The sequence below is a fragment of the Amycolatopsis sp. NBRC 101858 genome (assembly GCF_030269325.1).
In the GTDB taxonomy this organism is placed as follows: domain Bacteria; phylum Actinomycetota; class Actinomycetes; order Mycobacteriales; family Pseudonocardiaceae; genus Amycolatopsis; species Amycolatopsis ponsaeliensis.
Genome location: NZ_BSTD01000001.1, coordinates 2,431,072 through 2,488,742, shown reverse-complemented (window position 1 = coordinate 2,488,742; position 57,671 = coordinate 2,431,072). Strand labels below are relative to the sequence as shown.

The window sequence follows — 57,671 nt, the reverse complement described above, 5'->3', positions numbered from 1 at the left end:
GCAGTGACCGGCTGCCCCCTCCGGCCGGTCCGCCCTCCGCGTTGAGCGGCCGGAGCACGGACCAGGTGCAGGCGTCCACGTTAGGCCGTCGCGGCGGCCCGCGTCACCTCGGGCTGCCCTTCGGTTTGTCGACATGACGACACGTTCTCGCGGCTGTCCCCAACTTCGTCCTCCGCCTGTTTTTATCTTTTTCTCTCTTAGAAGAGATCTAAAGGCAGTAGCAGTAGTAAGCGTTGTGGATTGTGTGGATGGAGCCCCTTTGCGCAGGTCGGAGCGGTCGCGGGCGTGTGGAGAACCGTGGTGGCAGTCCTGTGGGTAGATCGGGGCGTCCGTGGATGGTTTCGGGCGACCCCCGATTCGTCCACAGCCGGCCCCAGTTGTCCCCACGGTTGTCCCCAGGTGTGTGGCGATCCGTCCCCAGGGTCTGGGGGTGCGCGGAGGGGTCCGAACCCCTCTTCCGAGTGACCGGCCCGTCCTGTGCACACAATGTGGGCAACCTGTGGAATCAGCGTGGACAAGGGTGTGGATTCCCTGTGGATCACCTGTGGGCGGGGTGTGGACGGATTCCGTATCGTCGCTGATGGGAGATCCGTTGGCACTGTGGGCAATCCGCCCACACCATGGGGAAACTTCCTTGTGTACAAACAATTTTCGCGACTTTGCGAAGCGCGCGTACGCGGCTTCGCTGCTTCGCGCGCTTCAGACAGTCCAAAGACGACAAAGGGGCGTCCACAGTGCGTGGACGCCCCGAAGTCGTTGCGGGATAAGGGATGTGCTACTGGCGGGCGCGCTGCTTGATGCGCGACGTCAGCTCCTGCACCTGGTCGTAGATCCGCCGGCGCTCGGCCATCTCCTTGCGGATCTTCTTGTCCGCGTGCATGACCGTCGTGTGGTCGCGGCCGCCGAACGTCTGCCCGATCTTCGGGAGCGACATGTCGGTCAGCTCGCGGCAGAGGTACATCGCGATCTGGCGGGCCGTGGCGAGCGCCTTCGTCTTGCCGGGGCCGCAGAGGTCGTCGAGCGTGACGTCGAAGAACTCGGAGATGACGCCCATGATGGTCGGCGCGGTGATCTCCGGCGCGTGGGAGTCGGGGATCAGGTCCCGCAGGACGATCTCCGCCAGCCCGGCGTCGACCGGCTGCTGGTTCAGCGACGCGAACGCGGTGACGCGGATGAGCGCGCCTTCGAGCTCCCGGATGTTCGCCTCGACGCGCGAGGCGATGAACTCCAGGACGTCGCCCGGCACCGCGAGCCTGTCCTGCGCCGCCTTCTTGCGGAGGATCGCGATGCGCGTCTCGAGCTCGGGCGGCTGGATGTCGGTGATCAGGCCCCACTCGAACCGCGTCCGCAGCCGGTCTTCCAGCGTCTCGAGGCGCTTGGGCGGGCGGTCGGAGCTGACGACGATCTGCTTGTTCGCGTTGTGGAGGGTGTTGAAGGTGTGGAAGAACTCTTCCTGCGTCCCTTCCTTGCCCTCCAGGAACTGGATGTCGTCGACGAGCAGGATGTCGATGTCGCGGTAGCGCCGCTGGAACGCGACCTTGCGGTCGTCTCGCAGCGAGTTGATGAAGTCGTTCGTGAACTCTTCGGTCGAGACGTACCGCACGCGCATGCCGGGGAAGAGGCGTTGCGCGTAGTGGCCGACCGCGTGCAGCAGGTGCGTCTTGCCGAGCCCGGACTCACCCCAGATGAAAAGGGGGTTGTACGCGCGGGCCGGTGCTTCGGCGACGGCGACCGCGGCCGCGTGCGCGAAGCGGTTGGACGCGCCGATGACGAACGTGTCGAAGGTGTACTTCTCGTTCAGCTTCGTCTTCGACGTCTGCGGCTGCGCCGGCGCGGTGTAGGGCTGGCCGGCGATCGGCTGGCCGGAGAACGTCGGCCAGATCTCGTGGACGGCGGCGAGCGCTTCGCCCTCTTCGTCGACCTCTTCGTCCGTGTCGTCACCGTCGTCGGGCTTCGTCGCGAGGGACTGGTGCTGCGGCATCGGCGGCGCGGGCTCGGGGCGCGGCGGCGGCAGCATCGGGCCGGGACCGGGCCGCGGCGCGGGCGCCGGCTCCGGGCTGACCCCGTTTTCCACCCGGCCGGGTGACGGCACGTAGTGGGGCGCGGCGACCGGGGCGACGGCTTCGGTGCTGTCGACCTTCACCGCGAGCGAGATGGCGCGGCCGAGCCGCCGGGAAAGCGCGTCGGTGATCGCGCCGCGGAGCCCGCGTTCGATCGCTTCCTTCGCGAAGTCGCTGGGAGCCGCCAGCAGCGCGGTGCCGTCGAGCAGGCCGATCGGGCGGGTCACCCGCATCCAGGCGCGCTGCTGGGGGGACAACGTCCCGTCCGACAGTTCGCGCACCACCTGCTCCCAGATGACGCCCAGATTGTGCTGGTGCTCCGACACTGGTCCGGCTCCCCTCCCCTCGTCGGCGTGGACGGCCGACGCCCCTGGTCACGCGCCCGGCGCGCCTGCGCGGACCTGCGTATGCATCGGCACAGCGAATATCCACATAGTTGTCCACAGCTGTGCACTAATGTACGGCGACCCGCGGCGACGCCACCTGCGGGCTCGTCGTACGCCGGTGGGCACTCCACCACCCGGATACTCGTGCACCTCGACCGGTGACCCGAGAGAGGCACGCTAACAAGCCCCGCCCGCTGCCACAAGGCATCCTGGGTCGCAAGCATTTCACGGTGTACGGCGTGTTGCCATTCGGTGCCGCGGCGTCGATGATCTCGGCTTCGCGGCCCCGTCGCGGACCGTGGCCGAGGGGGTGCTTACCGGGCGCCCGACGGGGGTGCGTACCCTCGTAAGGTCTCCCGTATGCGACGGGTGCTATTCGCGTGCCCACGTTGTCGTCGCTCGTCGTGACGAGGCCACACGTTGGTAGGAGACACCAGAGACTGCCGTGCGCCCGCACGACACGCCAGGCGACGGGGATCCGTTCCCGCGTCCGACGCGACACACAGGAGAAGCAGTGAGCAAGGGTAAGCGCACCTTCCAGCCGAACAACCGCCGCCGCGCGAAGACCCACGGGTTCCGCCTGCGCATGCGGACCCGCGCCGGCCGGGCCATCCTGGCGGGCCGCCGTCGCAAGGGCCGCGCCGCGCTGTCCGCCTGATCCGGCTCGTCGGGGCGCGCCGTGCTGCCGGCTGCCGCACGTCTGCGGCGGAGTGAGGACTTCCGCGTGGTTCTCCGTCGGGGGTCCCGGGCAGGCAGGCGTCGCCTCGTCGTCCACGCACTGACCACGGACCCGTCCGAGGCCGCCGACGTCACGTCGGCGGCCAGGGCGGGTTTTGTGGTGAGCAAGGCCGTCGGGAACTCGGTGGTCCGCCACCGCGTCACCCGGCGGCTGCGTCATCTCGTTTCGGCCCGGCTCGGAACCCTTCCCGCCGGCAGCGCGTTGGTCGTACGGGCATTGCCGCCGTCCGCGACCGCGTCCAGCGCGGAGCTCGGAGCCGATCTCGACGCCGCACTGCGCCGTCTTGGACTGTCGCCGTCGCGCCGTCCGGCCGGGGATGCCCCGCGCCCGACGCGTCCCGCGGACGCGCTCCCCGACCACGGATCAGCGGTGTGACCGGCATGCGAGCCACCCCCGAGCACGATCACGACCACGACGTGGAGACCGCGCCCCCGCGGCCCGGTCCCGTCGCCTGGGTCCTGCTGCTCCCCATCAAGCTCTACCGCAAGGCGATCTCGCCCTTCTTCCCGCCGGCTTGCCGGTTCTACCCGAGCTGCAGCGCGTACGCAGTCGAAGCCCTCACCCGGCACGGCGCCGGCGGCGGCTCCTACCTCGCGCTGCGCCGGCTGCTGCGCTGCGGCCCGTGGACCCCGCCCGGCCGCGACCCGGTCCCCGAGAAGTTCTCGTGGCGCTACCGCAGACCTGAAACACCGATCGAGGAGTAGCAGCAGTGCTCGATTTCATCTACTACCCCGTGTCCTTCATCCTCTGGTGTTGGCACAAGGTCTTCGGGTTCGTCTTCGGTGAAGCGACGGCGATCTCCTGGATCCTCGGCATCATCTTCCTGACGTTCACGGTCCGCGGCATCATGTTCAAGCCGTTCGTGAACCAGGTCCGGTCGATGAAGAAGATGCAGGACTTCGCGCCGGAGATGAAGAAGGTCCAGAAGAAGTACGCGAACGACCGGCAGCGCCAAGCGCAGGAGATGCAGAAGCTCCAGCGCGAGCACGGCGTGAACCCGCTCGGCAGCTGCCTGCCGATGCTGCTGCAGATCCCGGTGTTCATCGGCCTGAACTGGGTCCTGCGCGCGTTCACGATCCAGCCGAAGGACGGCAGCCCCAAGACCGAGAACTACTTCTTCAACCAGCACGACGTCCAGTCGTACGTCAACGCGAAGCTGTTCGGCGTCAACATCGGCGAGGCGATCCACAACGGCGTCACCGCGATCGGCGGCTCGGGCGCGTCGGGCTGGCACTGGAACGTGCTCCCGGTGGCGCTGCCCCTGATGATCGTCGCGTCCATCGCCACGCACCTCACCGCGCGGCACTCGGTGGCCCGGCAGAACGCCGCGTCGGCCACCCCGCAGACCGCGATCATGAACAAGCTGACGATGTACGTGTTCCCGCTCGGTGTGCTCGTCTTCGGTGCGCTGTTCCCGCTCGGCCTCCTCTTCTACTGGCTGGCGAACAACGGCTGGACCCTGATGCAGCAGCGCCTCGTCTACACGAAGATCGACAAGGAAGAGGCGGCCCGCAAGGCGGAGGCCGCCGAGAAGCGCGCGTCGCTCGGCCCGAAGCCGGGGCAGAAGCCGGCCGCGCCGAAGGTCGGCCAGAAGCCGGTCCAGCAGAAGAAGAACCAGCCCGCGCAGGGCGGCTCGCAGAAGAAGGTCACGAAGGCGGGCTCGGCCCACGGCTTCGCGCAGACCGCTTCCGGCGCCACCGCCGCGGACACGCCGAAGACGGCTGACTCGGCCCCGGCTGAAACGAACGGCCAGAACGGCTCGAAGGACAACGGCACTGGGGTGCCGGGCCTTCTCAAAGACTCGACCAGGAAGTCGGGCCGGAAGCGCCGCTGAGGCGCGACCGGTTCGGAGAGGAGACGAATGATGTCGGAGACGATCGACACGATCGACGCCGATCAGGACGACGTGACCCCGGAGCCGGCCGCTTCCGAGGACGCGGCGGGCGAGCAGAAGGCGGGGGGTGACGACGTCCTCGTGCAGGAGGGCGACATCGCGGGCGACTACCTCGAGCGGCTGCTCGACCTGCTCGACTACGACGGCGACATCGACTTGGACGTCGAGGCGGGCCGCGCGATCGTGAGCATCGACGGCGGCGAGGACCTCGAGAAGCTCGTCGGCCCCCGCGGCACGGTGCTCGAGGCGCTGCAGGAGCTGACCCGGCTGGCGGTCCAGCAGGAGACGGGATCGCGGAGCCGGCTGATGCTGGACATCGCGGGCTGGCGCGCGGACCGCCGCGAGGAGCTGCGCGAGCTCGGCCGCTCGACGGCGGAGTCGGTCCTCCAGAGCGGCGAGCGGGTGCGGCTCCAGCCGATGAGCCCGTTCGAGCGCAAGGTGGTCCACGACGCGGTGGCGACGGTCGCGGGCGTCACGAGCGAGAGCGAGGGTGAGGACCCGAAGCGCCGTGTGGTGATCTTCCCGGAGTCCTGAGTTCTCGGTTTGCGAAGCGGCCCCACTTGACTCGGTCAGGTGGGGCCGCTTCTTTGTGTGCATGCGTCCGAAGCCCGGCGAGGTACTCCACTTCTCGGAGGACCCGACGATCACCCGCTTCGCCCCACACGTGGCCGCGACGGCCCAGCAGCCGGAGGCGTACGTGTGGGCGGTCGACGCGGAGCGGGCACCGGACTACTGGTTCCCGCGGCAGTGTCCCCGGGCGATGGCGTGGCCGGTCCCGGGGACAACGGAGGCGGACCGGTCGTGGCTCGGTGGGTCCCGGGTCCACGCGATCGAGTACGGCTGGCTCGCGGCTCTGCAATCGGTGCGGCTGTATGTGTACCGATTCGCGGCGTCGTCGTTCCGGCCGTTCGGTGAGCACGCGCACGCGATGGTGGCGACTGTGCCAGTCTCGCCGTTGGGGCCGCCGGAGCCGATCGGCGATCTGCTGGCGCTCCACGAAGAGGCGGGGATCGAGCTGCGGGTGCTGGCGAACTTGTGGGGGTTCGTCGACACGGCGTCGGCGAGCTCACTCGGCTTCAGCGGGATCCGGCTCCGGAACGCTCGGCCGCGGGTTGGTTGAGGGCGAATGCAGCTGGGCGCGGCTGAGCGAATTACAGCGGTGAGGTTTCACGTGGAACGCACCGGAGGAGGGCGGCCGGAGCGGACGTGGCTGCGGCGGTGGACGAACTACACCGATGATGTTTCACGTGGAACGGCCACCCCGCAGACGTGACCTCCGAGCGCGCTGTAGCGGCGTTGAGTGTTGGGGTACTCCAGGGGCAGTGGGGCTTGATGAACTTCTGCCGGATGCCGCGGTCAGCGAAGTAGGCGATCGCGCGGGCGAGCGAACCGGCGCAGGTCGAGTCTCTCTCGTCCAGGTGGATCTCGGAGTAGGCACGGCGAGAGTGGCCGTCGCCCAGGCGGTCTCGCTCGTGGCGGATCCTGGTGGTCTTGCTGACTCGGATCACCTGCCCGGCGATCGGGTCGGGCGCGGCCGGTCACAGGATCGGGTGACGGGTCAGGCATGAGAGCTCCAGTTGGCGTGTGTCCTAGACACCTGGGCTCGTCGTTTCACGTGGAACCGTCGCCCGGCGCGTCTGGGCGAGTGGAGTTGTCCACATCTGCGGTCTGTCGGCTCGTTTTCGACTCGACATCAGGGACAATCGAACGAGCGCCGTTTCACGTGAAACGCGCGGACGAGGAGTAGACGGAGTGAGCTTGGAGCAAGCCTCGGCAGTGCGGGCCGCGGCGGAGCGGGTGTTCGGTGAGCGCGTGGACCAAGCCGCTGGGTACGTCGAACTCCTGGAGCGTCACGGGGTCGAGCGTGGGCTGATCGGGCCGCGGGAGGTCGAGCGGCTGTGGGAGCGGCACGTTCTCAACTCGGCCGTCATCGGTGAGCAGATGCCGGAAGGTGCCCGCGTCGTCGATGTGGGGTCGGGGGCCGGGCTTCCGGGAGTACCGCTCGCGATCGCGCGGCCGGACCTCGATATCGTCTTGCTCGAACCGATGGCCCGCCGGGTGGACTGGCTGGCCGAGGTGGCCGAGAAGCTGGAACTCCCGATCACCATCGTCCGTGGACGCGCGGAGGAGCGGCCTGTGCGTGAGCAGCACGGTGGCGCCGACATCGTCACCGCTCGCGCGGTCGCCCCGCTCGCCCGGCTCGCGGACTGGTGCCTGCCGCTCGTTCGCTCCGACGGCTTCCTGGTCGCCCTCAAGGGCGCCAGCGCGGCGGACGAGATCGAGCGGGACGGCGCCGCCATCCGCAAGGCCGGCGGGGCCGACCCACTGATTGTCGAATGCGGTGCCGCAGTACTAGAGGTCCCCAGCACGGTCGTGAAGATCCGCCGCCTCCCGACGGCAGCCAAGCCGAAGGCGCGGAGCAGGAAGCGTTAACGGGCCGCGGTGTTCCACGTGAAACGACGCGACTCGACCACCGACCAGACGTCTATATGGAGGAGGTGTCGAGACCGGTGAATCCCCCGCCGTCCGACTCCACGGAGACCACGCCCGATGTGGGCTGGACCCCGATCGCCGAAGAAGCCGCCCGCGCCGCGCGTCTGCTGCACCCGGAGGAAGGGACGCTCCCGCGTCCCGGCCGTCGCCGGGTGATGACCGTCGCCAACCAGAAGGGCGGCGTCGGCAAGACCACCAGCACGGTCAACCTCGCCGCCGCGCTCGCCGTCCACGGGCTCAAGACGCTCGTCGTCGACCTCGACCCGCAGGGCAACGCGAGCACCGCGCTCGACGTCGACCACCGGTCCGGGACGCCGTCCATCTACGAAGTGCTCATCGGTGAGGTGACGCTCGCGGACGCCGCGCAGCCGACCGAGCAGTCCCCCAACCTCTTCTGCGTCCCCGCGACGATCGACCTCGCCGGCGCCGAGATCGAGCTCGTCTCGATGGCGTCCCGCGAGTCCCGGCTCAAGGAGGCCATCTCCTCGGAGATCCTCGACGAGATCGGCGTCGACTACGTCTTCATCGACTGCCCGCCCTCGCTCGGCCTCCTGACGGTCAACGCGATGGTCGCCGCGCAGGAGGTGCTCATCCCGATCCAGTGCGAGTACTACGCGCTCGAAGGACTCGGGCAGCTGCTGAGCAACATCGAGCTCGTGCAGCAGCACCTCAACCGCGAACTCCGCGTCTCGACGATCCTCCTCACCATGTACGACGGCCGGACCAAGCTGGCCGACCAGGTGACGAACGAGGTGCGGAACCACTTCGGCGACACGGTCCTCAAGACGGTCATCCCCCGCAGCGTGAAGGTGTCCGAGGCGCCCGGGTACGGCCAGACCGTCCTCGCTTACGATCCCGGTTCACGCGGTGCGATGAGCTACGTCGACGCGGCGAAGGAGATCGCCGAGCGTGGCGCACAGTTGGAGAAGGGTAGTTCCACATGACCGAACGCAGAGGAGGATTGGGGCGCGGCCTCGCCGCCCTCATCCCGACCGGCCCCACCGGGGGCGGTCCCCTGCCCGCCCCCGCCGACGCCACGGCGGCGGAGAAGAAGGCGGCCGAGGACAAGGGCTGGTTCGCCGCGAACGGTCAGGCGAAGACGCACGGCGGCGAGGTCGCCGGCGCGGTCTACCGCGAGATCCCGGTCAGCTCGATCAAGCCGAACCCAAAGCAGCCGCGGCAGGTCTTCGACGAGGACGCGCTCTCCGAACTCGAGCACTCGATCCGCGAGTTCGGGCTCATGCAGCCCATCGTCGTGCGCGAGCTCGGAGCCGACGAGTACGAGCTCGTCATGGGCGAGCGGCGGCTGCGCGCGTCGCAGCAGGCGGAGCTCGAAGCGATCCCGGCGATCGTCCGGCAGACCGCCGACGAGTCGATGCTTCGCGACGCGCTCCTGGAGAACATCCACCGCGTCCAGCTGAACCCGCTCGAAGAGGCGGCGGCGTACCAGCAGCTGCTCGACGAGTTCGCCGTCACGCACGAGGAGCTGGCGAGCCGGATCGGCCGCAGCCGGCCGGTCATCACCAACACGATCCGGCTCCTCAAGCTCCCCCTGCCGGTGCAGCGCCGGGTGGCCGCGGGCGTCCTGTCCGCCGGCCACGCCCGCGCGCTGCTGTCGCTGGAGGACGCCGACAGCCAGGAAGAGCTCGCCGCGCGCATCATCGCGGAGGGCATGTCGGTGCGGGCGACCGAGGAAGCCGTCACGCTCAAGAAGAGCGAGAAGCCGGCCAAGCCGAAGCCCGCGGCGCGCAAGCCGATCCAGGCGCCGGGGTTGCAGGAGCTCGCGAACCGCCTCTCGGACCGGTTCGACACCCGGGTGAAGGTCGACCTCGGCCGCCGCAAGGGCCGGATCACCCTCGAGTTCGGCTCGGTCGACGACCTCGAACGCATCGTCGCGATCATCGACGCGAATGGGGCGAATCAGACACCGAAAACCGATTAGGGATCACCCCAGGGTGTTTCGTCACGGTGATGATTGCTCGACGCAGTCGCGACGACCACATCCAGTGATGATCGTCAGCGACACGAAAAAGGCCGCCACGGAGGTTCCGAGGCGGCCTTTCGCGTGTGCGGAGTCAGCGAGAAATCGCGCGTCCGATCAGTTCGGCGAACACCGTGCCGAGCGACTTGCCCGCCGCCTCGATCGCCATCGGCACCGTCGACGTCTCGGTGAGACCCGGCGACGGGTTCACTTCCAGGAAGTGCACCGTGCCGTCCGCCGCGATGATCGCGTCGGTGCGCGAGATGTCCCGGAGCCCGAGGACGCGGTGCGCGGCGACGGCGAGTTCGGCCGCCGCCTTGGCCGCGGCGTCGTCGAGCCGGGCCGGGGTGAAGAAGTCGGTCAGACCGGCGGTGTAGCGGGCCGTGTAGTCGTACACGCCGCTCTCCGGGACGATCTCGACCGCGGGGAGCGCCTCGGGGCCGTTCTCGCCCTCGATGACCGTCACGGCCACCTCGACGCCGTCCACGAACCGCTCGGCGAGCACCGTGTCGCCGTACGCGAAGCAGCCGACCATCGCCGCCGGCAGCTCGGCCGCCTCGCGGACCACCTGGGTGCCGAGCGCCGAGCCGCCCTGGTCGGGCTTGAGGATCAGCGGCAGGCCGAGCTGCTCGACCATCGCGTCGAGCACTGCCTGGGCGCCGAGCTCGCGGAACGTGCTGTGCGGCAGCACCACCCAGCCCGGCGTCACGAACCCGGCGTTCTCGACGAGCGCCTTGGCCGTCGGCTTGTCCCACGCGCGGCGGCAGCCCTGGGAGCCGGTGCCGACGAACGGGACGTCCAGCATCTCCAGGACCGTCTGCACCGAGCCGTTCTCGCCCTCACCGCCGTGCAGGGCGACGACCACCGCGTCCGGCCGCTGGGTGCGCAGGCGCTCCAGCAACCCCGCGTCGGTGTCCCACTCCTCGATGCCGAGGCCTTCGGACTTCAGCGCCGCGGAGAGCCGCCGCCCGGACCTCAGCGAGACGTCGCGTTCGTGCGAAAGCCCGCCGGCGAGCACGGCAACGGTACGGTCGACCACCGTGGAAACTCCTTAGCTGGAATGAATTTCAGACCGTGTCCGGTGAGGGATTCTGCGGCCCCTGGATCTGGCGCGTGGCCACGTTACCGAAGGTGCGCGCGAGGTCCATTTCGGACTCCAGCACGGCGGCCAGCCGCCGCACGCCCTCTCGGATGCGCTCCGGCGTCGGGTAGCAGTAGGACAGCCGCATCTGGCGGCTGCCGAACCCGTCGGCGTAGAAGCCGGTCCCGGACGCGTACGCCACCCGTGCGGTCACCGCGCGCGGCAGCATCGCCTTCGTGTCGACGCCTTCCGGCACCGTCACCCAGACGTAGAAACCGCCGTCCGGCTTGGTCCAGGAGCAGCCCGCGGGCAGGTACTGGTCGAGCGCGGACAGCATCGCGTCGCGCCGCTCGCGGTAGTTCTCGCGGAACTTCTTGATCTGGCCCTTCCAGTCGTGCGTGGCCAGGTAGCGCGACACGATCATCTGGTTGAACGTCGGCGGGCACAGCGTCGCCGACTCCGCGGCCAGGACGAGCTTTTCGCGCACGGCGTGCGGCGCGAGCACCCAGCCGACGCGCAGACCCGACGCGAACGTCTTCGAGAACGAGCCGAGGTACACGACGTTCTCGGGATCCGTCGAGCGCAGCGCCGGGTACGTCTGCCCGTCGAAACCGAGCATCCCGTACGGGTTGTCTTCGACGACCAGGACGCCGTGCTCGCGGCAGATCTCCAGGATCTCCGCGCGGCGCTCCACGGCCAGCGTCACGCCGGCCGGGTTGTGGAAGTTCGGGATCGTGTAGAGGAACTTGACGCGCCGGCCGGCCTTCTCCGTCTGGACCAGCGCCTCGCGCAGCAGCTCCGGCACCAGGCCGTTCTCGTCCATCGCCACGTGCACGACCTGCGCCTGGTAGGCGGCGAACGAGCCCAGCGCGCCGACGTACGACGGGCCTTCGGCGATCACGACGTCACCCGGGTCGCAGAACAGCCGCGTGACCATGTCCAGGCCCATCTGGGAGCCGACGGTCACGACGACGTCGTCCGGGTGCGCCTTGATGCCCTCGAGGGCCATGATTTCGCAGATCTGCTCGCGCAGCACGGGGACGCCGTGCGCCGAGCCGTACTGCAGGGCGACGAGCCCGTCTTCGGCGATGATCTCCGCCACCTGCGCGGACAGCGTGTCGAGCGGGAGCGCGGCCAGGTTCGGCATGCCGCCGGCCAGCGAGACCACCTCGGGCCGGCTGGCCACCGCGAAGAGCGCCCGGATCTCGGAGGCGGTCATCCCGGCGGTACGCGCGGCGTACCGCTCGAGGTGCGGGTCGAGGTTCTGACGGCCGCTCTGCGGCTTGCTGGGGCGGTTCTCGGTCATCGACGATTCACCCGGGGCTCGGTGGACGGGGTCACTCTCGCGGGAGCTGATGGATCCCATCGAGTGTAACCGGGCACCCATCCAGGCCCCCTGACCTTTCGGTGCTTCTCACATCGGCCTATCCTCGACCATGGCTCCCGTGATCGTGCTGTTCTACCGCGCGGCTTGACGACCGGGCAGCCGTCGGGAGCGCAGGGGTCAGGGAGGTCGCGGGTGTCGCGTCGCGTCGTGGGCGTCACACTGGACAACCTGGAGCACCTGCCGAAGAGCTGCCGCAGGTGCGTCTACTGGGAGCTGGCCCCGCACCTGAAGAACCAGGCCGAGGAGTTCGGCGCCACCGAGGTCGAGAAGGAAGCCTGGGTCTCGAGCGTCCTGCTCGAGTGGGGTTCCTGCGGCCGCATCGTCTACAGCGACACGCTGCCAGTCGGGTTCGTGTTGTACGCCCCGCCGAACGCCGTCCCGCGCTCGCTGGCCTTCCCGACGTCCCCGCCGAGCGCGGACGCGGTCCTGCTGACGGCGTTCCAGGTGCTCCCGGAGTTCCGCGGCGGCGGCCTCGGCCGGATGCTCGTCCAAGCGGTCGCCAAGGACCTGACGAAACGCGGCGTGCGCGCGATCGAGGCGTTCGGCGACGCACGTCCCGACGAGACGGACCCGGACGGCGGCCACAGCTGCGTGCTGCCGGCGGCGTTCCTGCAGAGCGTCGGCTTCAAGACCGTCCGCCCGCACCAGAAGTGGCCGCGCCTGCGCCTGGAACTGCGCTCGGCGATCACCTGGAAGGAAGACGTCGAGGCGGCGCTGGAGCGGCTGCTCGGCCAGGTGACGATCACCACGGCCGAGCCCAGTCTCGGCCGCGCCTGAGCCGCATCTCCCACCCGGCCGCAAACGTTTGCGCCGGTGCTCCACCACACCCGAAACGACGGATTCCGTCGTGTGTGCACAACTGTGGAAGAAGTGCCGAGTTATCCACAGAGCGCTGATAGGAGCGGTGGACAAGCTGTGGAGAAGTGCCCGAAAACCTGGGGACGCACGGCGTGCGTCCCCAGGGGTGGTGGGGCAGGTGAAGGTGAGCCGCTAGGGGTTGTGGTCGGCCCTATTCGGCCTTGGCCAGCTCGTGCGCCAGGACGTCGGCGAACGTGAACGTTCCCGTCGGCTGGTCGCCTTCGCCGAGCAGGTACAGGCGCTTGACGGCGATCAGGATGCCCTCGGCGACGATGTCGCGGAAGGCCGGGTCACCGAGCTTGCGGGCGTCGTCCGGGTTCGTCAGGTAGCCGATCTCGACCCGGACCGCCGGGCAGCGGGTGCGGGTGAAGATGTCCCACGACTTGTAGTGCGTGCGGTTGTCCTGCAGGCCCGTGCGGGCCGCGACCTCGCGCTGGATGAAGCCGGCCAGCAGCTCGCCCACCGTGGACGTCGTGCCGTTGCCGTTGCCGAAGTGGAAGCTCGCGACACCCTGCGCGCGCGGCGAGGGGTTCTTGTCGCTGTGCAGCGAGAGGAACAGGTCGGCGCCCGCGTCGTTGGCGAACTGGGCGCGCTCCAGCTCCGTCGGGCTGTGGTTCGGGCCGCGGGAGATCAGCGCCTCCATGCCCGTGGCCTTCATCCGGCCTTCGAGCCGGCGGGCCAGGTCCCACGCGATGTCGGCCTCGCGCAGACCGCCGGCGACCACGCCGAGGTCGTCGCCGCCGTGGCCGGGGTCGATCACGATGCGCTTGCCGCGCAGGCGCGGACCGGCCTGGCGCACCTGCTCCTGCTCGCGCAGGAACACGGGGCGGCCACCCCGGGCCCGCGGCGAGGACAGCCGGTGCAGCTCACGGATGGTCGCGGGGCCGCACATGCCGTCCGGCGTCAGGCGCATGTCGCGCTGGAACGTCTTGAGCGCGCGCTCGGTCGCCGCGCCGAAGTAGCCGTCCGGGCGGCCGGCGTCGAAGCCGAGTTCGGTCAGCCGCTCCTGCAGCGTGAAGACGTCGTCGCCGTGCACCGGGGACGCGATCATGTAGGACAGCGGGCGGCTGCCCAGGTGGTAGCTGGCGCCCTTGAGCGCCTGGAAGGTCGCCGGACCCACGATGCCGTCGGTCATCAGCCCACGGCGCTGCTGGAAGGCACGGACGGCGTGCTCGACGGCGACGTCGAACGTGTCGTAGTCGTCGGTACCGGTGACCGGCGGGAGCAGGTCCATCCCGGCCAGGATGGACCTGATCTCGGCGACGTCCGGACCGGCGTCACCGCGGCGGAGTACCCGCATGCACTCCTCGCTCTTCCTAAGGCACCGATTCGGGGGCTCGGTGCGTGGTAAGAAAACCTTCGCTGGGACGGGCCCAGGTCCTCTATTGTGCCCTGCCAACTCTCGGTGACAGCGCAGGCCCGGTAGGTGCGTCAAGAGCCCGATCGTGCAGCACCCCCGGTGGCCCTCGTCACGCTCGATTCACCCACACGGGCGGGATTCCCCCGAACGACGGCGGACCCGGGTCCGCGGGAGGGTTCCCGCAGGCCCCGGGTCCGCCGGGCTTGTTCGGTTCAGAGGACGTCGGCGAGATCCGACAGCAGCGCGGCCTTCGGCTTGGCTCCCACGATCTGCTTCACCGGCTTGCCACCCTGGAACAGGATCAGCGTCGGGATGGACATCACCTGGTAGTCACGCGGCGTGTTCGGGTTCTCGTCGATGTCGATCTTGGCGATGGTCAGCTTCTCGCCGTTCTCGGCCGCGATCTCCTCGAGCACCGGGGCGACCATCTTGCACGGCCCGCACCAGGTGGCCCAGAAGTCGACCAGAACCGGCTTCTCGCTGGTCAGGACCTCGTCGACGAACGTCGCGTCGGTCACCTTCACGGTGTTGGACATGGTTTCTCCTTCAGGTTGGTCGAAAGCCGGAAAGTCAGTGGGTGCCCGCGCCGTAGCCGCCGCCGACCAGCTCGGCCGCCTCGTGGGCGTCCGACTCGCCGTGCTCCGCGAGCCATCGTTCCGCGTCGATCGCGGCGCTGCACCCGGAGCCGGCGGCGGTGATCGCCTGCCGGTAGGTGCGGTCCACCAGGTCGCCGGCCGCGAAGACGCCGTCGAGGTTCGTGTACGACGTCCGCCCCTGGGTGACGACGTAGCCGTCCTCGTCCAGGTCGACCTGGCCCTTCACGAGCTGGCTGCGCGGGTCGTGGCCGATCGCGACGAAGAAGCCCGACACGTCCAGCGTCGACTCCGAACCGTCCTTGGTGTCCTTCAGCTGCAGGCCCTCGACCTTGCCGTCGCCGACCACGCCGGTGATCTGCGAGTTCAGCTTCCACTTGATCTTCTCGTTCGCGCGGGCGCGTTCGAGCATGATCTTGGACGCGCGGAACTCGTCGCGGCGGTGGACGACCGTGACGGACTTCGCGAACTTCGTCAGGAAGGTCGCCTCCTCCATCGCCGAGTCGCCGCCGCCGGCGACCACGATGTCGTGGTCGCGGAAGAAGAAGCCGTCACAGGTCGCACAGGCCGAGACACCGCGACCGAGCAGCTCCTGCTCACCCGGCACGTTCAGGTACCGCGCCGCGGCACCCATCGCGAGGACGACCGCGCGGGCGGCGTAGCGCTTGCCGTTCGCGTTGACGTACTTGACGTCCCCGGTCAGCTCCAGCGACTCGACGTCCTCCGCGCGCAGCTCGGCGCCGAAGCGCTCGGCCTGCTTGCGCATCTCCTCCATCAGGTCCGGACCCATGATGCCGTCGCGGAACCCCGGGAAGTTCTCGACCTCGGTCGTCGTCATCAGCGCGCCGCCGAACTGCGTGCCCTCGAACACCAGCGGTTCCAGCTGGGCTCGTGCCGCGTAAACGGCAGCGGTGTATCCGGCAGGACCCGATCCGACGATGATCAGGTTCCTGATTTCTTCGGCAGCCACCCGTGACCTCCGCTCGTAGTGACCTGTACCAGGCTCAACACGATCGTAGGTGGCGGTGTTCCCGGGGTGACAGGCGCTACTTCTCCCCGACGACCTTGTCGAACAGGACAGCCGGATTACCCGGTCCGCAGTCCGCGCCGAAGGCCACGAGCCGGAACTGGGCGAGCTTGCCGGTGGTCAGGATGATCATGACGCCGGCCTTGCCGCCGACGTTCACCGGGCGGATGCCCTCCGGGCGCACCTTCGGGTCGAGCCCGGCGGCCGCGATGCAGGCGTCCAGCTTGTCCTCGGTCTGCAGCGGGCCGAAGTCGCGGACGCCGACCGCCTTGCCGATCAGGGCCTGGGCGCCGCTGCCGTCGTTGCCGACCGACGGACCGGACGGCGGCGGGGCCGCGACGTTCGGGGTGCCGGCCTGCTGTGACGTGCCGGGGATCGCGATCGTCACGGCGACGACCGCCGCCGCGGCCGCGGTCAGGATGCCGGCGGCCCAGCCGAGCCGCTTGTTCCGGCGCTGCCGGGCCGCCGCGAGGTCCACCACCTGGGCGTCCCCGGACCCGGCCTGCTCCGGTGCTGTGCGCGGCGCCGGAAACTTGGCGGCTGCTTCGGCGGCCAACGCCGCGTCGAGCCGAGCCGCGAACTCCGCGGGCATCGGCGGAGCGGGCGCGTCGGCGAGCGAAGCCAGATCGGACTGCGTCGCGTCGAGTGCGTCGAGGATCGCGCGGGCTTCGGGGTCGGCGTCGACCAGCGGCCACAGCTCCGCCGCCTGAGCGTCGTCCAGGACACCGGCGTGGAGATCGGCGAGCACGTCGACAGACCAGGGCGGACCGACGGTCCCCCCGATCCCCCGGCTTTCGTCCGTCATCGTCCCTCCCCGCTACCCGGCTGGCGCCCGGCCCGTTTGCTTTCGTGAGTTGGGACGTTCGCAATCGCATCGGGGTTCCGCAGGTGTCCGAGAACCTTCGCGAGTTTTCCGCGGCCCCGGGCGCACCGGCTCTTCACGGTGCCTTCCGCGATACCCAGCATCTTCGCCGTCTCCGCGACCGAGTAGCCCTCGACGTCGACGAGCACGATCGGCGCGCGCTGGTCCTCGGGCAGCTGGTCCAGCGCCTCGCGGACGAGCAGGCTGGTCTCGCGCTCGGCCATCGAGTCACGCGGGGTGGCGGGCTCGTTGAAGCCGGTTTCCGGCAGCGGCACGGTCGGGCGCGCCTGGCGGCGGCGGATCCGGTCGAGGCAGGCGTTCACCACGATCCGGTGCAGCCACGTCGTGACCTGCGACTCCGCGCGGAACTTGTCGGCGGCGCGGAAGGCCGAGATGAACGCGTCCTGCAACGCGTCGGCGGCCTCTTCCGGATCGCGGACCGTGCGCAGGGCGACCGCCCACATGCGGTCGCGATGTCGCTGGACGAGTTCGCTGAACGCATGAGGGTCCCCCGCGGCGTGAGCCGCTATCAGATCCGCATCCGTGGGAGCTGCAGCTGTCACCCGCAAGAGCCTACTGACCCTGTCGGGTGCGTCACCCCGCAGGCAGGAACGCCAGGTCGGCGATCTCCGTCTGGAACTTCCCGTCGTCGCCACCCAGAGCGGTGATCCAGACGATGAAGTACTCACCCTGCGTCGGCTGGGCCAGCGGGATCGTCGTGTCGCCGTCCTTCAGGTCGCCGTTGCCGACCACCTTCGTGTCGGCGAAGTCCGGGTTCTTCTCGGTCGCCGAGCGGATCTCGACCTTGGTGCCCGCGGTGCCGCCGATGACCTGCACCTGGCTGAGGGTGATCGGGTCCTTGAAGGTGACGACCAGCCCGACGCCCGGCTTGATGACGGGGAACTGCTGCTTGTACTGCTCGGTGCGCCACTGCGTCTCGGGCTTGCCGTCCGTCGCGTACTTCGCCCGCGCGGTGTTGTCGCCCTTGCCCTCGGGGTTGTAGACGGCGACGGCCTGCGGCTTCACCGCGGCACCCACGGCCGGCGACGGCGGCGGGGCCGGCTGGCTCGACGCGGGCGGCTGCCCGGCCGGCTGGCTCGACGCCGGGGGCGCGGCGACGTTGATCGTCGGCCCGCTCGCCTTCGAGTCGCCCTGGAAGACGTTGATCAGCATCAGCCCGCCCCAGGCGAGGATGACGACGGTCGCGACCACCAGGACGGTGACGCCGAGCGCGAGCTTGCGCCGCCGAGCGACGTCCTTGACCGGCTTCTTCGTCGTCCAGACCGTGCCTTCGCCCTCGGCGGCGTCCCCGCCGACGGCCTTGATCAGCTGGGTGCGCTCCTCTTCCTCGGCCACCTGGTCGAGCATCCGGAGGATGGCCGCGCTGGTGCGGATGCCGCCGTTGCCGCCGTCCTCGATCGTCCGGACGGCCAGCGACGACAGGTCGGCGGGCACCGTGGGGATGAGCTGCCGCGGCGGGACGATCCGCCCCTGCGGCGTGGTCGGGGCCGGCTGGATCGCGGGCGGGCCGCCGGGCAGCGCCCAGCGTCCGGTCAGGAGCAGGTAGAGGACCGCGCCGAGCGCCTTGACGTCGTCGCGCAGCGTCGCCTCCGGCAGCGGGCCGGGGAACGCGAGCTTCAGCGCGCCGCTCGGCGTCAGCCGCAGCCGCTGGGGGTGGTCGAGCCCGAGGACGAGCCCGTTCTGGTGAGCCTGTTCGACGGCTTCGGCCAGCGCCTGCACCATCCGCGCGGCCGCGGCGGGGGCCACCGGCCGCTGCGCGACGAGGTCCACCAGGTCGCTGCCCTTGGTCCACTCCGCGACGACGACGCCGAGCAGGCCTTCGCTGGAGGTGATACCGCTGCCGAGGGCGAGCACGTCGAGCACGCGGGCGACGCCGCCGTGGCCGAACTTCGACGCGTGCGTCGCGCGTTCGAGGGTGCGCCGCGCGAGCCGCGCGGCTTCCGGGTCGGCCGGGTCGCCGACCAGCAGGGTCAGCGCGACGTCCCGCTTCAGCTGCCCGTCGCGGGCACGCCAAAGGTGCGCGTCACCCCGCTCGTCCACGCCGAACTGCGCGAGGAGGCGGTAGCGGCCGTCGCCGACCACGCGCCCGGGGGCCAGCGATCCGACCTGGGCCTTGCCCACGTGGTTCGCACCCCCCGCCTGTTCGCTCCGCCTCGTGTCCACCCGCACTCTCCCGTTAGCTCCCCGCCTCAAGGTTACCCAGAATACGACGCGGGAGTCGTCGCCATCCGTACCGGAATCGTTACCCCCGCTTGATCAACCGGGTGAACCTCGAAGTCGCCGGTTTCAGCTCCTCGACCTTCAGCGCCATGAGTACCCCGAACGAGACCACGATCCCCACGATGCCCTGCAGGAAGAGCTTGATCCAGGCCCCCAAGGTCGGCCCGAACGAGTCCGGCACGATCTGCCCGGCCACCCAGGCCGCGCCGACGCCGAGCCCGCTGGCGACGACCGTGAAGAGGATCACGCCGATCACCCGCTTGCTCCGCAGGTTACCCAGGGTCACCCAGAGCCACACCTGGCCGAGGATCGCGCCGACGACGAACGTCAGCGCGTTGACCATCATGACGCCGAGCACGACGTTGTCCGGCGACAGCAGCACCGGGCACAGGTACAGCAGCGGCACCTTGACCAGCGTCATCACGATCATGATCAGCGTCGGCGTCCGGGCGTCCTTCATCGCGTAGAAGACGCGCATCTGGAGCATGACCAGCGCGTACGGCAGCAACGCGAACGCCGAGATCGCGAGCGCGTCGCCGAGCCGTTCGGCGGTCTCGATCGTGCCCTTGCCGAAGGTGAAAAGCGCGATGCCGATCGAGCCGCCGACCACGGTCATCACCGCGGAGATCGGGACGAGCATCACCGTCGACATCCGGGACGCGTACGAGAGGTCGCCGATCAGCTTCTTGTGGTCGCCGTCGGCGGCGGCGCGGCTCATCCGGGGCATGATCGCCGTCAGCAGCGAGACGCCGATGACGCCGTACGGCAGCTGGAAGAGCAGCCAGGCGTTGCTGTACGCGGTCACACCACCGGGTGAACCGCTGGTCAGCACGCGCGTGTTGATCGTGTAGCCGACCTGGCTCACCGCGACGTAGCCGAGGATCCACAGCGCGAGGCCGCCGAACTCCTTCATCTGCTTGTCGATGCCCCAGCGCCACTTGAACCGGAAGCCCGAGCGCAGCAGCGGCGGCACCAGCAGGAACGCCTGGGCGATGATGCCGCCCGTGACGCCGATGCCGAGCGTCAGCACCTTCGGGTCGGTGATCGACGGGTTCGCGGTGTCGATGTCGCCCGGCATGACCCAGACGACCATGATCGTGAAGATGACGACCAGGTTGTTGATCACCGGCGCCCACGCCGTCGGGCCGAAGATCTGCTTGGCGTTCAGCACCGCCGAGAGCAGCGCGAACACGCCGTAGAAGAAGATCTCCGGCAGCAGCAGGTAGGCGAAGGCCGTGGTCAGCGACGAGCTGGCTTTGCCGGAGCCGTCGACGTAGAGGCTGGTGAACGCCGGGGCCGCGAGCACCGCGACCACCGTGCCGACCAGCAGCAGCGAGAACGCCACGGTGATGAGCCGCTGGGTGTAGGCCGCGCCGCCGTCGGGCTCGTCCTGGGACCGCACCAGCAGCGGGACCACCACGCTGGCGAGGACGCCACCCATCAGCAGCTCGAAGATGATGTTCGGCATCGTGTTGGCGACGTTGAACGAGTCGTTCGCGATGCCCTGGCCGATGGCGGCGACCAGCAGCAGCTTCCACAGGAAGCCGGTGATCCGGCTGATCAGCGAAGCGATCGCCATCCGGCCGGACGCCTTCGCCAGCGACGGCGCCTTGGCCGGGGCCTCTTCGTCCGGCCTCGGCTTGACCAGCGGCCCCTTGAGCGCCGGCATGACCTGAGTGGCCAGGGCGTCGTACGGGCGCATGACGTCCGGGTCGGCGACCGGCCAGCGCGAGTTCATCGGGACGCCGGCGGTGCGCGGGATGAACCGCGTGGCCTCCGGGTCGGGCGGGCGCTGGGCCTCCTCCTGCCACGGCCGGACCGGCGCCGGACGCCGGGAGCCGCGGCCGCGCGGGGGCACCGGGATGCCGGGCGGCGGCGTCCCGGGAGCCGGGTTGCCCGCGGCCGGCGTGCCCGGCGGCGGGGTCACGGGTGGCGGCAGCGGCGGGGCGGGCTGCGGTAGCCGGCCCTGGGCCGACGGCTGCCCCGGCGGGCCGGGGACCGGCGGCACGGGCTGGACGCGCGTGGGCGCCGGGCCACCGGCGGCCCGGGGCGGCTGCCCGCCACGCGGCGGGGGTTGCTGCGGCGGCGGCCCCGGCGGCGGGACTCGCCGGGCCGGACGCTGCGGCTCGCGGGGCGGGGCCTCGTCGTGGACGGGCCAGGCGTCGCCGGGGGGCAGGTCGTCGCGGACCGGCTGGGCGTCGCGAGGCGGCCGCTGGTCGCGGATCAGCGCTTCGTCGCGGACCGGCCGGCCGTCACGCGGGGGCAGGTCGTCGCGGGGTGGCCGCTGGTCGCGGACGACCCCTTCGTCGCGGACGGGGCGGCCTTCGCGCGGAGGGAGGTCGTCGCGGCCCGGGTGGCCGTCGCGGGGTGGTCGTTGGTCGCGGACGACCGCTTCGTCGCGGACCGGTCGTCCCTCACGGGGAGGCAGGTCGTCGCGGACGGGGCGACCCTCGCGGGGGTGTCCCTCGTCGCGGACCGGGCGGCCGTCGGGGGCGTCGTCGCGCGGGCGGCGGCGTGGTGGGCCGTCCTCGCGAGCCGGTCGCCTCGGCGGTGCGTCGTCGCGCGCGGGCCGCCGGGGCGGCGGGGCGTCTTCGCGGGCCGGGCGGCGGGGTGGGCCGTCTTCGCGCATCGGGCGTTGATCACGGACCGTCGCGTCCTCGGGGGGCGGCATCTGGCGTGTGTGGCCGTTTCGGGGCGGCTGGCGGCGGCCGCGCTCCGGCGGAGGCGGCTGCTGGGGTGGCGGCTGGCGGCGGACCGGCTGCGACGCGCGCGGGGGCCCGTCACCCCGTTGCGGGGGTGGAGCGCCATCGCGCCGAGGACGACTCGCACGCTCGGGTGGTAAGCCCGGCTCTCTCTCCAACGCGTGCCCAATCCTCGGTGCTCGGTCCGGTGCCCGCGGCCCGGTGCCGCGTACGTGCGGACCAAGAGTAATCGGGAACCGCCCGGAACACTCGAAGGCCGAGGGATCAGTCCACCAAGTCGCGACCCGCGCGGGCGTCCTTCACCCGCCGGTAGATGCGCCGGGAGGCCAGCAGAAGTAGGGCCACACCTGCGGCGACGGTCGCGATGATGGTGATCGCGCCGTACTCCGTCGACGTCAGCTCGAACCGCGCGGATGACCCGAGCGGGGTACCGGTGGGCGTGCTCAACGACACATCGACACTGAACCGGCCGGCCCGCAGCGCCTCCACGGGGAGGAAGTACTGCCGGCCGCCGCCCGCGGGGAACGACACCTCCTTGGCTTCGTCCGCGCGCAGGCCCGTGTTGTTGTTGAGCGAGAACCGCGCGTTGATCCCGACCGGCAGGTCGTTCACCACGTACACCGGCAGCGGGGAGTTGCCGGACGCCAGCGCGATGATCTGCTGCGGCTGCCGGACGCTCACCCGGTCGCTGATGGCCCCGATCTCGGCCCGCGCGTTCGCGGTCGCCGCGTCGGCAGGCAGGCCCCGCCAGCCGGTGGAGGCGCCACGCAGCTCGGCCAGCCGCACCGACGCGACGACGTCCTCCGGCTTGACCCGCTTGGTGGGGTCCAGCTGCATCGCGGACGCCATCCCGGTGGCCTGGTCGTCGAGCTTCGCCAACGTCGAGACGACGGCGGGGTCGATGGCCGCGTCGGGGTTCTGGCCGCCGTCGCCGACCGCGCCGGGGCCCGCCGGGTCCGCGGACAGCAGCGACGGGAGCGACTCCGCCGTGACCACCCCGGCGTTGAGGAAGTCGCCGACCTGCTGCAGGTACGCCGTGAGCTCGGCGGCCGGGGCGTCCCAGCGCCGCGGCGGGGCGACGAGCAGGTGCTTCGGGCGCTCCTGCCCGGCCGGCAGGCCGAGACCGGCCCGGAAGGCGAGCGCGCCGAGCCCGTTCTGGCTGGCGATCGCCCGCTCGGTGCTCGCGGCGACGGTGACCGAGTCGGGCACGCTCGGCACGCCGTTCATCGCCGCGGAGATCAGCGAGTCGGTCGGCTGGGCGCGGACCGTGCTGCCCTGCACGGTGACCCCGCCGCCCACACCGGCGGGGGCGAGCTTCGCCGCGTCCGTGAGGACGGTCTTGACGCCGGCCTGGGTCAGGGCGGTGAGCACCGCTTCGTTGAGCGTGCCGTCCGGCCAGAGCACGCCGGTCTGCGGCGTGACGCCGGCCAGCTGCTGGATCGTCGACGCCGCCGCGGCCGCCTGGGCGACCAGGATGGGGTCGCCGGGACGGATCCGCGAGACGGTGTTGAGGTCGGCGTCGGCGAAGGGCAGCGCCACCACGCACCGGCCGGTCAGCAAGGTGCGCAGCGAGGTCAGCCACGTCTTCGCGGTCTGGGCGCCCTTGCCGTCGACGTTCCCGTTCTCGGTGTGCACCTGGTAGCCGCGGCTCATCGAGTCGACGGTGGCCAGCAGGTCCGGGTCGAGCGCGAAGCACATCGACTTCGCGAGGGTCGAGTCGCCGTGCATGGCTGTGGACGCGGAGGTGACCAGCGCGTTCAGCCGGCCGTCGGGGCCGATCTCGTCGGCCAGCCGGTCGTCGCGCAGCACCAGCGGCTGGCCGTAGGGCGCCGCGTAGACCGGGGGGACGCCGCTGGTCAGCGGCCAGAGCAGGGTCATGCTCGGCGCGCCCGCCGACGGGTGCCCGGCCGACTTGCCCGGCCCGGCGAGCACCGGCATCAGCATGCTGACCGCGCCCAGCCGCGCGGGCCCGCCGAACTCCGGCGTGCCGTTGACGTTCACCAGCAGCGGGTAGACGCCGGGGCGGTTGAACTGCGCGGCCTTCGAGCCGGTCAGGTTCACCGTGATGTTCAGCGGCGCGCTCTGCCCGGGCTCCAGCGAGTCCGCGACCGAGCTGAAGTCGGTCAGCGGGGAGTCCTTGATGACGGCGCCCGACAGCACGTCGTTGACCCCGCGCGAGGTCGTGACCCGGTCGCCGACCTGCAGGCGGACCTGCGGCCGGTTGACCTTGCGGTCGCCGGTGTTGGTCACCGTTCCGGACACGGTCAGCGTCGTCGTCGAGCCGGTGACCACGCGCGGGTTGAGCTCGTTCAGCTCGACGCGCAGGCGGGCGCCTTCCTCCGCCTGTGCCACCGTGGCTCCGGTGAGGGCGGGGACGGCCAGGAAGAGGACGGAAAGGAAGGCTGCGGCGAACCGCTTCACTCGGGGGCTCCCTCAGGGGCGTGCTCGTCTCGTCCGTGGACGTCCGGGCGCGCGAAAAGTTCCTTGAGCATCTGACTGGCCTTCCGGACGAGCTTGCGCTCGTCGGAGTAGGCGAGTTTGGTCTCCAGCTCGGCCAGCGGTACCCAGGCCACCTCGGTGACCTCGACGTCTTCGTCGGAGAGCTCGCCGCCGAGCGCTTCGAGCAGGAAGTGGTGGACGGTCTTGTGGATCCGCCGCTTCTCGGCCACGAACCAGTAGTCGATGGTGCCCAGTGGCCGCAGCACGCGCGCGGAGATGCCGGTTTCCTCCTTGACCTCGCGCACGGCCGTCTGTTCCACCGTCTCACCGTCCTCGATGTGGCCCTTGGGCAGCGACCACAGCAGTCTGCCGTGCCGGTCGAGCCGGCCGATCAGCACCGCCTGTTCGCGCTCGGCGTCCACCACGAGGCCACCGGCCGACGTCTCGTCGACCGTGGTCAGGCGCCTGCCGCGCTGACGCCTGCGCCGCCTCCGCGGCTTGGAGGCGCCAGGACGGCCGGCTGATCCAGACATGCTGCGATGCTAGAGCAAACGGTTGCCCCGGTAGGCTGGCTCTCCGTGTCCTGTCCGGTGGTGCCTGTAGTAACCACACCCGAACGTAGTGGGATTTTCGTGAACGACGTGGTCGCCAAGGAGAACGCGGTGGTCGAGCTGATGCGGCTCTCCCCCCTGGCGGACGAGCTGGCCGAGAGGTTCGCCCGGGCCGGGCACCGCCTGTACCTCGTCGGCGGGAGCGTGCGCGACGCGCTGCTCGGCCGGCGCTCCGGCGACCTCGACTTCACCACCGACGCCCGGCCGGACCGGGTGCTGAAGATCGTCAGCGAGTGGGGCGACGCGGTCTGGGACGTCGGCATCGCGTTCGGCACGGTCGGCGTGACGAAGAAGGGCATGCAGCTCGAGATCACGACGTTCCGCGCGGACAGCTACGACCGCGTCGGCCGCAACCCCGAGGTCACCTTCGGCGACAGCATCGAGGGCGACCTGCTCCGCCGCGACTTCACGGTCAACGCGATGGCCGTCGAGCTGGCCACGAAGACGTTCATCGACCCGCACGACGGCTTGAGCGCGTTGCGGGAGAAGGTCCTCGACACGCCGGCGACGCCGCAGGAGTCGTTCGCCGACGACCCGCTGCGGATGCTGCGGGCCGCCCGGTTCGCCGCGCAGCTCGGCTTCACCGCCGCGCCGCGCGTGGTCGACGCGATGACGTCGATGGCGAGCGAGATCGACCGGATCACCGCCGAGCGCGTCCAGGCCGAGCTGTCGAAGCTGCTGCTCGCCGACGACCCGCGGCCCGGGCTGGAGCTGCTGGTCGACACCGGCCTCGGCGACCGCGTGCTGCCCGAGGTGCCCGGGATGCGGCTGGCGATCGACGAGCACCACCAGCACAAGGACGTCTACCAGCACTCGCTGACCGTGCTGGCCCAGGCGATCGACCTGGAGAAGTCGCACGAGCCGACGTCGGAGCCGGACCTCATCCTGCGCCTGGCGGCGCTGCTGCACGACGTCGGCAAGCCGGCGACGCGGGAGTTCCAGCCGGGCGGCGGGGTGAGCTTCCACCACCACGAGGTGGTCGGGGCGCGGATGGCCCGCAAACGTTTGCGGGCGTTGAAGTTCTCCAAGGAGATCATCGACGACGTCTCCCAGCTCGTGTTCCTCCACCTGCGGTTCCACGGCTACGGCAAGGGCGAGTGGACGGACTCGGCGGTCCGCCGGTACGTCACCGACGCCGGCCCGCTGCTGACCCGGCTGCACAAGCTGGTCCGCGCCGACTGCACCACGCGCAACCGCCGGAAGGCGGCGGCGCTGCAGGCGACCTACGACGACCTCGAGGCCCGCATCGCCGCGCTCAAGGCCAAGGAAGACCTCGATCGCGTGCGGCCGGACCTCAACGGCGAAGAGATCATGGAGCTGCTCGGCCTCAAGCCGGGGCCGGACGTCGGCAAGGCGTGGAAGTTCCTCAAGGAGCTGCGCCTGGACCGCGGGCCGCTGGAGCACGACGACGCCGTGGCGGAGCTGAAGAAGTGGGCCGCCGAGCAGGGAATCGGAAATTCCTGACCAACTCACTGTGAATTCCGTGGAAGCCTGGACCTGGACACCGCGGATCGGTGATACTCCCTAACCTCGGTTCACCAACGTGACCAGGGGGTTGTCCGCGCGATGTCCACCGAAGCGCCCGACCCGCCGAAGCAGGCGACCGGGGGCAGCTTCTTCGTGGCGCTGCTGCGGCAGGGCGCGCCCGCGATCGCGACGGCCACCAGCGAGCTCTCCGACGAGATCGGCGACCCGACCCCGATCCACGCGCTGAAGCGGATCTCGAAGATGGCCGGGCCGATCGACCCGAGCCGGCGCGACGGCCTGCTGCTGCGCGCCACGCGGTACGTCGTGCTCATCCCGCTGGCCTTCCGGCTGCTCGCGGTGCCCGGCCAGTTCGGCGTCTTCGCCATCCGGAACGGCTCGGCCGGGCTGCTGCCGGTCGGGGTGTTCACGCTGCTCTCGGTCGTGGTGAACCTGGTCGGCTTCCGCTGGATGTTCCGCTCGGCGCCGTACCGCGGCCGCGACGCGGGGAAGCTGCTGGCGGCCGACCTGGTCTTCACCGTGCTGTCGCCGCTGGTCCTCGCGCTGACCGTCCCGACCTCGGTGTACTTCGACGCGCTGGCGGTCAGCAGCGTCCACCTGCTCGGCGAGGCCGGGCTGCTGACGCTCGCGCTCGGCGTCCCCAGCGGGCTCGTGTTCGGTCTCGCGAGCTTCCCGCTGCGGATGCTCGCGAACTGGCTCAACACCGGGCAGTTCCACGTCGGGGCCGCGTTCTCGACCTTCTCGGCGCTGCTCGCCGAGCTGTTCCTGGCCGCTGCCGCGCTGGTGCTGACCGGGCTCGGCACCCGGCTGGCCCTGGCCTACGGCACCCGCAACGGCCGGCTGGCCGAGCGCGCCCAGCAGCACCGGATGCTGCACGACACCGTGCTGCAGACGCTCGAGGCGATGGCGCTCTCCGGCACGTCGAACGCCGAAGAACGGCTGGTCGAGATCCAGCGGCTCGCCCGGGCGCAGGCGATGGAGATCCGGCAGACGATCGAGTCGGCGGCGTCCGAGCGGGCCGAGGACGGTGCCCGGCCGCTGGGCGAGAAGCTCGCCGCGCTCGCCGCCGAGATGGCGCGCGACGGGCTGCGTGCCCAGCTCGTGGTGGCCGAACTGGACGACGACACGCTGTCGGAGGTCCGGCAGATCGCCATCCGCGACGCCGTGCGCGAGGCCATGCGGAACACGATGAAGCACTCCGGCACCGACCGGGTCGTGGTGCGCGTCGAGGAGCGCGAGGGCGGGATCGCCGTCATCACCCGCGACCACGGCGCCGGCTTCAGCGCGGCCGATCACCCGGCCGGGTTCGGCATCAGCGAGTCGATCACCGCGCGGCTGGCCGAGGTCGGCGGGACGTCGCTGGTCGAATCGGGACTCGCCGGGGGCGGCACCCGAGTGACGCTTTGGGTCCCGTTCTGATATCTCCTGAGGATGACCTCGATCGAGCTGCTCGCCGACGCCCTCGCCGCCCACCGCGCCGGTGAGCGCGACCAGGCCGCCGACCTCGCCGCCCGGGCCGGCCGCGCCGGGTCCTCGCTGGCGGGCGAACTGCACACCTACCTCGCCGGTGACGGCTCGGCGTCGGTGTACGACCAGCCGGGCGCCTTCACGGCGTTCATCCGCGGCGGCGGCAACGTCGGGCTCTACCGGGCGCTGAGCGCGGCACTCGCCGCGCGCTACGACGAGGCGAAGCCGGAATCCCTGCTCGACCTGGGGTGCGGCGACGGCTTGGCCGTCGTGCCGGCGCTGGAGCAGGCCACCCACGTGCCCAGCCGGATCGACCTGGTCGAACCGTCGGCCGCGCTGCTCGAAGGCGTCCACGAGCGGGTGCCCTCGGCCCAGTGCTGGCAGTCGACCGCCCAGGAGTTCCTCGCGCGCGACGACCTCGGCTGGGACTTCGTCCAGTCGACGTTCGCGTTGCAGTCGATCGAGCCGGACCAGCGCGCGGAGGTGCTTCGCACGCTTCAGCTGCGTACCGGGACGCTGGTGCTCGCCGAGTTCGACGTCCCGGAGTACGCCGAAGGCTCGCCGGAGCACCTTCGCTCGCTCGTCGAGCGCTACGAGCAGGGAGTCGCCGAGTACGGCGAAGACGCTTCGCTGGTCGCGCAGGGCTTCCTGCTGCCGGTCCTGCTCGGGATCGTCGACGGGCACGAGCGGACGAACTGGGAGCACCCGGCCACTGACTGGGTCGCGCAGCTGGAGACGGCGGGATTCACCGACGTCGGCGTCGAACCTCTCGCCGACTACTGGTGGTCGCCCGCCGTCCTGATCACCGCGTCGTGATCACACCCGGCTGACGGAACCCGTCTCGAGGTGCTGGGCGAGCGGCCGCGGCAGCAGGTAGGCGACCGCGCCGCCCGGCATCCCGCTCCACGGAGCCGTCACGCCGGTCAGCACCCGCACCGAACGCTGCACCCGGTAGAGCCGCTTCTCGCGCTCGCGTTCGAACGCCAGTGACGTCTCGACGAACCGCGAGCCCTCCGCGTGCACCAGGTTGCCGGTCTCGGGGCCGAACCGGACGACCGTCGTGCCCGGCGGCAGCACGATCAGGCGCTTGCCGCGGTAGAAGTTCAACGGCGGTTCGCCGCGCATCGGCAGGATCGGCCAGTCGGCGGGCTGGTCGGACTCCTCCGCCGGCCGCGGCGGCAGCATCAGCAGCACGCCGAGGAGGAACCGGGCCGCGTCCGCGAGCGAGCCGAACGCCACCGGCTCGTCGGCCGGCGGCCGCGAGACCTCCCAGCCGTTCTCGGCCCGCCGCAGCGTCCAGACGCCGTCGGCGGGGATCTCCTTGGCGCCGATCCGGTAGGCCGCGGCCGGCACGCCGTGCTCGGCGAGCCGCTGCTGGAGCAGCTCCAGCGTCTCCGCGCCCCGCAGGTCGCGCACGTCTTCACCGCGGGCGACGCGGACAAGCGCGCGCTCGTCCGGCAGGTCGGCGGTCGTCTGCGGCGGCCGCGGCTGGCCGAGGACCTCCGCCTCCGCCGTCGCGCGGACGAGGTCGCCGACGAACGGCGGCCGGAACCCGGCCGCGCGGATGTGCTCGACGAGCTCCGGCTCCGGCGGCACCCCGTACTTGCGCAGGTAGTGCGGCACGGCGGCGGGCCAGATCCAGGTGCCGTCGGTGTGGAACGCGTTCGGCACGTCCGGCTTCGCGCCCGGCGCGCCGAAGATGTCCGGCAGCGGCGCCGGCCGGTGCACCGCGACCGGCGACCGGAACAGGTAGTCGAGCACGCCGCGGACCTGGTCCGGCGGCACCGGCGGCCGGGTGACCACCGGGCGCTCGCCCTCGGCGTGCGAGTCGGCGGCGCGGGCGAGCCGGAAGGTGACGTCCAGCGGCAGGCCGGCCTTCGCGGTCAGCCACCCCGGCACGTGCTTCGGCGCCCGCGGGAAGTTCGCCAGCTCCAGCTCGTAGGCGGCGGTCGACGGGCGGCCGCCCTCGTTGGGCGGCACCCGCCAGTCCGGCTCGCGGTCGGCGTCGAAGTCGAAGTCGAACTGCGACTCCGCGTCGAGGGTGAACGTGCCCTGGAACCAGGTGCCCACCTCGGGCTGGAACATCGCGGCGCGCAGCCGCGAGAAGAGCCCGCCGAGCCGCGGTACGGCCGGCAGCGAGACCGACACCGGGCCGTCCTCGTCGCCGACCGCGCGGACCTCGATCTCGGAGTAGTCGCCGACCTGCCGGAACTGCGCGCCGACGCGGGCCCAGCCGCCGGGCACCGTGTGCAGCAGCGTCCGGCCGATGGCGCGCAGCAGCGCGTTCTGGTCGCCGTCGCCCGGTTTCGGCCGGGCTTCCGGTGTCTCGGTGAAGTCCAGCCGCGTCTGCCACAGCGCCGTGACCTGTTTCGCCGGCACGGTGACCGAGAAGTCGGTCAGGCCCAGCTGCGCCGCGCGGGTGGCGTCGTCGCGGACCCAGCGCAGGGTCAGCTCCGGCCGCGCGCCCGGCGCGACCTCGAAGACTTCGCCGTCGTACTCGCCGAAGGTGCGCAGCGTGAACGTCGCCGGCACCTCGCTCGCCGGCACGACCCGCGCCGGCCGGCCCTCGAACTCCTTGTCGAAGCCCTCCGGCGCCTCTTCCTCCGGCAGCACGGAGAGCAACACGGTGCCGTCCGTGGTCGACCGCTGCGCGCGGAACGTCCCCTCGCCCCACGCCGCGTACAGGCCGTCCGGGCGTTCGGCCACCTCTACCCGGTAACGCACGTTTAGTCCTCCCCTGACCCCAGTGTCCCCAGAAAACTTAGTCGACCGGGTACCGAGCGAACCACCGGTCGTCACCCGGCGCATCCGGGCCGAACTCGGTGAGCGCGTCGTCCACCAGGCCGACGATGACATCGCGGAGCTCCAGCTGCTCCAGCCAGCTCGGCCGCAGCGTCTCTTCGCCGTACATCGCGCCGACGAGATTGCCGCAGACCGAACCGGTCGAATCGCTGTCCCCGCTGTGGTTGACCGCCGCGAGCAACGCCGTGTCGGCGTCGGTGGTCGTCAGCGCGACGTACACGGACATCGACAACGCGGTCTCGCCGACGTTGCCCTGCCCGAGCGACTCCAGCTTCTCCGGCGTCGGCGGTCCTTGCTCCGCCAGCGCCAGAGCCGCGTCGAGCGCCGCGCTCTGTTCTTCGTGACCCGGGTGCTTCACGAGCTCGTCCCGTGCGGCCGCGAGGGCGTCGAGCAGCGGTTTCCCGTGCAGCAGCCCGTGGACGAGCACCGCGAAGCAGCCCGAGGACAAATACCCGCTCGGGTGACCGTGGGTCAGCGCGGCGCTTTCGGCACCGAGCTGGAACACCTCGGCGAGGTCGTCCGACCACAGCGCGACCGGCGCCGCGCGCATCACCCCGCCGCAGCCCTTCGAGTTGTTCACCGGGCGTTCGATGGTGCCCCGGACGCCCGCGCGACCGTACGCCTCCAGCTCGCCGAAGCAGGTCAGCCCCGGCGCACGCCGGCTGAACAGCTCCTGGTGGGTGATCAGCCAGCCGTCCGGCGCTTCGACGTCCGACTGCGGTCCGCGCGCCCGGTCCCAGGCGACGCCCTGCGTGTGCAGCCAGCGCTGGTAGGCCAGCTGCAGCGAGTGCACGACGTCCGCCGAGCCGGTCCGGCGCTGCTGGGCGTGTGCCCGGATCAGCGCCTCGAGCGTGAAGAGCGTCATCTGCGTGTCGTCGGTGATCCGGCCGACGCCGCCGTACGCGGGGATGAAGTCGGTGATGCCGGCCGGCCCGGCGATCTCGCGGATCCGGTCGATCGAATCGAACTCGGTCTTCGCGCCCAGCGCGTCGCCGATCGCCCCGGCCAGCAGGCTCCCCCGCAGTCGTGAGCGCAAGTCCGGTCCCTTCGGTTCCGTGGTGAAGCGGCCACTGGGATATCGGCGTTCCCAGCGCGGGTGTTCCGCGGTCTCCGTCTGGAGGCCGTTGCGGTTGAAGTACCAGAAGACGTCGCTGGCGACGTCGTCGAGCAGGCCGAGCTCGGGCAGCGCGGCGACCCACGCGGCGGGCAGGCCGGGCACGCCGAGCCGGGCACCGACGAGCGCCCCGGCGATCGCGCCCGCGACCGGGCCGGAGCGCGCGGCGAGCGTGATCGCCGCTTCCGGGTCGTGGCCGCGCTTGGCTGCCGCGAACAGCGCCCGGCCGAGCACCGACCGGACACTCCGGCCGTCGCCGATGCTCTCCAGCTGCGTCACGTCGTCGGCGTCGCGGTCTTCGCGCAACGCCAGCGTCGAGGTCGCCAGGTCGCCGCCGATCTCCCGCAGCCGCAGGTGGACGGGCAGCGCGAACGTGTCGCGGGTGAGCAGCGCCTGGAACAGCGCGACCAGCAGCTCGACGCCTTCGGCGACGTCGGGGTCGCCGCCGGTCAGCGCGTGGGCGACGTCCTTCGCGTACTGCTCGCCGTCGACGCCGTCGATGGCGACCGCGCTCGCCGGCGTCGCGGCCAAGGCTGTGGCGAGCAACGTCGAGACGTCGTCGGGGGCGAGACCCGCGCGCCGGGTCGCGACCGCCAGCCAGCCGACCGGGTCCGGGAACGGCAGCGTCGCCGGTACCTCGCCGGTCGGCACCGGCGGCAGACCGCGCAGCACGATGTCGGTGTGGAACAGCAGGTGGCGCGTCAGCCCGCCCAGCGCGTCACCGCTTCCCCGCGCGTCGCCGATCGCGAAGCCGACGTACGCGCCGACGATCCGGTGCCAGGCGAAGCGCGCGGCCGGCGTGCCGAAGGCGGAGAACTTCCCGAACGTCCACGGCACCGGCCGCGGGCGCGCGTCCTCGCCGACGTGCGCGATCAGGCCGTTCGCGCCCAGGTCGGCGGGCCATTCCGGGTCCTGGCCCGCCCGCCGTCGGACGCCGTTGCGGTACTGCCAGGCGAACCCGCGCAGGTACCGGACGCAGTCCTCGGGCGACAGCTCGAAGTGGTGGTCGCGGGCGTGGTCGACGGCGTACCGCAGGTGCCGTTCCAGCAGGTCGGGTGGCTCGACGCCGAACTCGGCGACCAGCGCGGGCAGCGCCTCGGCGACCTCGGGCCCGGCTTCCGGCGCGGGCTCGTCGAACCGCGGCCGCCGCTCGCCGGGAGCGGCGCCGGCCAGCTCGGCGGCGGTCAGGCTGCGGACGAGCCCGGTGCCGGGGTCGAGCGTCAAGCCCGTTCCGGGCCGGTCGGCCAGCAGGTCGCGGACGACGACCCGCCGGCGCAGCGGGTACCGCCCGGGCACCTTCGCCGACGAGCTGTACGCGATGACTTCCTGCCCGTTGCCGGGGACCTGGCGCACGAGCGGCTCACCGTCCGGCACCGGCACCAGGACTTCGCAGTCGAGCAGCGCGGTCACGAACTCCGCGCGGCTGATCCAGTTCGCGCCGAGGTAGTTCAGCAGCTTCTGCGCGTCGGTCTCCGGCTGGGGAAACCCGAGCCAGGCCGGGCCCGGGCGGTACTGCTCGTTGGCGCGGCGCGGGCCCGTCGGCTCGCCGAACAGCGTGTACTGCGCCCAGCCGCGGATGGCGCGCACCGGGATGCCGAAGTCCGGGAACGCCTTCTCGTCGAACTCCGGGTCGACGTCGGGTCGCCACTCGACGAAGCCCTCGTCGCTTTCTGTCATGCTCCCCATCCTCGAGCTAGTGCCGCGGGTACCGCTCGATCCACTCGTCGCCGAGCGCGCTCAGCGCCGAGTGCCGGTCGAAGTGCCAGTAGGCGTCCGAAGCGACGTTCTCGACCAGGTAGCGCAGCTCCAGCTGGTCGACCCACTTCTGCGGCAGTCCGGGGATGCCGGTGCGCGCGCCGAGCAGGGCGCCGGCGACCGCGCCGGTGAGCGCGCTGCGGCCGGAGTGGTTGACGGCCCGCAGCAGCGCCTGCTCCGGGTAGTTCTCGAAGCCGGACAACGCGGCGAACGCGCGCCCGAGGACCGAGAGCGTCGACTTGCCGTCGCCGATCAGCTCGGGCATCCGCAGGTCGGGCAGCCCGTGCTCGCCGAAGAACGGCACCGACTCGGCGACCATGTCCTTGATCGCCGTCCACTCCGGACCCTGCTGGAACTGGTTGTCCGGGTTGAGCACCTCACGGCTCAGGTTCCAGATCGGGAAGCTGAACGCGTCCTTGGTCAGCGCGTGCTCGAACAGCCAGGTCAGGTAGGTCGCGGCGGCCAGGTCGGGCTCGGTCGGGTGGGTGACACCGGCCAGGTCGCGCACCGCCTGGCGCGCACCGCCGCTCAGCCCGCTCCCGGGGCCGGCCATGGTCAGCGCGGCGGGCAGCGCCGGGATCAGCGCGGCCGGGCCGGTCATCGGCGGCGCGCTCCCGGCTTCCGTCGCGAGCTGGTGGTAGGAGTTCAGCTCCACGTCGTCGGCGTCGCGGCGGGCGTGCAGGTCCGCGACCTGGACCAGCCAGCCGTCCGCGTCCTCCAGCGGCGCGCCCTGCGTGCGCAGCCAGCGCTGCAGCGCGCCGCGGACGACACCGGGGAAGAGCTGCTCGGCGTCGCGGGACTCCGGCTGTTCGCGGTGCGGGCTGCGGATCGCGGCCTCGGTGTAGAACAGCAGCCGCTGCGTCAGCGAGCCGATCCGGCCCGGCTGGTCGAACGCCGGGACCAGGTCGGTGACGCCCTCGATGCCGAACTTCGCGTGGATGTCGTGGAGCGGCATCCGGTCGACCGCGGCGCCGAGCGCTTCGCCCAGGGCGAAGCCGACGTACGCGCCCGTGACGCGCTGCCAGCCGTAGCGGAAACCGTCGAGGTCCCGCTCGAAGTACTTGCCGAAGGTGTCGAGCCGCGGCGTCGCGCGGCCGGCGTTGTCGTACGTCGGCGCCAGCCCGTTCGCGCGCAGGTCGTTGGGCTTGCTGCGCGGCGGCTCCGGCATCTGCATCCGCTTCAGCCACGACTCGCCGAGCACGGTCTTCGCGCACTCCTCGGCGGTCAGCTCGTACCCGCGCCGCCGCGCCTTCTCGGCCGCGGCGAGCGGCGGCTTGACCGGATCCGGCAGGCCCATCCGCGACGCCGTGTCGGTGGCGACGCGGATCAGGTCCTCTTCGGCCTCCGGGCAGCGGCCGTGCACGTCGATGCGCGGCTCGTGCCGCGGGAAGCGCTGGACGATCCCGGCGAGCTCGCCGCTGGAGACGTCCTCGATGGTCGTCGGGCCGCCGTTGATCACCAGGTTCGGCGGGTGCTCGAACTCGGCCAGCGTCGCGACGTCGACCTTCCACCAGCCGTGCTCGCGCGAGGGCAGGTGCCGGGTCGAGCTGAACACCTTGAGCTCGTTGCGCTCCTCGGCGAAGTAGAACCGGTCGGTCTTGCCGGTCTCCAGGTCGAGCGGGATGAACACCTCGCACCGGATCAGGCCGATGAGCAGCAGCTCCCGCGTCAGCCAGCCGACGCTGGCGAACGACAGCAGCGTCTCGAGGGTGTTCTCGGGCTTCGGGTAGCCGCGGCGGATCGGGCCCGCCTTGTACTCGGGGTTTTCGCGCTCTTCGCCGGTCTGGTTGCCGTCGGCGTCGACCTTCACCCAGCCCGCGACGGCCTGCAGCGGCACGCCGAGCTCACCGAGCCCGGCCTTCACGTACTCGGGGTCGACGACCTCGCGCCAGTTCTCCTGGCCGGGGAACGCCACCGGCACCGACAGCCCGCCGGGGTGCGGGTGCGCCTGCCGCAGCTCGCCGTCCGGCTCGCGCACGACGACCGACGGCGGCGGGAAGATCTCCTTCTCCGGCCGGCCCTCGTCGAGGAACGCGATGGTGTTGTAGGGCACCGACCAGCCCTCGGGGATGCGCAGCACCTTCTCGGTGTCCACCCGGAGCCCGGCGGGACCGGAGACGTCCGGACCGTGCACCGCGCGCAGCCACTGGCCGACCTTGGCAATCGCTTCCGCCGCTTCCACCTACTCGATCCTCTCCAGGCTTCCGTCGGACTCGTGCTCGGCGATCGTCTTCGGCAGCACGAAGGCCACCGCACCACCCGGCAGGTTCGCCCACGGAACCGTGATGCCGGTGATCACGTGCAGAGGGCGTCTCAGCCGGTAGCTCCGCCGTTCCCGCTCACGTTCCAGCGGCAGCGACGTCGTGGCGAACCGTACCTCGCCGTGGTGCACGAGGTTGCCGGGTTCCTCGCCGAAGCGCAGAACGACCGTACCCGCCACCAGCCGGGTGATGCGCTTGTTGCGGAGCAGGGTGAGGGGAGGCTCACCCGGAGCCGGGTGGACCGGCCAGTCGTCGAGCTCCTTGGCGGTTTCGAGCGGGGTTTCGTGCCCGGCGGTCATCCGGGCGGGGTGCAGCAGCAACGCCCCGAGCAGCTGCTGGGCGGCGTCTTCGAGCCGCGCGAAGTACTTCGGCTCGCGGGGCTCCCCGCCGGCGTAGGCGGCGACTTCCCAGCCCTCGGGAGTGAAGTTGAGGCACCACGTGCCGCCGGCCCGGTCGCCGACGCGGTAGGCCTCCGGCCAGACGCCGTGCTCGCCGAGCCGCTGGACCAGCACGATCAGCAGTTCCTCGTCGCCGAGCTGGGGGTCGGGCGTGGTCTCCAGCTCCGCGGCGACGTCCCCGCTCGTCTTCTTGACGTCCGCGCGGCTCGGCTTCGGCCGCGGCTCGCCCCGCAGGTCGGCCTCGGCGGTCCGGCGCACCAGCGGCTCGACGTACGGCGGCTGGAAGTGCTGCCGGCGGATGTGCGCGACCAGGTCCGGCTCGGGCGGGATGCCCTGCTCGGCCAGCAGGTCGGCCACTGACGACGGCCAGATCCACGCGCCGTCGGTGTGGAAGCGCTCGTCGCCGTCTTCGTGGACGACGGCCTCGCGTTCGAGGTACTGCAGCACGAGCGGCACCTCGGTGTCGGTCAGCGGCGGCCGCTCGACGTCCGGGCCGCCGGCGTCGGCGTGCCGGAACACCACCCCCAACGGCAGCTGGGCGCGCAGCCGCCACCAGTCGGGGATGTGCTCGTCGGCGCGCGGGAACGCGGCGAGCTCCTCCGGGTAGGCGGCCGAGGGCGGCGCGTCCGTCCACACCGGATCGTCGTCGAGCGCGAAGTCGAAGTCGAAGGTGCCGTCCGGGGTGAGCGTGAACCGCGCCTGCAGCCAGGTGCCGCGGTCCTCGGTGTACATCCCCTTGCGCAGTCGGGTGAACAGCTCGGCGATGGCGTCGGACGTCGTCGCGTTGTGGCCCTGGAGTTCCGCGTGCGTCCCGACCTGCCGGAAGTCGACGGCGGCCGGCCCGGCGGCGTCGGTCCGGAGCTCGCGGACGAGCTTTCCCAGCTGCACCAGCACAGTGCGCTGCTCTTCGGGCGAAAGTCGATGTTCCACGTGAATCATTTCGCGAACACCGAGGTGAAGGTGAAGGTCGGAGCCTCGCCGGCGTCGCGGCGGGCGAACTCGTCCTCCCACATCTTGAAGGTGCGCCGGTACAGCGATTCGATCAAGGCGCGTTCCTCCTTGGTGATCTTGCGGTGCTCCTCTTCGGTGGCGGCCCAGATCGCGTCGATGGTCTGGTAGAGCGCGAAGATCGGCCCGTCACCGCGGAGGTAGTTGTGCCGCTCCTCCTCGGTCCGGCGCACGAACCGCTCCCAGGTGAGCTTCACGATCTCGGCTTCGTGCCCGAGGAGCACGTCCGGGACGTGGTCCGGCTTCTCTTCGAACGCGCCGGTCTGCCAGTTCAGGATGCGACCGGTGAGCCCGCCGTCGGGCGTGCTGTCGACCACGTAGGTGTGGTCGTAGTACTCGAAGTAGGACGGCGTCTGAACCATTAGAGACTCCCCTGCAGCGCGTTCCAGAACAGCTCGCGTTCGCGCTTGATCAGCCCGTCGATCAGGGCCTGTTCCTCGGTCGTGAAATGGGGCCGCCCTTCGGCCTTCCTGAGTGCCTTGAGGTCGCGCCGAACCTCGTAGAGCGAGTGCTCGTACGCCGAAACGTCATCGAGGGCCTTGACGTGCAGCCGCAGTTCGGCGACGTGCCCGTCGATGCGCACGCTCATCTGCAGATCGCGGTAACCGGCCTCGGCGGGGTTCGCGAACCGGTCCTCGAACTTCACGATGTCCAGCTCGGGGTGCGCGGCAACGCGTTCGAGCGCCGCGTACGCGTCCTGTACCCGCTCGAACTGGATCATCGCCCCGGCCAGGTCGATCAGCCTGGAGGCATCGCCGCCGTAGTCGGCGATCTTGTCCATGGCCCGGCCGAGCGACTTGGGACCGGGCCGGAACCCCGGGGTCCCGTTGGTCTCCGCGGCCAGCGGCGGCAAGGTCCGTTCCAAGACCGCCTGGGCGCGCGCTGCCTCCTCGTAGCGGTGCCCGAGGTACTCCCGCGTGTAAGCCTCGTCTCCCCGCATGGCCGGGTCGAACGGGGCTTGCCGGCGGTCCTTCGGCGGGTGCTCTCCGGCTTCTTCGGTGACCCGGCCGGCGACCTCGTGCTGGTCGTGCGTGAGCGGGGTCGGGTCCGCGTCCGGGCCCACCGGCTCGGCGTCCGGGTCCGGGTGGTGCACCTCGTGCACGGCGTCGGCGAGGATCGGGATGGCCTCGTCGTGCAGCAGCAGGCTGGCCATCGTCTCCGGCTTGCGGAGCAGCGAGCGCGTCAGGAACTCGTTGGCCGGATCGTGGAGCAGGTCCACGAACTCGGGGTGCTCCGCCAGCCGCGTCCGGACGAACTCGCCGATCGGCCCGAGGTTCTGCGGGTTGCCTTCGTGGTCCTTGACGATCAGGTCGTTCGTCGCGCCGTCGAGCGCTTCGGCAATCCGGGGCTGGGCGAGGAGCTCGTCGAGCCGGGACTGCGGGGCGCTGCCGTAGCCGCCGTGGTCCGTCGTCTCGGCGTGCTCGGGCTGGATGTGGACCTCGTCCGGCGTGCCGACGTGCATCAGCTTGATGCCCTTCGGCGGCTGCGGCAGGTGCATGAGGTCGCCGGACTGCGGGTCGATGAACGCGACGCCGTCGCGGGTGTGCACGACCATCGCGACGTGCCCGTACTCGACGCCGTTCGGGCCCTCGTACTTCACCGCGACCACGGCGTGGTGGTCGAGCGGCCGGTCCCGCACCTCGCGGATGACGTCGTCGTAGCTGCCGCGCTCGGAGAACGTCTCGCCGAACCGGCCCTCGAGGTGCTCGAGCGTGCCGCGGGTGCCCATCTCGTGGAAGAGGATCGGCTCGGCCGTCATGTCCCCGCCGCGCAGCCGGTCCATGTACGCCTCGGGCGCACGCGTGCAGTTCGACATGTACCCGTTTTCCAGCGCGCCCGGCTGGTGGAAGCCCGGGTTGACCTCGCGCAGGTGCGGGTGCCGGTCCTGGACGTAGGCCGCGCGCTCCGCCGGCGTCGCGGCGCCGGCGTGGATGGCGGGTTCGAACGGCGGGTTCGTCGCCCGCGCCAGGTGTCCGTAGTCGGGCTGGAGGGTCGGCTCGACGGGCGTTTCGTGCGTGTCGAGGACGTCGCTGACCTGCGGGTGCTCCGGCGTGGAGACGTGCTCGGGCTCGCCGAAGCCGCCGAGGCGCTCCATCAGCGCGGCCTGCTTGCGGCGTTCGAACTCGGCCGCGTTGTGCTCGTTCTCGGCGCGGCGCTCGGCCATCTTCTGCTGCGCGGCCTCGGGGTCGAGGTAGCGCGGGTGGCCGGGGCCGATCTCCTCGGCCTCGATGACCCACTTCCGGCGGCCCTCGGGCGTGAGCTCCAGGCGTCGCTCGTGCACCAGCAGCTGCGTGCCGGGCGGCGACAGCGATTCGCGCTCGGACGGGTTCTCGGCGAGCTTCGAGATGTCCCGGAGGTTGTCCGAGCGGACGTGCAGCTCGACGTCGTCGCCGAACTTGCTGGTCGAGAACTCGTCGGTCTTGATGGACGCGCTGGAGAACGACGGCTCGACGACCACGTCACCGGGGTTGTACGGCCCGGCGACGAGCTCGGCCAGCCGCGGGTCGCCACTGACGTCGAAGGCGCGGATGGTCTCGCCGGACGTGCGCGGGACCTGGTTGAGGCCGTCGGTGATGGCACGGGCGTTCGCCTGGGCGAGGTCGAAGCCGGGGTGGCCGGGGCCGCGGCGCAGGGCCTCGTTGACGTCGTAGGCGTACTCGCCGCGGGTGTAGCCGTGCACCGCGACGGCGCCGTCGTCGGTCATGGCCATCCCGGCGGCGTCGCGGCGGGCGAGCGCGCGGTCGTGGATGTCCTGGTGGATGCGCTCGTCGCCGACCGCCCGGCGGATGCTCTCGTGGTCGGCCGGGGTCCCGCGGTGGTCGTCGTCGAAGAGGTAGCCCTCGTCGTGCGGCAGCCGTTCGGGCGTGGGGTTGAGCCGGTCGGTGATGCTTTCGTGCTGGCCGAAGGGCAGTTCGCGGATCCCGGTGGCGTCGTGCGGCAGCTCGGCGAGCCGTCCGGTGACGGGATCGGCGAAGAGGACCCCGTGCTCGGTGTGCACGGCGGCGACCAGCTGTTCGTGCCCGCCGTGCTCGAAGGCGACGGCCGACCGCGCGCCGACGGGACGTTCGCCCAGGTCGCGCGCTACGTCGTCGAAGCTGTCGCGGCCGCTCCACGGCCCGCTGAGGCTTTCCCCGCGAGCGGGCCCGGCGACGACGTCCTCACCGTTCATCCGCCGGTCGAAGGCGGTCATCGACTCGGCGGCGTTGGTCCGGAAACCGTGCTCGCCCGGGCTGTAGTGGTTGCGGGTGTTGATCGCAGCGAGTTCGGGAACGGCGTCGCGCACGAGCCGCGCGTGCTGCTGCGGAGTCTCGACGGACCCGGCGTGGAGCACGGGCGTCCCACCGGGCGTCAGCGGTTCGGCCAGCTGCGACCAGCCGCCTTCGGGCGCGTTCGTGGCCGGCGGACGCCTTTCGACGGGCGGCGGCGCGTCGTCGTCCCCACCGAGCAGCTTGAACAGGTCACCGGACGGCTTGAGGTGCGGGTACTCGGCGTAGAACTGCTCGTCCTTCGCGGCCTGCTCCCGCTCGAAGCGTTCCTCATCGGCGCGTTCCTGGGCCCGCCGCTCCTCGATCGCCTCGTGGGAGTCGGTGCGGTACCGAGGATCGCCGGGCGCGATCTCTTCGGCGTGCACGACCCACTGCGGCTGGTCCCGGGCGCCGGGGCGGTTCTCGAAGTCGGGGTGCTGAGGGTGGCCGGGGCCCATCTCGACCCCGGTGATCTCGAACTGCGACCCGGCCTTGAAGAGCACCTCGCGTTCGCGCCCGATGCTGGCCATGGCCTCGACGTCGCGGCCGGTCTTGGACTCGATCCGCATCTCGACCTCACCGGCGAAGGTGCTGCGCGGATGCTCCGCGTCGACCTTCGACGAGCTGAGGAAGGAGGGTTCGGTGATGTGCGCGCCCTCGTGGAACCGTCCGAGGAAGGCCTGGAGCCGCGAGGGATCACCGTGGAAGTCGACCCGCCGCGAGACGGTGCCGACGTGCGGAGGCAGCTCGTTGAGCCCGGAGACGAGCGCCCCGGCTTGCGGCGCGAGGTCGACGAGCTCGGGACCGCCGAGCCGGAGGGCCCGGTTGAGCGGGCCGACCATCTCGTGCCGCGTGTAGGCGTGCACGGCGAAGGCACCGTCGTCGGACATGCCGGGGTGGAACTCGTCCCGCTTGGCGAGCGCCTCGCGGTGGACCTGTTCGTGCCGCCACTCGCCGGTGGACGGGCTTTGCCGCCCGGAGTCCATGAAGGTGTCTTCGATCCGAGCGATCCCGGTCGGATCCTGGGTCCGGAAGGCAGGGTCGGCGAGGTAGGGCTCATCGGGAACCTGCCCGTACGGCTCATGCTCACCAACCGCCGGCGCGCCTTCTTCGCCGTGGGTGGAGCTGTCCGGCTCGGCGGCTTGTTCGCCTTGCTGTTCGTGCGGCTCGGCAGCAGTCCCGTGCTGCTCACCCGGCCGTTCCGCGACGGACACGTCTTGCCGCTCTGCGGTGGGCGCCTGCTGTTCGGCTGACCGCTCCGCGGTGGGCGCCTGCCCGGCGGCGTCCGGTTGCCGGGTCGGGTGCGCATCCTGCTCGACCGGCCGCTCGGCCACCGGCGTCTGCTCCACCGTGCGCCCATGCTCGCCGGCCGGTTCCGTCGGCCGTTCGTGCGTCGCTGCCTGGTCAACCGGTCGTTCGGCAGCGGCCGCGTCCTGCCTGCTCGGCCGCTCCACGGCGGGCGTCTGCCGCTCGCTTGCGGGCGCGTGCTCGGTCGGCTGTTCGTGCGTCGCGGGCTGTTCGGCAGCGGGCGCGTCGGGGTCGACCGGTAGCTCGGCTGCCGGCCTGTTCCTGGGCGTTTGCTCTGTCGGCCGGTTCTGGGGCTGACCGTCCGCGGGCCGCTCCTGGACCGGGGCGTGCTCGTTCGGCTCCGGCGTCCGCGGCTGCTCGAAGGCGCGCGGCAGGTGCTCCTGCGGCGGACCGAACCGCGGCGGCGGAACCTGCGGCGGTCCCATCGGCCGCGGTGGACCCACCCGCGGATCGTGCGGCGGCCGGCCACCCGGCGGTGGCGGCATCGGCGGCCGTCCGCCGGGATGGGGTCCCGGCCCCTGCGGCCCGCGCGGCTGGTTCGGGTACCCCGCGGGACGCTGCCCACCAGGCATCCCCGCATGCGCCGGACCACCCTGCGGCCCCACCGGCGGCCGCGGCGGCATCCGTCGCGGATCGTTCGGAGACAGCCCACCCTGAGGCGGCTGCCCACGATGCGAGGTGTGCGGAGGCTGCCCACCGTGTGGCACCGGTCCACCGTGCTGCGGCGACCCACCTTGCGGCGACTGTCCACTGTGCGGCGGCGACCCCTGCGGCGACTGCCCACCGTGTGGCAGTTGCCCACCTTGCGGCGGCTGCCCACCACGATGCGACTGCCCACCGTGCGGCGGCAACCCCTGTGGCGGCTGTCCGCTGTGCGGCAGCTGCCCACCCAACGGCGCTTGACCTCCCGGCGGCCGCTGGCCACCAGGCGATGCCTGGCCACCTTGCGCTTGTCCGCCGTGCGGCTGGCCACCCTGCGGGTGCCCACCGTGCGGGACTTGCCCGCCCTGCTGCCCGCCGTGGGACGCCGGCCCTCCCTGAGGCTGTCCGCCGTGCGGGTGCCCACCGTGTGGGGCCTGGCCGCCCTGCGGCTGCCCGCCCTGAGCCTGGCCGCCGTGCGGTTGCCCGCTGTGCGGTGGCGGACCGCCCTGCGGCGGCCGCCCACCCGGCGGCGCCCCCGGTTGCCCGCGCATCGGCTGGCCCGGCGGCATCCGGCGCGGGTCTTGCGGTGGCATCCGGCGCTGCTGGTCGTGTGGTGGCTGACCGCCGTGCGGGCCCTGGGGTGCTGGGCCTCCCGCACGTCCTGGACTGCCGCCCGCGTTCGGCATTCCGGCCGGTGGGGGCGGTGTGAATCCGCCCTGGGGCGGGCCCTGTTGTGGCGACGGTCCGTGCTGGAACGGCGCCGTCCCCCCATCGGCCGCGAATGGCTGGTTCGTGCCGCCCGTGAAGCCGGCCGCTCCGACGTTGTCTTGGGGGCGGCCGCCGGTCTGGCGTCCGGGCTCCGGTGGGGCCATGCCGTAGCCGCCGTTCGACGGTGCTCCCGCCGAACTCGGCATCCCCCCGTGCGACGACGCCGGCTGCGGTGCCGAACCACCGGACTGTGGTGCCGAACCGCCCGAAAACGAACCACCTGGTGACGGCGCCGAGTTAGCCGACCCACCCGATGACGGCGGCACCCCACCCGTCGAAGGCGCTCCTCCGCCCACCGGTTGGCTCGGCGGGGCCGGGGCCGGGGACTGTTGCTGAGGTGCCGGACCATCCGCCGCCCGGGCTTCGGCCTGCTGCTGGGGCGCCGGGCTGTCGGCCGCCGCCCTTACCTCGGACTGCTGGACGTGGTCGGCACTCGGACGCGGCCCGTCGGACTGCTGGGGCACGTCCGCCGTCTGCCGCGGCTCGACGGACTGGCGTTCCGGTCCACTGCCCGCGCGCTCGGGTTCGCTGCGGGTCTCGGACGCCCCCTCGTACCGCGGTTCCTCACCGCGCGACTCCGGTTCGGGCGAAGGTTCCTCGCCCCGAGACTCAGGCTCGCTCCGCGACTCAGGCTCGGACGACGGCTCCCGCGAAGACCCCTCCCCCCGCGACTCAGGCTCACTCCGCGAACCAGACTCCGAAGACGAACCAGCCCCACCCGCATCCCGCGGAATGTTCGCCTCGTGAACCGAGTGCAGCTGCTCCTTCGCACCCCCGACGGCGCCCCCGACCGCCCCGCTCGAAGCCCCGGTCAGCAACTGCTCCGGCGTCAGCGACCCCAAATCCCCGGTAACCGCCGCCTGCCCGACGGTCTGCGCAACCCCCTCGACCGCCCCGCGAGCCCCGGCCCGCATGGCCGCGTCCGCGACCTGACCACCGGCAGAATGCGAAAGCCCCTCGGTGGCCCCGCGCCCGATGGACCCCGAAGCCGCGCCGACCACTCCGCCGACCGCGCCCGAGATCGCCGCGTCCGAGGTCTTCGACCAGTCCCAGTTCTGGCGGTCGCCCTTCGCCATCTGGAGACCCTGGATGCCCGCGTCCATCCCCAGGTTGATGGCCTCGTTCTTGAGGATCTCCATGCCGATCTTCTTGAGACCCTGCTTGAGCAGCTTCTCCAGCAGCTCCTTCGCGACCTGCTTGAACCCCTGCTGCGCCAGCTTCTCGAGCAGCTGCCGGAACAGCATCTGCACGGTCATCCGCGTCGCGACCTGGGCCGGCGCGATGCCCGCCGTCGAACCGCCGAACGTCACCGCCGCCGCCGCGATCATCGCCGCGATCTGGGCCGCCAGCACGATCAGCGAGATGATGATCATGTACTTCGTGTACTCGACGTCCAGCGCCGTCTGGTCGCACGAGTCCCCGAGGGCCTTCGTCGCGTCGGCCAGCTGCTTGAAGTACGCCTCGTCGCCCTCGACGAACTTCTTCCACTGCTCGACGAACGCGTCGGCGCCGTCGCCGGTCCAGTTGTCGCGGATGCCGGACGCCGCCTGGTTACCCGCCTCCGAAGCCGGGGCGATCGCCGAAGACGCCGTGTGCCAAGCGTCGCGAAGGGCGCGCAGCTTGGTCTCGTCGCCTTCCGGCCAGCTCTCCCCGACGACGATCGGCAGCAGCCACTTGACCGCGTCGGGCATCTCCATACCCACGGGTCATTGCCCCTTGCCGAGCTGCGAAGTCACGTCTTCGTCGGCGCCCGAGAGCGCCTTCATCGACTTGGCGACGTTCTGCTGCATGCCGCGCAACCCCTGCACGAGGTTGGCGAAGCCTTCGACGGCGCCCTGCGAGCCGGGCACGTAGTCCTTGGCGAACTCCTTGCCGGAGTCGTCGTCGCCCCAGCACGCGCCCTGCGCGTCGAGGGCGCCCTGCAACGTCTTGAGCGCGCTGTCCAGGCCGTCCGCTGCCGTGGTCAGGCCGTTCGACGCGCGCAGGACCGCGTCGGGTTCCGCGGTGAAGCCGGAGCCCCCGTCGGGCATCAGTCGCCCCTCGTCATCCAGGACGACGGCGGCTCCTCGTCCTCGTCACGAGGCGGGCGGACGCGCTTGGGTGCGGGCTTCGGGGCGGGCACCGGCGGCGGCACGGCCTCGTTGCGCAGGATCGACCCGCTGTCTTCGAACGACTCCGGCCGCGGCGCCTCCTCGGGCGACTCGACGAACTCGGGGATCGGCGGCACCAGCCCGGCCAGCGACGGCGCGCCTTCGACGAGGTCAGCGAGGTCGGGCAGGCCTTCGGTGATCGGCGCCATCAGATCCGCGATCTTCTGCTTGACCTGCAGGGATCCCTGGCGCACCGCCGTCTGGACAGTGTTCGCGAGCTGCGCGGGCGTCGTGCGTTCGAAGGCGTTCGGGGCGAACTCGAGCTTCGCGAGGTTGCCGCCGGCGTCGATCGTCGCGCGGACCAGGCCGTCGGGGGAATTCACCTGGGCGGTCGTTTCCGCGGCCGCGGCCTGCGCGTCACGCAGCTGCGCGGTCTGCCGCTCGAAGTTTTCCAGGAGGGTGTCCATCTGGTCCTTCATCGCGGCATTGCGTGCTTCGAGCCGTGCACGGTCGTCGCCCGCGGTGGTCACAGGTGCCCCCGGTGTCCCTCGAACCTACTAATCCCTTGCCGTCACCCTAATGCCAATGGAGCAGTGACCGTGACCGGTTCGGGTGTTTGCCTCAGCGAATCGCGCGTCGCCGCGCCAGCACGTACCCGGCTCCACCGACGAGGTAGCAGACGGTCGCCGCGATGAGCAGGCCCGGCGAACGTCCGTCGTCCGGCACGACCAGCGCGCCCAGCGAAACCGCGGCCACCTGCGTGATGTTGAAGAGCGTGTCGTACAGCGCGAACACCCGGCCGCGGGCTTCGTCGGCGACGTCGAGCTGGATCGACGAGTCGACGCAGAGCTTCAGCACCTGCCCGGCCCCGGTGATGACGAACGACGCGAGCAGCGCCAGCGGCAGCAGCATCGGCAGGCCCAGCGCGGACTGCGCGATCGCCGCGAGCACCAGCGAACCGAGCACCGCGCGCAGCCGGCCGACTTTCCGGATCAACCGCGCGGTCAGCAGGCCGGCGACGAGGATCCCGGCCCCGGCGAGCGCGGCCATCTGCCCGAGCCCGGGCAGACCGGCGCGGAAGATCCCGTGGTCGGTGAAGTAGTTGCGCATCAGCAGCACGGTGACCAGCAGCGACACCCCGAACGACGCCCGGTGCGCGAACAACGCGATGAACCCGGCCGTGACACTCGGCGCGCGCCAAGCGGCCTTCGCGCCGTCGGCCAGCCCTCGCGCGACGGCCAGGACGGGGTTCGGCGGCTCGTCGACCACCGTCGGCCCGAGCACCCCGCGCGCGAAACCGCGGGCGATGAACGCCGAAACGAGGGTGCCGAGCACCGCGAACACCGTGGTCTCGGCCGAGCCGAGGTCGTTGCTGCCGAACAGCGCCCGCAGGCCGATCGCGCAACCGCCGCCGATGACGGCCATGAACGAGCCGAGCGTCGTGGCGAAGGCGTTCGCCGTCACGACGCTCTCTTCTTCGACGACGTGCGGCAGCGACGCCGAAAGCCCGGAGCCGATGAAGCGCGAGATGCCTTCCGCGGCCAGTGCCAGCGAAAACAGGCCGATCCCGCCGAACCCGAAGCCGACGGCGGCGGACGCGCTGACGATCGCCAAGCCGCGCAGGAGGTTCGCGAAGATCAGGACTTTCCGCCGGTCCCAGCGGTCGAGCAGAGCACCGGCGAAGGGCCCGACGACGGAGTACGGGAGCAGCAACGCGGCGAACCCACCGGCGATGGCCAGCGGATCGGCGGCACGCTCGGGGTTGAACAGCACGGCTCCGGCCAGGCCCGCGCGGAAGACGCCGTCACCCCAGCTGGCGGCGAAGCGCGTAAAGAGCAGGCGGCGGAAGTCGGGATCCTTGAGCAGCTCCCGAGGGCCTCTTCGGGCGGTCTTCGCACCGGCACTGATCGTCACGGAGCCAGAGTAGAGGGTGGCCGGCGCACTGAGGTCGCCTCTCGGCGGCTATGCGCAGTGTGGCTCCTGCCGGACGGTATTCCACAAAGGCGGTTCTTCAGTGAGCCCGGGGGACACGGAGTGCGCCGACCACTGTTTCAAACGAGGCTGCTGGGGCGATTGTTCCCGAGCCGAAGTAATTCACCAGGCCTGGGGTGGGATCATAGGTCGCGTGCCAGCGGACGCCGAGGTTGAACCGGGAACGCTCCTGGTCGCCGCCCCCACGATGGTCGACCCCAACTTCCGGCGGACCGTCGTGTTCGTCATCGATCACCGCGACGAAGGCACGCTCGGCGTGGTCCTGAACCGGCCGAGTGACGTCGCCGTGCACGACGTCCTGCCCAACTGGGGCGGGCACGTCGCCGAGCCGCAGGCGGTGTTCGTCGGCGGGCCGGTCGAGAAGAAGACCGCGTTGTGCCTGGCCGCGTTGCGCACCGGCGAGACGGCGGCGAGCGTGCCGGGCGTGATCGCGGTCCGCGGCCCGGTCGCGCTGGTCGACCTGGACACCGATCCCGAAGTGCTGGTGCCGAAGGTCCGCGGCGTGCGCGTCTTCGCCGGGTACGCGGGCTGGGACTCGGGTCAGCTGGCCGGTGAGATCGAACGCGACGACTGGGTCATCGTGCCCGCGCTCCCGAGCGACATCCTGGCCTCACCGAGCGGCGACCTGTGGAGCCAGGTGCTGCGCCGCCAGGGCATCCCCCTGGCGCTGCTGGCCACCCATCCGGGCGACCTCCAACGGAATTAAGCGTCTTCCTTCTTGAAGACCCCGCAGCCGCCGGCGCCGCACGCGCAGCCGCTGCAGCCGGCGGGCGCCGCCGGAGCCGGCGCGGGCACGGTCAGCGCGGCCCGGTTGCCGAGCACGCCGCCGCCCATGACCAGCACGAGCATGGCGAGCACCCCGGCGAGCGCGGCGGAGACCAGGCCGGCGGTCGTCGGCATCGCGAGCCCGGCCAGCCCGGTGAGCACGGAGATCGCGCCGCCGGCCATGGTCGGCAGCCCCGCGACGCGGTTGGCCAGCTTGAACGCTTCTTCGCTGCGCAGCGCGGCCTGCGTGCGCACGCCGGTGCCGCCTTCGCGCGTCAAGCGCTCGCGGAAACCGAGGAACCCACCAAAGCCGACGAGCAGACCCAGCACGACCGGAACCAGCGCGATAGCGAACACGAGGTCAAGGATAAGCGTGACGTCCTGGCAACCTGGCGGATACCCTGACCGACTGTGCTACAGGCCATGTCACCGCGAGTACTGCCCACAGTGTTGACCGCTGCCCTGATCGGGGGACTCCTCGCCGCATCGCCGGCGAGTGCCACCGAGAGTCACCAGCGGCCGGTTCGCCTGCTCGGCGAGCAGATCGTCCCCAACTCCCTGCTGTTCCAGGGCACGGTGGTCGGCGGCCTCTCCAGCATCGACTACGACCCCCGGACCGGCGGATACGCCCTGATCTGCGACGACCGGTCGGCGATCAACCCCGCCCGCTTCTACACGGCGACCTTCCCGGTGTCGGCGGACGGCGTCGGCCCGGTCACCTTCACCGGCACGAAGCCGCTGCTGCGCCCGGACGGCACGCCGTACCCGCCGCTCACGCAGAACGACCCCTCGAAGCCGCAGAACGAGCAGACGATCGACCCCGAAGAGCTGCGCGTCGACCCGTGGACCGGCGACTACTACTGGTCGCAGGAGGGCGAGCGCACCGCGACGACGTTGATCGACCCGTCGATCCGTGAAGCGCGCCGCGACGGGAAATACGTCCGCGACCTGCCGATCCCCGCGAACGAGAAGATGACGCCGACGGCCGGCCCGCGGCAGAACCTCGTCCTCGAGGGCATCACCTTCACCGGGTTCGGCGCGCTGCTGGCCAGCGACGTCGAAGGCCCGCTGCTGCAGGACGGCCCGGAGTCGACGCGCACCACCGGCGGCGTCTCCCGCATCACGCTGCAGGGGCGCTACGGCCCGGTCCTGGCGCAGTACGCTTACCCGCAGGAGCCGATCTTCGCGTCACCGGTCCCTGATGGCGCGTTCGCCACCACCGGCGTCTCCTCGATGCTGGCCGTCGACCAGGCCGACCCGACGAAGTTCCTGATGATGGAACGCTCGTTCGTCACCGGTGTCGGCAACAAGGTCCGCGTCTACGAAATCGACACGAAGGGTGCGACGAACGTCCTGAACGTTCCCTCCTTGAGCGCGGCCAAGCACGTCAAGCCGGTCAAGAAGCGCCTGCTCTTCGACGCGGCCGACCTCGGGCTGTCCACTGTGGACAACCTGGAAGGCATGACCTGGGGCCCGAAGCTGCCGAACGGCGAGCGCAGCTTGATCATCGTCAGCGACAACAACTTCTCGGCCACGCAGGTCACCCAGTTCGCCGCACTGGCGGTCCCCTCGGAACGGCTTTGACCAGCAAGTTACGATGAACGTATGAACACGGCTCGGCTGCTCCTTAGCCTGCCGCGCTGACCGGGTCCGGCCCGGCCGGCGCGGCGACCCCTCATGCCCTGGTGGCTGAGGGGTCGAGTTGTTTCTGGAGTACCTCGCGACGAAGGAAGACGGCGATGACCGAGACAACAGGGACCGACGTCCCGGCGCACCGCTACACGGCCGCGCTGGCCGGCCAGATCGAGCAGCGGTGGCAGGACCACTGGGCCGACCAGGGCACCTTCCACGCGCCCAACCCCGTCGGGCCGCTCTCGGTCGAGGGGCAGCCGGTCCCCAGCGACAAGCTGTTCGTCCAGGACATGTTCCCGTACCCGTCGGGCTCCGGCCTGCACGTCGGGCACCCGCTGGGCTTCATCAGCACCGACGTCTTCGCCCGGTACCACCGGATGATCGGGCGCAACGTGCTGCACACGATGGGCTTCGACGCGTTCGGCCTGCCGGCCGAGCAGTACGCGGTCCAGACCGGGCAGCACCCGCGCAAGACCACCGAGGAGAACATCCGGACCTACCTGCGCCAGATCCGGCGCCTGGGCCTGGGCCACGACGAACGCCGTCGCATCTCCACGATCGACCCCGAGTACTACCGCTGGACGCAGTGGATCTTCCTGCGGATCTTCAACTCCTGGTACGACACCGACGCCGGCAAGGCACGGCCGATCGCCGAGCTGGAAGCCGCCTTCGCCGACGGCTCGCGCCCGGTGCCCGGCGGGAAGGACTGGGCGTCGCTGAGCGCCGCCGAGCGCAAGACGGTCATCGACGACCACCGCCTGGTCTACATCTCCGAGGCGCCGGTCAACTGGTGCCCGGGCCTGGGCACGGTGCTGTCGAACGAAGAGGTCACCGCCGACGGCCGCAGCGAGCGCGGCAACTTCCCCGTGTTCCGCCGCAACCTGCGGCAGTGGATGATGCGGATCACCGCGTACGCCGACCGCCTGGTCGACGACCTGGACCTGCTGGACTGGCCGGAGAAGGTCAAGTCCATGCAGCGGAACTGGATCGGCCGCTCCCACGGCGCCCGCGTCACGTTCAAGGCAGGCGAAGACGCGATCGAGGTCTTCACGACCCGGCCGGACACCCTGTTCGGCGCCACGTACATGGTGCTGGCGCCGGAACACCCGCTGGTCGACAAGCTGACGGCGGACGCGTGGCCCGCGGACGTCGACGCCCGGTGGACCGGCGGCGCGGCGACGCCCGCCGACGCCATCAAGGAGTACCGCGTCGCCGCCTCCCGCAAGTCCGAGCTGGACCGGCAGGAGAACAAGGAGAAGACGGGCGTCTTCACCGGCGCGTACGCGACGAACCCGGTCAACGACAAGCGGATCCCGATCTTCGTCGCCGACTACGTGCTGATGGGCTACGGCACCGGCGCGATCATGGCCGTCCCCGGCCAGGACGTCCGCGACTGGGAGTTCGCGGAGAAGTTCGGGCTGGACATCATCCGGACCGTGCAGCCGTCGGAAGGCTTCGACGGCAAGGCGTTCACCGGCGACGGCCCCGCGATCAACTCCGGCTTCCTGGACGGCATGGACGTCGCCGAGGCCAAGAAGACGATCATCGAGCGCCTGGCCGAGGACGGCACCGGCGTCGGCACCGTGCAGTTCAAGCTGCGCGACTGGCTGTTCTCGCGCCAGCGCTACTGGGGCGAGCCGTTCCCGGTGGTCTACGACTCCGACGGCGAGGTGCACGCCGTCCCGGAGTCGATGCTGCCGATCGAGCTGCCCGAGGTCGCCGACTACTCGCCGGTGACGTTCGACCCCGAGGACCGCGACTCGATGCCGTCGTCCCCGCTGGCCCGCGCGACCGACTGGGTCGAGGTCGAGCTGGACCTGGGTGACGGGCCGAAGAAGTACCGCCGCGACATCAACACGATGCCGAACTGGGCGGGTTCGTGCTGGTACCAGCTGCGGTACGTCGACCCGACGAACGCGGAGTCGTTCTGCGCGCCGGAAAACGAGGCGTACTGGATGGGCCCGCGCCCCGGCGAGCACGGCGCGGACGACACCGGCGGCGTCGACCTGTACGTCGGCGGCGTCGAGCACGCGGTGCTGCACCTGCTGTACTCGCGGTTCTGGCACAAGGTGCTGTTCGACCTGGGCCACGTGACATCCAAGGAGCCGTACCGGAAGCTGTTCAACCAGGGCTACATCGAGGCGTACGCGTACACGGACGCGCGCGGCGTCTACGTCCCGGCCGAGCAGGTCGAGGAGCGCGGCGGGAAGTACTTCTTCAACGACGAGGAAGTCACCCAGGAGTACGGCAAGATGGGCAAGAGCCTGAAGAACGTCGTCACGCCGGACGAAATGGCCGAGAACTACGGCGCCGACACGTTCCGGTTCTACGAGATGGCGATGGGCCCGCTGGCCATGTCGCGCCCGTGGGCGACCAAGGACGTCGTGGGCTCGCACCGCTTCCTGCAGCGGCTGTGGCGCCTGATCGTCGACGAGACCACCGGCGAGCTGCGAGTGTCCACTGAGGACGCTTCGGAGGCGGACCGCAAGGTGCTGCACCGCACGGTGGCCGGTGTCCGCGAGGACTACGCGGAGATGCGCTTCAACACGGCGGGCGCGAAGCTGATCGAGCTGAACAACCACGTGACGAAGACGTACGGCGCGGCCGCGTCGACGCCGCGCGAGCTGGCCGAGCCGCTGGTGCTGATGCTGGCGCCGCTGGCCCCGCACATGGCGGAGGAGCTGTGGCACCGCCTGGGCCACGCGGATTCGCTGGTGCAGGGCCCGTTCCCGGTGGTGGACGAGAAGTACCTGGTCGAGGACACGGTCGAGTACCCGATCCAGGTCAACGGCAAGGTCCGCTCCCGCGTGACGGTGGGCGCGAACGCCGCTTCGGACGACGTCCAGGCGGCGGCCCTGGCCGACGAGAAGGTCGCGGCCCTGATCGGCGACGGCACCCCGCGCAAGGTGATCGTGGTGCCGGGCAAGCTGGTCAACATCGTCCTGTAGCGCTCCGTCGGAAAGCCGCCGGTGCTCGGTGGTCATCCCCGATTTGATTGAACGGTCAAGGAAATCCGTTCGATCGAAGGAGAACCGGGGATGACCCTCGACGGCAAGGTGGCGCTGGTGACGGGCGGCAGCCGCGGCATCGGCGCGGCCACGGCACTGCGGCTCGCCGAGGACGGCGCGGACGTTGCGCTGACGTACCAGCACAACGGCGCGCGAGCGGCCGAGGTGGTCGAGCAGATCAAGAACCTCGGCCGTCGCGCGCTGGCGGTCCAGGCGGATTCGGCGGACGCGGACGCGGTGTCGGCGGCCGTTTCGGCTGTGGTGGCGGAGTTCGGCCGGCTGGACGTGCTGGTGAACAACGCGGGCGTCGGTTTCGTCGGCGCTTTCACCGAAACCGCGCTCGAGGACGTCGACCGCGTGCTGGCGGTGAACGTCCGCGGTGTGTTCGCGGCGACCCAGGCGGCGGCCGGCGTCCTGGGTGACGGCGGCCGCGTGATCACGATCGGCAGCTGCGTCACGGACCGCGTGCCCGGCCCGGGCATGGCGCTGTACGCGACGAGCAAGGCGGCGATGGTCGGCCTGACCAAGGCGCTGGCGCGGGAGCTCGGCCCGCGCGGCATCACCGTCAACCTGGTCCACCCGGGCCCGACGGACACGGACATGAACCCGGCCGACGGCCCGTACGCGGCGGACCAGCGGGGGTTGACGGCGTTCGACCGCTACGGCACGCCGTCGGAGGTGGCCGCCGCGGTGTCCTACCTGGCGTCGCCGGCCAGCGCGTACGTGACGGCGGCGACGCTGTCGGTCGACGGCGGCCACGCGGCCTAGCCGGTGTAGAGCCCGATCTCCCGGGCGAGGTCGATGAGCATCGCCTCGAACAGGACGTCCGGCTTGGACATCGGGATCGGGTAGTTGCCGAAGACCTCGAGCGTGACGTGCCCGTAGAGCCGGGCCCAGAACTGGATCATCAGGTACGTCACGCCGAGGTCGATCTTCTCCACCGGCACCGCCCGGTCGGACTCGGCGAGCACGGTGACCAGCGATTCCTGGAACGTCTGGAGGTCGTCCCGCAGCTCGTCGGGCACCCCGCTGGCGGACGGCAGCACGATGTCGGTCCGCGCGAGCACCCGCCCGGCGGCGGCCAGGAAGATGCGGCCGAAGGGCTCGTCGACCCGGCTCAGCGCGGAGCCCGCAGTGGACCCGACCCCGCCGGTCGGCGACGCGAAGACCAGCGTGAATTCCTTCGTGTGGGTGAGCGCCCAGCGCCGGAAGCCCTTGCAGATGGCGAAGAGCTGCATGATCCCGTCGTCCGGCAGCTCGGCGATGTCCTCGGCGAGCTCGTCGGCCAGATCGGCGCAGACGTCGAGCCGCAGGTTCTCGACGAGGTCGTCCCGCGACTCGTAGTACCGGTAGAGCGCGGGCGCGGTGATCCCCAGCTCCCGCGCGATGGCACGCAGGGTGACCGCCTCCGGCCCCTGCTCGACGAGCAGCTTCCGGGCGGTCCGCCGGATGTCCTGTTCGGTAGCCGCACGCGCGCGACCCCTCCGCGTGGGGTGGCTCATCCGAACAGTCTAGGTGCTTACTACGACAAGTCTTGCATTAACGCGATCTCGGCCGTAACGAAAAGGTGCAGCTCAGGACGTCCGCGTCAGGGGCCGCAGCAGCCACATGCCCACGACGGCCATCCCGAGAGCGCAGAAGAAGTGCACGACCCAGGCCCCGATCAGCGACGGCCCACCCCACGACCCGGCGGCACCGGCCTCGGTCCAGAAGAACCCGAAGGTCGCGATCCGCCCGACGAGGTACCAGACCAGCAAGGCGATCGGGAAAGCCGCGACGCTCGCCAGGAAGCCCCCACGCCGTGGTTCGCCGCCCAGCCAACGCAGCGCGAGCCTTCTCCGCACCGCCGGTCCCGCGAGACAGGCGGGCAGCGCGAGGAGCGCGTAGATCGTCCGCTTCCAGTCGGAGATGCTCATGAAAGCCGACGCTATGAGCCGCTGAACAGCGCGGACACCCGGTTGACCACCCGGGCGGGTGGGGAAACCCCGGGGGTCTTCGTCACAAACCACCGAACCGCGCACAACTGTCGGTGCCATGTGCCACACTCGGTCGCCGTACGGTTACTGACGTGAACGGGGAGGTTCGCGTGATGAACGCTGAGCAGTTGCTGGCGGGTTTCGACGCCAAGATCGCCGAGGCCAAGCAGCGGGGCGACCGCATGCAGGCCGAAATGGGCACGGTCTCCGTGTCCGAGCGCAGCCAGGACGGCCAGATAGCGGTCGAGGTCAACCACCTCGGCAACCTCGTCGGCCTGGAGATCGGGCCCGGGGTGCGGGAGAAGGCGAACCTCGCCGACGAGATCCTGCGGACCGTCCGGCGCGCGCAGAGCAGGCTGGCGGAGGCCGTCCAGACCGGGATGCCGTCGATCGCCGGCACCGAGACCATGACCGAGCTGGTCGATCAGCTCCACCGCGAGTACCCGGAGCCCGAGCCGCAGGGGTTCGTGGACGGTGGCTACGCGGCCCCGGCCACCGATGGGTCGCGCTTCATCGCGGAGGAGGAGCCGCCCCCGCCGGCGCAGCCGAAGCCGGCTCCGCCCCGCCCGGTGCGCCGTGAACCCGAAGCAGGCGACGACGACTACTTCAGCGACGGCGACTACCTGCGCTGACCAGGGCAACGAGGGAGGAGAAGAGGATGAACAGCCCGCAGGCGGACATCCGGATCAAGCCGGCGCAGTTGCTGGACCACGCGAAGAAGCTCGAACCGTTCGTCGACCGGTTCGCCAAGACACTGGACGCGGCGGCCCAGGTGGTCGACCCGATGGCTTTCGGCCTCATCGGCCAGGCGTGCGGCCTCGGCGCGCTGTGCGGCGTCGCCCAGACCCTGGGGAGCGACTCCATCGGCCACGCGAAGAACGTGGCCCAGGAGCAGATCGATCGCGTCCGCACCTGGTCGCAGCACGTCGACTGGTACGAGCAGGACGTCAAGGCGAACTTCGAAGGGATCAGCCTTGACTGAGAACGCTTTGGTGACCGACGCCAAGAAGAAGGTCGACGAAGGGTCTTCGGCGCTCGAAGGCGCCGGGATGGCGCAGGACTTCTGGGACGCCGCCACGAAGGCGGCCGACGGCGACTGGACCGAAGGCCTGCTCAACCTCGGCTTCGGCGCCGCCGGCGTGATGGATTTCCTCCGTGACCCGATCGCCGGCCTGGCCAGCATGGGGCTCGGCTGGCTGATCGAGCACGTCGAGTTCCTGCGCGCCCCGCTCGACTGGGTGACGGGGAACCAGGAACAGCTCGACATCATGCAGGAAACCTGGGGCAACATCAGCGACGAGATCGACGCGGTCGCCAAGGACCTCCTCGAGACCGTGAAGGCGGACAGCGCGGAGTGGACGGGCCAAGGCGCGGACGCCTATCGCGCGTTCACGGCCGAGCTCGGCGACATGTACTCCGGGGTCGCCGGCGGCGCGAAGGCCGTCTCCGTGCTGATCGACGTCTGCAAGAGCATCCTGAACGTCGTGCGCAGCGTGCTGCGGGACCTGCTCACGGAATGCATCGGCAAGCTGATCAGCATCCTCGCCCGGTATCCGGGACCGGCCGCGCCCGCCGGCCTGGCCGGCGAAGGGACGGCCGAGATCGTCGAGTGCGGCTCGCGCATGTCGGAGTGGCTGCAGAAGCTCATGCGGGCCTTCCAGAAGGGCATCAGCCAGTTCAACCACCTCAGCGGGCTCTTCAGGACCGTCGGCCAGAAGCTGCTCGCGGCGTTGCGCGACGCGGCTCACGCGGCGCCGGGCATCTTCAAGGACGGGCTCAAGGAGCTGCCCAAGGCGCTCGGTGAAGAGGCCGGAAAGGAAGCGGGCAAGAAGACCGCGGGCGCCTACGACGAGGCCGACAAGGAGTACCGCGAGAACCACTACAACGAGAAGCAGACCGCGGCCGCCGAGCCGGTTTTCCAGCAGCCGGGCGCCCAGCGCATCTCCGGGTCGATCTAGCCACCGTGGTGTCGACGACTCCCGGCGAGCCGGAAACGGCGGCGGTGCCGGTCCGGCTGCCGATCCACAACCCGCCGGCCGAACTGAGGACGGCCGTCGGGTGCATGGCCTTCCTCGGCGTCGTGTTCGCCGTCCTGGCCGGGTTGCTGGTGTGGGCCCGCAGCCAAGACCCGGTCGTGTACCTGGTCGCGCCCGCGCTCGGCGTGCTGGCGTTGGCGTGCTTCTGCTTCCGGCCGATCCTGCGGCGGTACATCCGCCGCAACGGCGGGATGGTGACCGCGCGGGTCGAGTTCGGTCCCGACGGGTTCCGGCAGCCGCTCGAAGACAAGACGACGCTCGTCCTGCCCTGGGACGACGTCCGCCGGTTCGTCTTCCGGGAAGGGCAACCGGAAGACCGGGTCGCGCTCGCCGTGTCGCTCGTGGACGACGACGCGCTCCGCAACCTGAACCCCGACTGCCGCCACGAATCCGAGGACGGCTTCATCCTGTCGTCGTCGATGGCCCGCGAAGAGGCCGAAAAGGCCTTGGCGGCGATCGAGCGCCATCGCCCCGGGCTGAGCCGCTGGAACTCCAAGAACGTCCGGCGCGGCGGCTTCGGCGTGCCGAACCCGGTGAAGCTGCTGGTCAAACGCTGGCGTGCCGACCAGCCGGGAACGCTCGTCCGCGCCGAACAAGCGTCCGCCGTCCGGCTGGTGTTCCTGTGGACGGCTTGGCTGGCCGTCATCGCCGACTTCGTGTCGCCGGCGTTCTACGACATTCCGCCGGGGATCCCGTTGCCGGTCGCCGTGGCGATCTGGGTGCTGCTCTACCTGACCCGTTACCGGGGTGACTTCGGCGAATTCGCCGTGACGGTCGACGCGGTGACGTGGCGCCCCAAGGAAGGCGAACCCGTCGTGGTGCGGCGCACCGACCTCGCCCGGCTGACGATCGAGCCCTCGGGGAAGAAGGCCACGCGCCACTACGTCGCCGTCCACGCGGTTCGCCGCAACGGCAGCGATCGGCCGTTGGCCGGGAAGATCTCCCCAGGAGCAGCCGAACACGTGCTGGCGTTGGTGCCGGTGCGCCCGGCGGAGTGAGGCGCCGCCGACGCCGATCACTCGGGGGGCTACGTGATCGGCGCCGGCGACATGATGCCCTGTCCGGCTCTCACCGGTCGGGGCACCGCCACCACGTCTTGCGTGGTGACGCACCTGGAGAGCGGGACCGGTCCGCGTAGTGACGGCCGGGGGAATGTGATCCCCCGATCGAGTGACGGGCATCCGCTGCTCGCATGATTGTCGCAC

General features: G+C 71.1%; 45 protein-coding genes and 1 pseudogene. 21 read left to right on the top strand and 25 right to left on the bottom strand.

The features are described 5' to 3' along the window. Positions 1-775 precede the first annotated feature (775 nt). A complete protein-coding gene (dnaA, locus tag QSK39_RS12070) occupies positions 776-2,386 on the bottom strand; it encodes a chromosomal replication initiator protein DnaA (protein WP_285477686.1) in 1,611 nt (536 codons plus the stop codon). Positions 2,387-2,960: 574 nt separating this feature from the next. Between dnaA and rpmH the strand changes: the two genes are divergently transcribed. The 6 genes from rpmH to QSK39_RS12040 all read left to right on the top strand — a co-directional run bounded on the left by rpmH (position 2,961) and on the right by QSK39_RS12040 (position 6,199). Then, positions 2,961-3,104 carry a 50S ribosomal protein L34 gene (gene rpmH, locus QSK39_RS12065; protein WP_003082934.1) on the top strand — a complete coding sequence of 48 codons (144 nt, stop codon included), beginning with the start codon at positions 2,961-2,963 and terminating at the stop codon, positions 3,102-3,104. Positions 3,105-3,125: 21 nt separating this feature from the next. Next, entirely contained in the window at positions 3,126-3,560 is a 435-nt protein-coding gene (rnpA, locus tag QSK39_RS12060; RefSeq protein WP_285477685.1) for a ribonuclease P protein component, read from the top strand. A 5-nt stretch (positions 3,561-3,565) separates the two neighbouring features. Further along, complete coding sequence (gene yidD / locus QSK39_RS12055; RefSeq protein WP_284743433.1) at positions 3,566-3,889, top strand: membrane protein insertion efficiency factor YidD; 324 nt, start codon at positions 3,566-3,568, stop codon at positions 3,887-3,889. A 5-nt stretch (positions 3,890-3,894) separates the two neighbouring features. Next, positions 3,895-5,019 (top strand): membrane protein insertase YidC, encoded by a 1,125-nt coding sequence (gene yidC, locus QSK39_RS12050; RefSeq protein WP_285477684.1) that lies wholly within the window; start codon positions 3,895-3,897, stop codon positions 5,017-5,019. 30 nt (positions 5,020-5,049) lie between these two features. Further along, positions 5,050-5,613, top strand: a complete 564-nt coding sequence (locus QSK39_RS12045) for a Jag family protein (protein WP_285477683.1) — start codon at positions 5,050-5,052, stop codon at positions 5,611-5,613. A 61-nt stretch (positions 5,614-5,674) separates the two neighbouring features. Further along, a complete protein-coding gene (locus QSK39_RS12040) occupies positions 5,675-6,199 on the top strand; it encodes a DUF6886 family protein (protein WP_285477682.1) in 525 nt (174 codons plus the stop codon). A 107-nt stretch (positions 6,200-6,306) separates the two neighbouring features. On the opposite strand, the pseudogene QSK39_RS53255 reads toward QSK39_RS12040, so the two are convergent. Then, a pseudogene (locus QSK39_RS53255) lies at positions 6,307-6,539 on the bottom strand (hypothetical protein); the annotation flags it as partial. 292 nt (positions 6,540-6,831) lie between these two features. Between QSK39_RS53255 and rsmG the strand changes: the two are divergent. The 3 genes from rsmG to QSK39_RS12020 all read left to right on the top strand — a co-directional run bounded on the left by rsmG (position 6,832) and on the right by QSK39_RS12020 (position 9,514). Beyond that, entirely contained in the window at positions 6,832-7,512 is a 681-nt protein-coding gene (gene rsmG, locus QSK39_RS12030) for a 16S rRNA (guanine(527)-N(7))-methyltransferase RsmG (RefSeq protein WP_285477681.1), read from the top strand. A 77-nt stretch (positions 7,513-7,589) separates the two neighbouring features. After that, positions 7,590-8,516, top strand: a complete 927-nt coding sequence (locus QSK39_RS12025; protein WP_502873262.1) for a ParA family protein — start codon at positions 7,590-7,592, stop codon at positions 8,514-8,516. Beyond that, positions 8,513-9,514, top strand: a complete 1,002-nt coding sequence (locus QSK39_RS12020; protein ID WP_285477679.1) for a ParB/RepB/Spo0J family partition protein — start codon at positions 8,513-8,515, stop codon at positions 9,512-9,514. Before QSK39_RS12025 ends, QSK39_RS12020 begins: the two co-directional genes overlap by 4 nt. A gap of 133 nt (positions 9,515-9,647) precedes the next feature. Here QSK39_RS12020 and QSK39_RS12015 read toward each other — a convergent pair whose 3' ends face one another. Together QSK39_RS12015 and QSK39_RS12010 are read right to left on the bottom strand one after the other, a co-directional pair. Then, the gene (locus QSK39_RS12015) at positions 9,648-10,592 is read right to left on the bottom strand and encodes a D-alanine--D-alanine ligase family protein (RefSeq protein ID WP_285477678.1); all 945 of its coding nucleotides are present in this window, start codon (positions 10,590-10,592) and stop codon (positions 9,648-9,650) included. A gap of 28 nt (positions 10,593-10,620) precedes the next feature. Continuing rightward, the gene (locus QSK39_RS12010; protein WP_285477677.1) at positions 10,621-11,940 is read right to left on the bottom strand and encodes an aminotransferase-like domain-containing protein; all 1,320 of its coding nucleotides are present in this window, start codon (positions 11,938-11,940) and stop codon (positions 10,621-10,623) included. A gap of 213 nt (positions 11,941-12,153) precedes the next feature. Here QSK39_RS12010 and QSK39_RS12005 point away from each other — a divergent pair, with 213 nt between their 5' ends. After that, a complete protein-coding gene (locus QSK39_RS12005) occupies positions 12,154-12,798 on the top strand; it encodes a GNAT family N-acetyltransferase (protein WP_285477676.1) in 645 nt (214 codons plus the stop codon). A gap of 232 nt (positions 12,799-13,030) precedes the next feature. Here QSK39_RS12005 and QSK39_RS12000 read toward each other — a convergent pair whose 3' ends face one another. From QSK39_RS12000 to QSK39_RS11960, 9 genes are all read right to left on the bottom strand, one after another. Continuing rightward, positions 13,031-14,179, bottom strand: coding sequence for an N-acetylmuramoyl-L-alanine amidase (locus tag QSK39_RS12000; RefSeq protein WP_285477675.1), 1,149 nt, complete (start codon positions 14,177-14,179; stop codon positions 13,031-13,033). A 272-nt stretch (positions 14,180-14,451) separates the two neighbouring features. Then, positions 14,452-14,775, bottom strand: a complete 324-nt coding sequence (trxA, locus tag QSK39_RS11995) for a thioredoxin (protein WP_020642536.1) — start codon at positions 14,773-14,775, stop codon at positions 14,452-14,454. A gap of 34 nt (positions 14,776-14,809) precedes the next feature. Then, positions 14,810-15,802 carry a thioredoxin-disulfide reductase gene (gene trxB, locus QSK39_RS11990; RefSeq protein ID WP_285477674.1) on the bottom strand — a complete coding sequence of 331 codons (993 nt, stop codon included), beginning with the start codon at positions 15,800-15,802 and terminating at the stop codon, positions 14,810-14,812. Between the two features lie 76 nt (positions 15,803-15,878). Continuing rightward, positions 15,879-16,664 (bottom strand): RsmA family anti-sigma factor, encoded by a 786-nt coding sequence (locus QSK39_RS11985; protein ID WP_285477673.1) that lies wholly within the window; start codon positions 16,662-16,664, stop codon positions 15,879-15,881. Beyond that, complete coding sequence (sigM, locus tag QSK39_RS11980) at positions 16,661-17,284, bottom strand: RNA polymerase sigma factor SigM (RefSeq protein ID WP_086679039.1); 624 nt, start codon at positions 17,282-17,284, stop codon at positions 16,661-16,663. Before sigM ends, QSK39_RS11985 begins: the two co-directional genes overlap by 4 nt. Before the next feature lie 31 nt (positions 17,285-17,315). After that, complete coding sequence (locus QSK39_RS11975) at positions 17,316-18,905, bottom strand: protein kinase family protein (RefSeq protein ID WP_502873261.1); 1,590 nt, start codon at positions 18,903-18,905, stop codon at positions 17,316-17,318. Positions 18,906-18,984: 79 nt separating this feature from the next. After that, positions 18,985-20,889: a murein biosynthesis integral membrane protein MurJ gene (gene murJ / locus QSK39_RS11970; protein WP_285478004.1), complete on the bottom strand. Its 1,905-nt coding sequence runs from the start codon at positions 20,887-20,889 to the stop codon at positions 18,985-18,987. A 1,039-nt stretch (positions 20,890-21,928) separates the two neighbouring features. Further along, complete coding sequence (locus QSK39_RS11965) at positions 21,929-24,085, bottom strand: DUF6049 family protein (RefSeq protein WP_285477671.1); 2,157 nt, start codon at positions 24,083-24,085, stop codon at positions 21,929-21,931. Continuing rightward, on the bottom strand, positions 24,082-24,636 hold the full coding sequence (locus QSK39_RS11960) for an NUDIX hydrolase (protein WP_284743449.1): 555 nt from the start codon (positions 24,634-24,636) through the stop codon (positions 24,082-24,084). The genes QSK39_RS11965 and QSK39_RS11960 overlap by 4 nt, the downstream gene beginning before the upstream one ends. Positions 24,637-24,735: 99 nt before the next feature. Between QSK39_RS11960 and QSK39_RS11955 the strand changes: the two genes are divergently transcribed. From QSK39_RS11955 to QSK39_RS11945, 3 genes are all read left to right on the top strand, one after another. Then, a complete protein-coding gene (locus QSK39_RS11955; protein WP_285477670.1) occupies positions 24,736-26,178 on the top strand; it encodes a CCA tRNA nucleotidyltransferase in 1,443 nt (480 codons plus the stop codon). A 102-nt stretch (positions 26,179-26,280) separates the two neighbouring features. After that, complete coding sequence (locus QSK39_RS11950) at positions 26,281-27,618, top strand: sensor histidine kinase (protein WP_285477669.1); 1,338 nt, start codon at positions 26,281-26,283, stop codon at positions 27,616-27,618. A gap of 12 nt (positions 27,619-27,630) precedes the next feature. After that, positions 27,631-28,482 carry a class I SAM-dependent methyltransferase gene (locus QSK39_RS11945; RefSeq protein ID WP_285477668.1) on the top strand — a complete coding sequence of 284 codons (852 nt, stop codon included), beginning with the start codon at positions 27,631-27,633 and terminating at the stop codon, positions 28,480-28,482. Here QSK39_RS11945 and QSK39_RS11940 read toward each other — a convergent pair whose 3' ends face one another. The 9 genes from QSK39_RS11940 to QSK39_RS11900 all read right to left on the bottom strand — a co-directional run bounded on the left by QSK39_RS11940 (position 28,483) and on the right by QSK39_RS11900 (position 46,971). Next, positions 28,483-30,390 carry a TNT domain-containing protein gene (locus QSK39_RS11940; protein ID WP_285477667.1) on the bottom strand — a complete coding sequence of 636 codons (1,908 nt, stop codon included), beginning with the start codon at positions 30,388-30,390 and terminating at the stop codon, positions 28,483-28,485. Between the two features lie 37 nt (positions 30,391-30,427). Next, positions 30,428-33,259: an ADP-ribosylglycohydrolase family protein gene (locus tag QSK39_RS11935; protein ID WP_285477666.1), complete on the bottom strand. Its 2,832-nt coding sequence runs from the start codon at positions 33,257-33,259 to the stop codon at positions 30,428-30,430. A gap of 16 nt (positions 33,260-33,275) precedes the next feature. Then, entirely contained in the window at positions 33,276-35,519 is a 2,244-nt protein-coding gene (locus QSK39_RS11930) for an ADP-ribosylglycohydrolase family protein (protein ID WP_285477665.1), read from the bottom strand. Continuing rightward, positions 35,520-36,935: a glycohydrolase toxin TNT-related protein gene (locus tag QSK39_RS11925; protein WP_285477664.1), complete on the bottom strand. Its 1,416-nt coding sequence runs from the start codon at positions 36,933-36,935 to the stop codon at positions 35,520-35,522. Beyond that, positions 36,932-37,366, bottom strand: a complete 435-nt coding sequence (locus tag QSK39_RS11920; RefSeq protein WP_285477663.1) for a hypothetical protein — start codon at positions 37,364-37,366, stop codon at positions 36,932-36,934. The genes QSK39_RS11925 and QSK39_RS11920 overlap by 4 nt, the downstream gene beginning before the upstream one ends. Next, on the bottom strand, positions 37,366-44,664 hold the full coding sequence (locus QSK39_RS11915; protein WP_285477662.1) for a WXG100-like domain-containing protein: 7,299 nt from the start codon (positions 44,662-44,664) through the stop codon (positions 37,366-37,368). The genes QSK39_RS11920 and QSK39_RS11915 overlap by 1 nt, the downstream gene beginning before the upstream one ends. 9 nt (positions 44,665-44,673) lie before the next feature. Continuing rightward, positions 44,674-44,997, bottom strand: a complete 324-nt coding sequence (locus QSK39_RS11910) for a WXG100 family type VII secretion target (RefSeq protein WP_285477661.1) — start codon at positions 44,995-44,997, stop codon at positions 44,674-44,676. Further along, positions 44,997-45,536, bottom strand: coding sequence for a YbaB/EbfC family nucleoid-associated protein (locus QSK39_RS11905; RefSeq protein WP_285477660.1), 540 nt, complete (start codon positions 45,534-45,536; stop codon positions 44,997-44,999). The genes QSK39_RS11910 and QSK39_RS11905 overlap by 1 nt, the downstream gene beginning before the upstream one ends. A gap of 142 nt (positions 45,537-45,678) precedes the next feature. Further along, the gene (locus QSK39_RS11900; protein ID WP_285477659.1) at positions 45,679-46,971 is read right to left on the bottom strand and encodes an MFS transporter; all 1,293 of its coding nucleotides are present in this window, start codon (positions 46,969-46,971) and stop codon (positions 45,679-45,681) included. A gap of 202 nt (positions 46,972-47,173) precedes the next feature. Between QSK39_RS11900 and QSK39_RS11895 the strand changes: the two genes are divergently transcribed. Beyond that, positions 47,174-47,755, top strand: a complete 582-nt coding sequence (locus QSK39_RS11895) for a YqgE/AlgH family protein (protein ID WP_284743526.1) — start codon at positions 47,174-47,176, stop codon at positions 47,753-47,755. On the opposite strand, the gene QSK39_RS11890 is transcribed toward QSK39_RS11895, so the two are convergent. Continuing rightward, complete coding sequence (locus tag QSK39_RS11890) at positions 47,752-48,171, bottom strand: SdpI family protein (protein WP_086685294.1); 420 nt, start codon at positions 48,169-48,171, stop codon at positions 47,752-47,754. The genes QSK39_RS11895 and QSK39_RS11890 overlap by 4 nt on opposite strands. A gap of 66 nt (positions 48,172-48,237) precedes the next feature. Here QSK39_RS11890 and QSK39_RS11885 point away from each other — a divergent pair, with 66 nt between their 5' ends. From QSK39_RS11885 to QSK39_RS11875, 3 genes are all read left to right on the top strand, one after another. Further along, positions 48,238-49,398 (top strand): esterase-like activity of phytase family protein, encoded by a 1,161-nt coding sequence (locus tag QSK39_RS11885; RefSeq protein WP_285477658.1) that lies wholly within the window; start codon positions 48,238-48,240, stop codon positions 49,396-49,398. 155 nt (positions 49,399-49,553) lie between these two features. Beyond that, complete coding sequence (leuS, locus tag QSK39_RS11880; protein WP_285477657.1) at positions 49,554-52,394, top strand: leucine--tRNA ligase; 2,841 nt, start codon at positions 49,554-49,556, stop codon at positions 52,392-52,394. A gap of 90 nt (positions 52,395-52,484) precedes the next feature. Then, a complete protein-coding gene (locus QSK39_RS11875) occupies positions 52,485-53,222 on the top strand; it encodes an SDR family oxidoreductase (protein WP_285477656.1) in 738 nt (245 codons plus the stop codon). Here QSK39_RS11875 and QSK39_RS11870 read toward each other — a convergent pair. Both QSK39_RS11870 and QSK39_RS11865 read right to left on the bottom strand, forming a co-directional pair. Then, on the bottom strand, positions 53,219-53,956 hold the full coding sequence (locus QSK39_RS11870; protein ID WP_284743466.1) for a TetR/AcrR family transcriptional regulator: 738 nt from the start codon (positions 53,954-53,956) through the stop codon (positions 53,219-53,221). The two genes, QSK39_RS11875 and QSK39_RS11870, sit on opposite strands and share 4 nt — an antisense overlap. Positions 53,957-54,028: 72 nt before the next feature. Beyond that, positions 54,029-54,370, bottom strand: a complete 342-nt coding sequence (locus tag QSK39_RS11865; RefSeq protein ID WP_285477655.1) for a hypothetical protein — start codon at positions 54,368-54,370, stop codon at positions 54,029-54,031. A gap of 173 nt (positions 54,371-54,543) precedes the next feature. On the opposite strand from QSK39_RS11865, the gene QSK39_RS11860 reads away from it, so the two are divergent. From QSK39_RS11860 to QSK39_RS11845, 4 genes are read left to right on the top strand one after another with little or no spacing between them, the layout of a single operon-like run. Beyond that, positions 54,544-55,062, top strand: coding sequence for a YbaB/EbfC family nucleoid-associated protein (locus QSK39_RS11860; RefSeq protein ID WP_285477654.1), 519 nt, complete (start codon positions 54,544-54,546; stop codon positions 55,060-55,062). Between the two features lie 26 nt (positions 55,063-55,088). Beyond that, on the top strand, positions 55,089-55,412 hold the full coding sequence (locus QSK39_RS11855) for a hypothetical protein (protein ID WP_285477653.1): 324 nt from the start codon (positions 55,089-55,091) through the stop codon (positions 55,410-55,412). Beyond that, complete coding sequence (locus QSK39_RS11850; RefSeq protein ID WP_285477652.1) at positions 55,405-56,388, top strand: hypothetical protein; 984 nt, start codon at positions 55,405-55,407, stop codon at positions 56,386-56,388. Before QSK39_RS11855 ends, QSK39_RS11850 begins: the two co-directional genes overlap by 8 nt. A gap of 5 nt (positions 56,389-56,393) precedes the next feature. Then, positions 56,394-57,464, top strand: coding sequence for a hypothetical protein (locus QSK39_RS11845; RefSeq protein WP_285477651.1), 1,071 nt, complete (start codon positions 56,394-56,396; stop codon positions 57,462-57,464). The last annotated feature ends 207 nt before the right edge of the window (positions 57,465-57,671 follow it).

Excerpts from the sequence above, each read along its gene's own strand:
- yidD (WP_284743433.1), top strand. The coding sequence starts at position 3,566 with ATGCGAGCCACCCCCGAGCACGATCACGACCACGACGTGGAGACCGCG.
- QSK39_RS12045 (WP_285477683.1), top strand. The coding sequence starts at position 5,050 with ATGTCGGAGACGATCGACACGATCGACGCCGATCAGGACGACGTGACC.
- QSK39_RS12040 (WP_285477682.1), top strand. The coding sequence starts at position 5,675 with ATGCGTCCGAAGCCCGGCGAGGTACTCCACTTCTCGGAGGACCCGACG.
- QSK39_RS12020 (WP_285477679.1), top strand. The coding sequence starts at position 8,513 with ATGACCGAACGCAGAGGAGGATTGGGGCGCGGCCTCGCCGCCCTCATC.
- QSK39_RS12010 (WP_285477677.1), bottom strand. The coding sequence starts at position 11,940 with ATGACCGAGAACCGCCCCAGCAAGCCGCAGAGCGGCCGTCAGAACCTC.
- QSK39_RS12000 (WP_285477675.1), bottom strand. The coding sequence starts at position 14,179 with ATGCGGGTACTCCGCCGCGGTGACGCCGGTCCGGACGTCGCCGAGATC.
- trxA (WP_020642536.1), bottom strand. The coding sequence starts at position 14,775 with ATGTCCAACACCGTGAAGGTGACCGACGCGACGTTCGTCGACGAGGTC.
- QSK39_RS11985 (WP_285477673.1), bottom strand. The coding sequence starts at position 16,664 with ATGACGGACGAAAGCCGGGGGATCGGGGGGACCGTCGGTCCGCCCTGG.
- QSK39_RS11960 (WP_284743449.1), bottom strand. The coding sequence starts at position 24,636 with ATGTCTGGATCAGCCGGCCGTCCTGGCGCCTCCAAGCCGCGGAGGCGG.
- QSK39_RS11950 (WP_285477669.1), top strand. The coding sequence starts at position 26,281 with ATGTCCACCGAAGCGCCCGACCCGCCGAAGCAGGCGACCGGGGGCAGC.
- QSK39_RS11945 (WP_285477668.1), top strand. The coding sequence starts at position 27,631 with ATGACCTCGATCGAGCTGCTCGCCGACGCCCTCGCCGCCCACCGCGCC.
- QSK39_RS11935 (WP_285477666.1), bottom strand. The coding sequence starts at position 33,259 with ATGACAGAAAGCGACGAGGGCTTCGTCGAGTGGCGACCCGACGTCGAC.
- QSK39_RS11925 (WP_285477664.1), bottom strand. The coding sequence starts at position 36,935 with ATGATTCACGTGGAACATCGACTTTCGCCCGAAGAGCAGCGCACTGTG.
- QSK39_RS11920 (WP_285477663.1), bottom strand. The coding sequence starts at position 37,366 with ATGGTTCAGACGCCGTCCTACTTCGAGTACTACGACCACACCTACGTG.
- QSK39_RS11915 (WP_285477662.1), bottom strand. The coding sequence starts at position 44,664 with ATGGAGATGCCCGACGCGGTCAAGTGGCTGCTGCCGATCGTCGTCGGG.
- QSK39_RS11910 (WP_285477661.1), bottom strand. The coding sequence starts at position 44,997 with ATGCCCGACGGGGGCTCCGGCTTCACCGCGGAACCCGACGCGGTCCTG.
- QSK39_RS11905 (WP_285477660.1), bottom strand. The coding sequence starts at position 45,536 with ATGAAGGACCAGATGGACACCCTCCTGGAAAACTTCGAGCGGCAGACC.
- QSK39_RS11885 (WP_285477658.1), top strand. The coding sequence starts at position 48,238 with ATGTCACCGCGAGTACTGCCCACAGTGTTGACCGCTGCCCTGATCGGG.
- leuS (WP_285477657.1), top strand. The coding sequence starts at position 49,554 with ATGACCGAGACAACAGGGACCGACGTCCCGGCGCACCGCTACACGGCC.
- QSK39_RS11875 (WP_285477656.1), top strand. The coding sequence starts at position 52,485 with ATGACCCTCGACGGCAAGGTGGCGCTGGTGACGGGCGGCAGCCGCGGC.
- QSK39_RS11870 (WP_284743466.1), bottom strand. The coding sequence starts at position 53,956 with ATGAGCCACCCCACGCGGAGGGGTCGCGCGCGTGCGGCTACCGAACAG.
- QSK39_RS11865 (WP_285477655.1), bottom strand. The coding sequence starts at position 54,370 with ATGAGCATCTCCGACTGGAAGCGGACGATCTACGCGCTCCTCGCGCTG.
- QSK39_RS11860 (WP_285477654.1), top strand. The coding sequence starts at position 54,544 with ATGAACGCTGAGCAGTTGCTGGCGGGTTTCGACGCCAAGATCGCCGAG.
- QSK39_RS11855 (WP_285477653.1), top strand. The coding sequence starts at position 55,089 with ATGAACAGCCCGCAGGCGGACATCCGGATCAAGCCGGCGCAGTTGCTG.